Origin of the sequence: Microcystis sp. 0824, assembly GCF_003112475.1 — a bacterium.
Lineage (GTDB): Bacteria > Cyanobacteriota > Cyanobacteriia > Cyanobacteriales > Microcystaceae > Microcystis > Microcystis aeruginosa_C.
Genome location: NZ_BDSM01000047.1, coordinates 40764 through 97487, shown reverse-complemented (window position 1 = coordinate 97487; position 56724 = coordinate 40764). Strand labels below are relative to the sequence as shown.

The 56724-nt window shown below is 43.5% G+C and carries 50 protein-coding genes, 2 tRNA genes and 2 pseudogenes; 30 read left to right on the top strand and 24 right to left on the bottom strand.

The genetic code is table 11. The annotated features are described in order from the left end of the window. Window positions 1–441: 441 nt before the first annotated feature. From N0824_RS15900 to N0824_RS15875, 5 genes are all read left to right on the top strand, one after another. Window positions 442–735, top strand: coding sequence for a 2Fe-2S iron-sulfur cluster-binding protein (locus N0824_RS15900; RefSeq protein WP_108937454.1), 294 nt, complete (start codon window positions 442–444; stop codon window positions 733–735). Window positions 736–1750: 1015 nt separating this feature from the next. Then, entirely contained in the window at window positions 1751–2044 is a 294-nt protein-coding gene (locus N0824_RS15890; RefSeq protein ID WP_108937452.1) for a ferredoxin, read from the top strand. 137 nt (window positions 2045–2181) lie between these two features. Next, a tRNA-Tyr gene (locus N0824_RS15885) sits at window positions 2182–2266 on the top strand. A gap of 8 nt (window positions 2267–2274) precedes the next feature. Continuing rightward, window positions 2275–2346 (top strand) — tRNA-Thr (locus N0824_RS15880). Window positions 2347–2489: 143 nt separating this feature from the next. Continuing rightward, on the top strand, window positions 2490–5498 hold the full coding sequence (locus N0824_RS15875) for an alpha-mannosidase (protein ID WP_108937451.1): 3009 nt from the start codon (window positions 2490–2492) through the stop codon (window positions 5496–5498). Here N0824_RS15875 and psbN read toward each other — a convergent pair. Next, entirely contained in the window at window positions 5495–5626 is a 132-nt protein-coding gene (gene psbN / locus N0824_RS15870) for a photosystem II reaction center protein PsbN (protein ID WP_002736132.1), read from the bottom strand. The two genes, N0824_RS15875 and psbN, sit on opposite strands and share 4 nt — an antisense overlap. A 168-nt stretch (window positions 5627–5794) precedes the next feature. On the opposite strand from psbN, the gene N0824_RS15865 reads away from it, so the two are divergent. The 6 genes from N0824_RS15865 to N0824_RS15840 all read left to right on the top strand — a co-directional run bounded on the left by N0824_RS15865 (window position 5795) and on the right by N0824_RS15840 (window position 10842). Next, window positions 5795–6643: a carbonic anhydrase gene (locus N0824_RS15865; protein ID WP_108937450.1), complete on the top strand. Its 849-nt coding sequence runs from the start codon at window positions 5795–5797 to the stop codon at window positions 6641–6643. Between the two features lie 82 nt (window positions 6644–6725). Next, window positions 6726–7742 carry a glutaminase A gene (gene glsA, locus N0824_RS15860; protein WP_108937449.1) on the top strand — a complete coding sequence of 339 codons (1017 nt, stop codon included), beginning with the start codon at window positions 6726–6728 and terminating at the stop codon, window positions 7740–7742. Between the two features lie 493 nt (window positions 7743–8235). Beyond that, complete coding sequence (locus tag N0824_RS15855) at window positions 8236–8595, top strand: YtxH domain-containing protein (RefSeq protein ID WP_108937448.1); 360 nt, start codon at window positions 8236–8238, stop codon at window positions 8593–8595. Continuing rightward, window positions 8596–8961, top strand: a complete 366-nt coding sequence (locus N0824_RS15850) for a hypothetical protein (protein ID WP_004156958.1) — start codon at window positions 8596–8598, stop codon at window positions 8959–8961. Between the two features lie 283 nt (window positions 8962–9244). Further along, window positions 9245–10051 carry a TPM domain-containing protein gene (locus tag N0824_RS15845; RefSeq protein WP_108937447.1) on the top strand — a complete coding sequence of 269 codons (807 nt, stop codon included), beginning with the start codon at window positions 9245–9247 and terminating at the stop codon, window positions 10049–10051. A gap of 86 nt (window positions 10052–10137) precedes the next feature. Beyond that, window positions 10138–10842, top strand: coding sequence for a DUF2993 domain-containing protein (locus N0824_RS15840; protein WP_002792426.1), 705 nt, complete (start codon window positions 10138–10140; stop codon window positions 10840–10842). 176 nt (window positions 10843–11018) lie between these two features. Here the strand turns inward: N0824_RS15840 and N0824_RS15835 are convergent, their stop codons facing one another. The 5 genes from N0824_RS15835 to N0824_RS21430 form a co-directional block, all read right to left on the bottom strand. Continuing rightward, window positions 11019–12257: a DUF445 domain-containing protein gene (locus tag N0824_RS15835; RefSeq protein ID WP_108937446.1), complete on the bottom strand. Its 1239-nt coding sequence runs from the start codon at window positions 12255–12257 to the stop codon at window positions 11019–11021. Window positions 12258–12292: 35 nt separating this feature from the next. Then, window positions 12293–12991 (bottom strand): bifunctional demethylmenaquinone methyltransferase/2-methoxy-6-polyprenyl-1,4-benzoquinol methylase UbiE, encoded by a 699-nt coding sequence (gene ubiE / locus N0824_RS15830; protein ID WP_108937457.1) that lies wholly within the window; start codon window positions 12989–12991, stop codon window positions 12293–12295. Between the two features lie 125 nt (window positions 12992–13116). Next, complete coding sequence (locus N0824_RS15825; protein ID WP_108937445.1) at window positions 13117–13986, bottom strand: MBL fold metallo-hydrolase; 870 nt, start codon at window positions 13984–13986, stop codon at window positions 13117–13119. Between the two features lie 270 nt (window positions 13987–14256). Continuing rightward, complete coding sequence (locus tag N0824_RS15820) at window positions 14257–15162, bottom strand: IS4 family transposase (protein WP_199224925.1); 906 nt, start codon at window positions 15160–15162, stop codon at window positions 14257–14259. Between the two features lie 17 nt (window positions 15163–15179). Then, window positions 15180–15431, bottom strand: a complete 252-nt coding sequence (locus tag N0824_RS21430) for a hypothetical protein (RefSeq protein ID WP_233256460.1) — start codon at window positions 15429–15431, stop codon at window positions 15180–15182. Between the two features lie 412 nt (window positions 15432–15843). Between N0824_RS21430 and N0824_RS15815 the strand changes: the two genes are divergently transcribed. Beyond that, window positions 15844–16575 carry a PEP-CTERM sorting domain-containing protein gene (locus tag N0824_RS15815; protein ID WP_108937444.1) on the top strand — a complete coding sequence of 244 codons (732 nt, stop codon included), beginning with the start codon at window positions 15844–15846 and terminating at the stop codon, window positions 16573–16575. Window positions 16576–17070: 495 nt separating this feature from the next. Here N0824_RS15815 and N0824_RS15810 read toward each other — a convergent pair whose 3' ends face one another. From N0824_RS15810 to N0824_RS15790, 5 genes are all read right to left on the bottom strand, one after another. Then, entirely contained in the window at window positions 17071–18924 is a 1854-nt protein-coding gene (locus tag N0824_RS15810; protein ID WP_108937443.1) for a penicillin-binding protein 2, read from the bottom strand. Window positions 18925–19116: 192 nt separating this feature from the next. Next, window positions 19117–19674, bottom strand: a complete 558-nt coding sequence (locus N0824_RS15805) for a hypothetical protein (protein ID WP_108937442.1) — start codon at window positions 19672–19674, stop codon at window positions 19117–19119. Between the two features lie 146 nt (window positions 19675–19820). After that, window positions 19821–21185, bottom strand: coding sequence for a GTP-binding protein (locus tag N0824_RS15800; protein WP_108937441.1), 1365 nt, complete (start codon window positions 21183–21185; stop codon window positions 19821–19823). A 163-nt stretch (window positions 21186–21348) separates the two neighbouring features. After that, window positions 21349–21813: a 2-amino-4-hydroxy-6-hydroxymethyldihydropteridine diphosphokinase gene (folK, locus tag N0824_RS15795; RefSeq protein ID WP_108937440.1), complete on the bottom strand. Its 465-nt coding sequence runs from the start codon at window positions 21811–21813 to the stop codon at window positions 21349–21351. Further along, complete coding sequence (locus tag N0824_RS15790; RefSeq protein ID WP_108937456.1) at window positions 21810–22520, bottom strand: sirohydrochlorin chelatase; 711 nt, start codon at window positions 22518–22520, stop codon at window positions 21810–21812. Before N0824_RS15790 ends, folK begins: the two co-directional genes overlap by 4 nt. Before the next feature lie 305 nt (window positions 22521–22825). Between N0824_RS15790 and N0824_RS15785 the strand changes: the two are divergent. From N0824_RS15785 to N0824_RS15775, 3 genes and pseudogenes are all read left to right on the top strand, one after another. After that, a pseudogene (locus tag N0824_RS15785) lies at window positions 22826–23125 on the top strand (type II toxin-antitoxin system HigB family toxin). Between the two features lie 145 nt (window positions 23126–23270). Next, window positions 23271–23507, top strand: coding sequence for a type II toxin-antitoxin system HigA family antitoxin (locus N0824_RS21935; RefSeq protein WP_233256459.1), 237 nt, complete (start codon window positions 23271–23273; stop codon window positions 23505–23507). Between the two features lie 142 nt (window positions 23508–23649). Next, entirely contained in the window at window positions 23650–23916 is a 267-nt protein-coding gene (locus N0824_RS15775) for a hypothetical protein (RefSeq protein ID WP_108937439.1), read from the top strand. Here the strand turns inward: N0824_RS15775 and N0824_RS15770 are convergent. After that, window positions 23913–25577, bottom strand: coding sequence for a transglutaminase domain-containing protein (locus N0824_RS15770; RefSeq protein WP_108937438.1), 1665 nt, complete (start codon window positions 25575–25577; stop codon window positions 23913–23915). The two genes, N0824_RS15775 and N0824_RS15770, sit on opposite strands and share 4 nt — an antisense overlap. A gap of 112 nt (window positions 25578–25689) precedes the next feature. On the opposite strand from N0824_RS15770, the gene cofG reads away from it, so the two are divergent. Both cofG and N0824_RS15760 read left to right on the top strand, forming a co-directional pair. Continuing rightward, window positions 25690–26577 carry a 7,8-didemethyl-8-hydroxy-5-deazariboflavin synthase subunit CofG gene (gene cofG, locus N0824_RS15765; protein ID WP_108937437.1) on the top strand — a complete coding sequence of 296 codons (888 nt, stop codon included), beginning with the start codon at window positions 25690–25692 and terminating at the stop codon, window positions 26575–26577. 222 nt (window positions 26578–26799) lie between these two features. Beyond that, window positions 26800–28113: a cytosine deaminase gene (locus N0824_RS15760; RefSeq protein WP_108937436.1), complete on the top strand. Its 1314-nt coding sequence runs from the start codon at window positions 26800–26802 to the stop codon at window positions 28111–28113. Here N0824_RS15760 and N0824_RS15755 read toward each other — a convergent pair. After that, window positions 28090–28431, bottom strand: coding sequence for a DUF952 domain-containing protein (locus N0824_RS15755; protein WP_108937435.1), 342 nt, complete (start codon window positions 28429–28431; stop codon window positions 28090–28092). The genes N0824_RS15760 and N0824_RS15755 overlap by 24 nt on opposite strands. A gap of 237 nt (window positions 28432–28668) precedes the next feature. Here N0824_RS15755 and N0824_RS15750 point away from each other — a divergent pair, with 237 nt between their 5' ends. The 3 genes from N0824_RS15750 (at window position 28669) to N0824_RS15735 (ending at window position 31411) form a co-directional block, all read left to right on the top strand. Beyond that, the gene (locus N0824_RS15750; protein ID WP_108937434.1) at window positions 28669–29664 is read left to right on the top strand and encodes an L-lactate dehydrogenase; all 996 of its coding nucleotides are present in this window, start codon (window positions 28669–28671) and stop codon (window positions 29662–29664) included. Between the two features lie 1112 nt (window positions 29665–30776). Next, window positions 30777–31070 carry a DUF433 domain-containing protein gene (locus N0824_RS15740; protein WP_002794978.1) on the top strand — a complete coding sequence of 98 codons (294 nt, stop codon included), beginning with the start codon at window positions 30777–30779 and terminating at the stop codon, window positions 31068–31070. Beyond that, window positions 31067–31411 carry a DUF5615 family PIN-like protein gene (locus tag N0824_RS15735; protein WP_002794977.1) on the top strand — a complete coding sequence of 115 codons (345 nt, stop codon included), beginning with the start codon at window positions 31067–31069 and terminating at the stop codon, window positions 31409–31411. Before N0824_RS15740 ends, N0824_RS15735 begins: the two co-directional genes overlap by 4 nt. Window positions 31412–31673: 262 nt before the next feature. Here N0824_RS15735 and N0824_RS15730 read toward each other — a convergent pair. From N0824_RS15730 to N0824_RS15695, 8 genes and pseudogenes are all read right to left on the bottom strand, one after another. Further along, window positions 31674–32942, bottom strand: a pseudogene (locus tag N0824_RS15730) (glycosyltransferase). Next, window positions 32942–34684 carry an ABC transporter substrate-binding protein gene (locus tag N0824_RS15725; protein WP_108937432.1) on the bottom strand — a complete coding sequence of 581 codons (1743 nt, stop codon included), beginning with the start codon at window positions 34682–34684 and terminating at the stop codon, window positions 32942–32944. The pseudogene N0824_RS15730 and the gene N0824_RS15725 overlap by 1 nt, the downstream one beginning before the upstream one ends. A gap of 198 nt (window positions 34685–34882) precedes the next feature. Then, complete coding sequence (locus N0824_RS15720; RefSeq protein ID WP_108937431.1) at window positions 34883–36022, bottom strand: citrate synthase; 1140 nt, start codon at window positions 36020–36022, stop codon at window positions 34883–34885. A gap of 288 nt (window positions 36023–36310) precedes the next feature. After that, window positions 36311–37027: a Uma2 family endonuclease gene (locus tag N0824_RS15715; RefSeq protein ID WP_108937430.1), complete on the bottom strand. Its 717-nt coding sequence runs from the start codon at window positions 37025–37027 to the stop codon at window positions 36311–36313. A gap of 142 nt (window positions 37028–37169) precedes the next feature. After that, a complete protein-coding gene (locus N0824_RS15710) occupies window positions 37170–40388 on the bottom strand; it encodes a type I restriction endonuclease subunit R (RefSeq protein WP_108937429.1) in 3219 nt (1072 codons plus the stop codon). Between the two features lie 85 nt (window positions 40389–40473). Continuing rightward, window positions 40474–41532: a restriction endonuclease subunit S gene (locus N0824_RS15705; RefSeq protein ID WP_108937428.1), complete on the bottom strand. Its 1059-nt coding sequence runs from the start codon at window positions 41530–41532 to the stop codon at window positions 40474–40476. Window positions 41533–41876: 344 nt separating this feature from the next. Further along, on the bottom strand, window positions 41877–42296 hold the full coding sequence (locus N0824_RS15700) for an endonuclease domain-containing protein (protein WP_108937427.1): 420 nt from the start codon (window positions 42294–42296) through the stop codon (window positions 41877–41879). Window positions 42297–42331: 35 nt separating this feature from the next. Next, window positions 42332–44389 (bottom strand): N-6 DNA methylase, encoded by a 2058-nt coding sequence (locus N0824_RS15695; protein WP_108937426.1) that lies wholly within the window; start codon window positions 44387–44389, stop codon window positions 42332–42334. A gap of 291 nt (window positions 44390–44680) precedes the next feature. On the opposite strand from N0824_RS15695, the gene N0824_RS15690 reads away from it, so the two are divergent. The 3 genes from N0824_RS15690 (at window position 44681) to N0824_RS15680 (ending at window position 47032) form a co-directional block, all read left to right on the top strand. Next, window positions 44681–45904, top strand: a complete 1224-nt coding sequence (locus tag N0824_RS15690) for a bifunctional oligoribonuclease/PAP phosphatase NrnA (RefSeq protein ID WP_108937425.1) — start codon at window positions 44681–44683, stop codon at window positions 45902–45904. Window positions 45905–45956: 52 nt separating this feature from the next. Further along, the gene (gene sixA, locus N0824_RS15685; protein WP_108937424.1) at window positions 45957–46451 is read left to right on the top strand and encodes a phosphohistidine phosphatase SixA; all 495 of its coding nucleotides are present in this window, start codon (window positions 45957–45959) and stop codon (window positions 46449–46451) included. 293 nt (window positions 46452–46744) lie between these two features. After that, window positions 46745–47032 carry a YggT family protein gene (locus N0824_RS15680; RefSeq protein ID WP_002763635.1) on the top strand — a complete coding sequence of 96 codons (288 nt, stop codon included), beginning with the start codon at window positions 46745–46747 and terminating at the stop codon, window positions 47030–47032. Here N0824_RS15680 and N0824_RS15675 read toward each other — a convergent pair. After that, window positions 47029–47469 (bottom strand): hypothetical protein, encoded by a 441-nt coding sequence (locus N0824_RS15675; protein WP_002741759.1) that lies wholly within the window; start codon window positions 47467–47469, stop codon window positions 47029–47031. The genes N0824_RS15680 and N0824_RS15675 overlap by 4 nt on opposite strands. Before the next feature lie 86 nt (window positions 47470–47555). Here N0824_RS15675 and N0824_RS15670 point away from each other — a divergent pair, with 86 nt between their 5' ends. The 7 genes from N0824_RS15670 (at window position 47556) to N0824_RS15640 (ending at window position 52803) form a co-directional block, all read left to right on the top strand. Further along, window positions 47556–48149, top strand: coding sequence for a hypothetical protein (locus N0824_RS15670; RefSeq protein ID WP_108937423.1), 594 nt, complete (start codon window positions 47556–47558; stop codon window positions 48147–48149). 166 nt (window positions 48150–48315) lie between these two features. Next, window positions 48316–48576, top strand: coding sequence for a glutaredoxin 3 (grxC, locus tag N0824_RS15665; RefSeq protein ID WP_108937422.1), 261 nt, complete (start codon window positions 48316–48318; stop codon window positions 48574–48576). Between the two features lie 15 nt (window positions 48577–48591). Further along, window positions 48592–49575, top strand: coding sequence for a glutathione synthase (gene gshB / locus N0824_RS15660; protein ID WP_108937421.1), 984 nt, complete (start codon window positions 48592–48594; stop codon window positions 49573–49575). Between the two features lie 171 nt (window positions 49576–49746). Beyond that, window positions 49747–50058 carry a DUF2499 domain-containing protein gene (locus N0824_RS15655; RefSeq protein ID WP_108937420.1) on the top strand — a complete coding sequence of 104 codons (312 nt, stop codon included), beginning with the start codon at window positions 49747–49749 and terminating at the stop codon, window positions 50056–50058. Beyond that, complete coding sequence (locus tag N0824_RS15650; RefSeq protein ID WP_108937419.1) at window positions 50051–50380, top strand: DUF3593 domain-containing protein; 330 nt, start codon at window positions 50051–50053, stop codon at window positions 50378–50380. The genes N0824_RS15655 and N0824_RS15650 overlap by 8 nt, the downstream gene beginning before the upstream one ends. 372 nt (window positions 50381–50752) lie before the next feature. Further along, entirely contained in the window at window positions 50753–51772 is a 1020-nt protein-coding gene (locus tag N0824_RS15645; protein WP_108937418.1) for a glycosyltransferase, read from the top strand. A 155-nt stretch (window positions 51773–51927) separates the two neighbouring features. Then, complete coding sequence (locus tag N0824_RS15640) at window positions 51928–52803, top strand: Tab2/Atab2 family RNA-binding protein (RefSeq protein ID WP_108937417.1); 876 nt, start codon at window positions 51928–51930, stop codon at window positions 52801–52803. Window positions 52804–52847: 44 nt separating this feature from the next. On the opposite strand, the gene N0824_RS15635 is transcribed toward N0824_RS15640, so the two are convergent. Both N0824_RS15635 and N0824_RS15630 read right to left on the bottom strand, forming a co-directional pair. Continuing rightward, complete coding sequence (locus N0824_RS15635; RefSeq protein ID WP_108937416.1) at window positions 52848–54317, bottom strand: carotenoid oxygenase family protein; 1470 nt, start codon at window positions 54315–54317, stop codon at window positions 52848–52850. 114 nt (window positions 54318–54431) lie between these two features. Further along, a complete protein-coding gene (locus tag N0824_RS15630; protein WP_108937415.1) occupies window positions 54432–56603 on the bottom strand; it encodes a glutamine synthetase III in 2172 nt (723 codons plus the stop codon). Window positions 56604–56724 lie beyond the last annotated feature (121 nt).

The following is a 56724-nucleotide window of genomic DNA, read 5'->3' as shown; positions in this document are numbered from 1 at the left end:
GAAGAGTTTTCAAAGATCATTAAATAGTCTTAAAAATGGCTGCTTATAAATTCAGCTAACTTTGTCGTGAACATTTTCCCTAATTGACGGAATTTTTCCAGTAATTCAGGAATTTTTTGATTAGTTTAGTCAGATTATTCCTTGATAACTAAGCGGGTTTCTCTTATTTTTGAAAAACACCAACTTTTAACCTCCAAATTAGGTTCTTAATTCAGTTTGTGAGAAATGCGGGAAGGAGCGTCCAGAATTCTGGGTTAGATCTATAAGTAAATTTTATTTTAAGTTTATTTAAGACTGTCATTACTAATGCAAGGCTGAGTCAGGCAGATTTTCCCGTAGTATCAAAAATGAAACTCGCTCCAATCGTTCACTCTGAGGACGGGCGAGAGGCAATTGTAGAGACTGCCGCTTTCACTAGCATTTAATTAAGAGGAACAACCGATGCCAATTTATAAAGTCACCCTGAAAACACCCGATGGAGAGAAGACAATTGAAGTTGGAGATGATGAGTACATTCTTGAGGCAGCCGAAGAAGCAGGACTGGACTTACCTTATTCCTGCCGTGCGGGAGCTTGCTCCACCTGTGCCGGTAGCCTTGTATCTGGTAAAGTCGATCAATCCGATCAATCCTTCCTCGATGACGATCAAATTGAAGCGGGTTATGTCCTCACCTGTGTCGCCTATCCCAGATCCAACTGTGTGATCGAAACCCACCAAGAAGAGAAGTTGTACTAATCTCCCTCGATATTATCAGAAAACTCCCGTTAACGCCATGGCCCTGACGGGAGTTATTTTATGGCTTAAGAACTTTTTTCCCTAAACCCTTGTGTGTTTTAGCTAAGGGTGTTAGGACTGATAAGTAGCTGGTTATAATTAAATTAAAAATGGATTTTAGGTTCGATCCCCCCTGCCCCCTTAATAAGCTATCCCTTATAGGGATTTTTCTTAACAATTTTTTCAGTAAGCACTCCAACCCTTATCCTGACTTGATTTCAGTTTTTTCTTGGTCAGTAAGGGTGTCAACAAGGAGTATTACAGATTGTTAACCGAGTCTTGAAAGCCATGTGCTACAAAGGTTTGAAATGTTAAGAAAGATGTGACTAATGGACAGTTAATAAGAGGGGTGCCGATAGGCGGGGGTATCTGAAAGTTTTCAATAAGCTAAGACGTATTTTAAACGCCTATCCTTTGATTAGCTGAATCTCCTCCAATCCCTTTACTGTTGCCTTTTGCCTCTTGCCTCTTGCCTCGTCTCAACAAGCAATTTAAATTACGAACAGCTTACCTACCCACTTATTGGTTTGATTGTCAATATATTTTTCCCTAGTTTCCCTAGATGTGTTACCGGCAGCAGCGCCGAAAAGCAATTTCTTGGCTGGGTTAAAGACAATTCATCGACATATATCTTAACTATAAGTTAAATTAATATTTAACAAAAATCGGCTTAAGACTAAAAAAACAATTAACATTATGGCTCCAAATGCTTAGTAGTGGTTAGTTTAGCTAGATTGTAGAGGGATGAAATTATCTAAAGATCGAGCAAGTATCCTCAAGAATTCTGGGGTAGATATATAAGTAAATTTTATTTTAAGTTTATTTAAGACTGTCATTACTAATGCAAGGGTGAGTCAGGGAGATTTTCCCGTAGTATCAAAAATGAAACTTGCTCGTATCGTTCACTTTGACGACGAGCGAGAGGCAATTGTAGAGACTGCCGCTTTCACTGGCATTTAATTAAGAGGAACAACCGATGGCAACTTATCAAGTCACCCTGATAACACCCGATGGCGAGAAGACAATTGAGGTTAAAGATGATGATTACATTCTCGATATAGCTGAAGAGCAAGGACTGGACTTACCCTATTCCTGCCGTGCGGGAGCTTGCTCCAGCTGTGCCGGTAAACTTGTATCTGGTACAATCGATCAATCCGATCAATCCTTCCTTGATAACGATCAAATTGCAGCGGGTTATGTCCTCACCTGCGTCGCCTATCCTACCTCTGACTGTGTGATCGAAACTCACCAAGAAGAAAGTTTACTCTAATCTCTCTCGAGATTATCAGAAAACTCCCGTTAAAGCCATGGCTTTAACGGGAGTTATTTTATGGCTCAAAAATTTTTTTCCCTAAACACTTGTGTGTTTTAGCTAAGGGTGCTATGATTGTTAATCGTGGAATTAATGGGTCGGTGCCCGAGTGGTTAATGGGGGCGGACTGTAAATCCGTTGGCTACGCCTACGCTGGTTCGAATCCGGCCCGGCCCACCACGATCAATGCCCGTGTAGCTCAGTGGTAGAGCACACCCTTGGTAAGGGTGAGGTCATGAGTTCAATCCTCATCACGGGCTTTTTTTCTCTACTCATTCTCAATAAACCGTTGAAGGATGAGATTGAGTAAGTCTTCAGCAGTATTGCGTTAACAGAAATCCTCCCCTAGGGCAACTAGGCCTCGATCGCTTAAAATAGTCAAAATTACCTTATTTGTTGGCTCATGTCTCCCCTGGACAACATCGCTAAACTGTCTCACCTCACCCGCACAGATGTTCAGAAAAATTGGTTGATCGCTACAGCAGCGGGAAACCCAATTCAACCCGTCACCCTTAATGAAAAACAATACATTATTTGGCCGGCCGGCAGACAAATCCAATATCTAACTCAAAAAATTATTGTCCCCGAACATTTAGCCGGTTATCCTGTAGAGGGAATGGAACTGAGATTAATCTTAACTTGGTGGGCAGAAGATGTCAAAATTTATGTTAATAATCAATTTATCCAAGCGGGAGATCTCTTTGATTCTTCCACGCGCATTTTACTTTCTAACTCGGTCTCTACTGGTCAAGAAATCGTTGTTACTCTGCGTTTAGTCAGTCCCAATCATGATATTGGTGGTTTGATGAAATCAGAGTTAATCTATGAATATAGCCAAGCTATCGATCCTAGTTTTGTTGCTGATGAATTAACCATCCTCCATAATTATCTACAAACTTTTTATCCTGAAAACTTAGCTATTTTTACCGCTACTCTCGATAATATTGACTGGGATAATGTCAGCAACAAAGATAAATTTAATCAATCCCTAGAGTCAATTCGTCAATCCCTGCAACTCCTCGCTCAACCTCTCAAAGAACGCAGTTTTCATCTTCTCGGCCACGCACATTTAGATATGGCTTGGTTGTGGCCGTTGGCAGAAACTTGGCAAGTGGCAAAAAACACTTTTATCTCGGTTTTAAACCTGCAAAAAGATTTTCCTGCCCTCATATTTGGTCATTCTAGCCCCCTAATTTACGAATGGATAGAAAAACATCATCCTGACCTATTTCAAGCAATTCTAGAGGCATATAAAGGGCAATCTTGGGAACTTTTGGGTGGGATGTGGGTAGAACCAGAAGTCAATTTAATTTCTGGGGAATCCCTATTTCGACAGCTGCTTTATGGACAAAAATATTTTCAAGAAAAATTTGGACAAATCACTGAAACTGCTTGGCTGCCGGATACCTTTGGGTTTCCCTACCAATTGCCGCAAATTCTTAAATCCTTTGGCATCAAATACTTTGTAACTGGGAAACTCCATTGGAATGATACGACTAAATTTCCCCACGGTTTTTTCTGGTGGCAATCTCCCGATGGCAGTAAAATTCTTTCCCTCATGTCTCCTCCCAATGTTGCCGGAGTTATGGATACTAATCCAATTATTATGACCGATCATGCTCTCAATTGGGAACGGCAAACCGGCTTAAAAGAGATTTTTTGGTTGCCGGGAGTTGGTGACCATGGCGGCGGCCCGACTCGTGATATGTTAGAGGTGGCCCAACGTTGGCAAAAATCTCCTTTTTTCCCCCAGTTAAAATTTAGCCAAGCAACAACTTATCTGGACAGTCTCGAGACAAGTAATCTTCCTATCTGGGATGATGAATTATATCTAGAATTCCATCGGGGTTGTTATACTACCCACGCCGACCAAAAGGCTTATAATCGTTACTGTGAAATCCTCTTGTATCAAGGGGAACTATGGTCTTCTCTGGCTAATATCTTACTAGATATTCCCTATCCGAAAGTCGAGATAGAATCCGCTTGGAAAAAGGTTTTATTAAATCAGTTTCATGATATACTGCCGGGTACTTCGATCCCCGAAGTATTTAGGGATGCTAATCAGTTATGGCGGCAAGTTATCAGCACAGGTGAAGCAATTTTAGATCAAGCTTTACAGGCAATTGCCAATAAAATTAATTTACCTAATCCCCCCCATCCCCAAGCAAAACCTTTTCTAGTTTTTAATTCTCTTAACTGGGAAAGAACCCAGGTTATCTCTTTAGCAATAGAATCTGTCAATTGTTCGGTTTATGACTGGGATAATTGTCTCTGTCCTTCGCAATTATCCCACGACAATCAGCTATTATTTCTCGCTGAAAATATTCCTTCTGTGGGTTATAAGTTATTTTGGTTAGTTGCCAATCAGCCAGCAGCCGAGCAAAATTTAACTAACTGCCAATTTATTTTAGATAATGGCTTACTTAAAGTTGCCATTAACTCGGAAACGGGGGATATAGATAGTATATTTGATATAACTAATCGAAGAGAAATCCTGCAAGCTGCTGGTAATCAATTACAGGCATTTAAAGATCAAGGACAATATTGGGACGCTTGGAATATCGATCCGAATTATCAACAATATCCCTTACCTAAAACAGTATTAAAATCGATCAAATGCTTAGAATGTGGTCCCTTGCGCTGGCAGATTCGCGTGATCAGAAGTTTAGGTGATTCGCAATTTTGTCAAGATTATATCTTAGAAAAAGATGCTCCTATGCTCCAGATTAAAACTATTGTTAATTGGCAGCAAGAACATACTTTGGTAAAAACCGCTTTTCCTCTCACCCTAAACAGCGATTTTACCACCTATGAAATTGCCTGTGGTGCGATCGAGCGTGATCACGAACCAGAATCGCCAAAATGGGAAGTTTACGCCCATAAATGGGCGGATTTAACCGATACAGAGGCAAACTATGGTGTAAGTCTTTTAAATAATAATAAATATGGCTATGATGCTACTAACCAGCAACTGCGATTAACTCTCTTGAGAAGTCCTCGATGGCCCGATCCCGAGGCAGATCTGGGGAAACAAGAATTTACCTATGCAATATATCCCCATCAAGGGGACTGGAAAACGGCGAAAACTGTCCATCACGCTTGGCAGTTAAACTCACCTGTCACCGTTATTTTTATTACTAATTCTTCTCGATCAACCCAGTTGCCCCCCGTGGCACAATGGTTAAAATTCTCGGCCGATAACTTAATTTTAATGAGTTTAAAACAAAGTGAAACATCCGCTCAGAGTTGGGTAATGCGCGTTTATGAATGTCAGGGAGAAAACGCTGTTATTGATTGGCAAAATCAATTACAATTAACAATAAAAGAATCGATCGACGGTTTAGAAAGAGCGATCGATCCTATGGAGCAAATTTCTCCTTGGCAGATAGCCACATGGTTATTAAAGAATTAATCTTCGTGATCTTCAAAAGGATCGCTTAATTCTGCTGCCGGCGGTCCAAAAGCGGTATAAAGAGCTAAAGCGGTAATTCCTACCAAAGCGGCAGCGATCGAAACACCCAAAATTGTTGCAGTTTCCATAAAATAAAATTTGCTTAGATACAGTCTGTATCTTATCTTAACAAAATATAACCGATCTCGCCGCCGATAGCGATCGCTAATCTGGCCAGTTGCATTGCTGTTATCTCATGCCCGATAATGCTGAAAGGATCGACTCAATAGCGATCAAACTAAACCAGAAAAATTATTATGAAGAAACTCCTACAGGGACTAGAAAAGTTCCAGAGTGGTTATTTTGATGAACATCGGCAATTATTTGAGCAACTCTCCCACGGACAAAAACCGAGAATCCTGTTTATCACCTGTTCCGATTCCAGGATCGATCCTAACCTAATTACCCAAGCGGAGGTGGGGGAATTATTCGTAATTCGTAATGCGGGAAATATAATTCCTCCCTACGGAGCAACCAATGGTGGTGAAGGTGCATCTATAGAATATGCTATCAACGCTCTCGGCATCGAGCAAGTGATTATCTGCGGTCACTCCCATTGTGGAGCGATGAAAGGTTTGTTAAAATTGCAGAGTCTAGCCGATGAAATGCCTTTAGTTTACGATTGGTTAAAACAAGCAGAAGCTACTCGACGTTTAGTTAAGGATAATTACAAAGAACTAGAAGGAGAAGAACTGATCGAGGTGACAGTAGCAGAAAATGTTCTCAATCAGTTAAGTAATTTGCAAAGCTATCCAATTATTCGTTCCCGATTACATCAGGGTAAATTATCTCTACACGGTTGGATTTTTCGGATTGAAACCGGCGAAATTTTAGCCTACGATCCCATCCTACACGATTTTGTCGCTCCCCATAGTAAAATTACCCATCCCGAAGCAGCAGACAATTTACCCTCTAGTCGTCACCTTCCCAATAGTCATCCCTTCAAGATTTCTGAGGATTATATCAGGACTCACGCGGAGGTAAAAAAAGCGACTCCTGCGGTTAATACTGTGGCCAAAAAGAATGGCTCCTCAACCCAAAAACCGGGCTATACTTATTTAGAACCCTCCCAAGCTGATCGCATTTATCGCGGTTCGAGAAGTTAATTAGGGATTACAGAAATTCTCTAGAGATGTGCCTATTAACGTCTCTAGAGTGGCAATTAAACGATAACTGCTATACTCCTCTATGGCTTCCCCAAAAGATTTTATTAGTCCCGTCAATTCCGAGCAAGAGTTAGTCTATCCTTTTCGGAACTATCTTAACTATCTGCACGCAAAATACTCTGATTTACAGACGGGTCATATCGCCGATTATATTCCGGAATTAGCCCTAGCAGCTCCAGAATGGTTTGGTATTTCCGTAATTAGCACTGATGGTCAGATTTTTGAGGTGGGAGACTGTCAGCAAACCTTTACAGTACAATCGATTTCTAAAGCTTTTGTCTTTGGATTAGCTCTAGAAGATCACGGAAGAGAATACGTTAATAGTAAAGTCGGTGTTGAACCCACCGGAGAAGCTTTTAACTCGATTATTCTCGATGAAAAAACCAATCGTCCCTATAATCCTATGGTTAATGCTGGTGCGATCGCTACTACGGATTTAATCACCGGACAGAATGCCACGGAAAGGCTAAAACGTATTTTAGAAATGTTTAAACGCTATACCGGCAGGGATCACGAGATTAATGTCCCCGTTTTTCTCTCGGAAAAATCCACCGGCAATCGCAATCGGGCCATGGCTTATCTGATGCTAAATTTTGGCATGGTTAGCGATAAAATTGAAGAAACCTTGGATCTTTACTGTCAACAATGCGCCATCCTCGTCCATGCTCACGATTTAGCCCTCATGGCTGCTACCTTAGCTAATGGGGGTGTCAACCCAATCACAGGAATACGGGCGATCGATGAACACTACGTTCAAGATGTGATCAGTGTTATGCTTACCTGTGGAATGTACGACGCTTCAGGAGAATGGGCCTATCGGGTAGGATTACCAGCAAAAAGCGGTGTCGGGGGCGGAATTACGGCAGTAGTTCCCCATCAGTTGGGAATTGGGACTTTTTCGCCCCTTTTAGATGAAAAAGGCAACAGCATCAGAGGAGTGAAAATTTGTCAAGATATTTCAGAGGATTTTGGTTTACATTTATTCAATGTGGCTAAACCAGAACGAGATTTAAAAACATGGCTTGAAGGTAATGGTTGATACGCTGTACTGTATTTAAACTGCCTATGGAGAATTTTAGTACAAATGATCGAACTCTCGCTCCCTGATCCCCTGTAATCTTAACGAGTAATTTAGATAGTCAACAGCTTAGCTGTCCTTGACAAGAGCGCCTAACGGCCCTGGGAAATTAATTTGGCCAGAGGTCTGTGGAAAAAAATGTCATAAACCTCTTGACAAAAGCAGCGGATTGTGTGTATTATTACTATTGTGTGAGGAGTATAAGTTCAGCATAAGAGGAACCTTTGGGGTCGAAACACGGCAAGACTCCCAAAGGTTCTTCTTTTTCACTCCCTTATTGGCTCAAAATCAGCAATAAAATCAGGTTTTTCCCGACCGCTATTTTTTCTCAATTTATCCCTTCTAGGTCTGTTGCCGCTTGCCAAGAGCAACAGGTCAAAATTTTTGCCGAAGAAACTGCACAAGAGAAGTGTAATTGCTCGTAAAATTGGGAATTAAGTACAAGGGCAATCCTATGGCAGATAAAAATAACGGTAACGGTGGCTTATTCCTCGTCGGGGTTTTAGTGGGCAGTGCGATCGGGGCAGTGGCGGGTTTATTAGTAGCGCCGAGATCTGGAAAAGAAACCCGTCGAATTCTGCAAAAATCCGCCCAGGCTTTGCCAGAATTAGCCGAAGATCTGACCACGACGATGCAATTGCAGGCCGATCGCCTATCGGAATCGGCCCGGCGTAATTGGGATGATACTTTAATCAGATTAAAAGAGGCGGTGACAGCTGGAATCGAAGCTAGTCAAAGTCTAGCCACCGACAATCCCTCCCCCGACTCGCAAGAATCCCCCCAAGGCGATAATCAACACTCGAATCACTACTAAATGACCGAACCTATTTTCTGGCTAGGATGTTCTTTACTGCTAGTCGCCGTTAGTTTAACGGCGGTTTTCATCGCCGCTTTGCCTGCCCTGCAAGAGTTAGCCCGGGCAGCCCGCAGTGCCGAAAAATTATTCGATACCCTCCATCGGGAATTTCCCCCGACTCTAGAAGCAATTCGCCTGACAGGGGCAGAAATCAGCGAATTAACCGAAAATATCGATGAAGGGGTCAAAAGTACCCGCCAAGTTGTCCAAGGAGTCGATCGCAGTCTCGGTAGTGCTAAAGCTGGTCTCAGCAAGCTCGATCGTGGCAGCCGTCGCCTCTTGATCGGTTTTAAAGTCGCTTGGAATACTTGGAAACGCAGTTAAGCAGATGGGGAATTATGAATTATGAATTATGAATTGGGAAGTGGGGAAATGGGGGAGTGGGGAGATAGGAGAATTTCAACTAATACCCCAAAACCCTAAAACCCCAACTCCCTAAAACCCCAACTCTCAACTCCTGACTCCTGAATACAGACTCCTGACGACCGACTCCTGATAACTGAGTGACTAAAGTTGAGAATTCCCTTAAGATAAAGTAAATAAGTGTAAAGAAACTGAAAGTTAGCCTACACCCTTGCTGAAAAAATTCTCATTGTCTAGAAGTGCTATGCTCAATCGTTTTTGCCGAGGAATCTCGATCGCTCTTGTAATTGGTGTCATTAGCTGTCTGGGTTGGATTATCTGCCCGGATCAAGCTCTAGCGGTGAATAATCCCGAATTACTGCCCAATCAAGCCACTCCGATCGTTGATTTAGCCAATTATCTACCCGCAAAACAGGAAGAGGCATTAATCCAAGATATCGAGACATTTCAAGGGGAAACCGGCTGGAAAATGCGAGTTTTAACCCAATATGACCGCAGCCCCGGCCGGGCCGTGATTAATTTCTGGGGATTGGATGATAAAAGTATTCTCCTAGTGGCCGATGGTCGCGGCGGTAATCTACTATCTTTTAGTATTGGCGATGCCGTCTATGAATTTTTACCCCGCACTTTTTGGATCGAATTACAGGCCCGTTTCGGTAATATGTATTTTGTCCGGGAAAATGGCGAAAATAATGCGATCGTACAATCTTTAGACACGGTAAAAGGTTGTTTAGTTAAAGGTGGTTGTGCGGTAGTCCCCGGTTTACCGAGGGAACAGTGGATTTTAACTTTAATTACCTCAATTGTCGGCGGTTTAGTCTTCGGTTTTGCCGGTATTCCTCGCAAAGAAGGACAGGTTTTCGCTTGGCAATGGGTTTTAATTGTCTCTCCCCTCTGGTTTATCCTCTTTGTTGCTTTTGGCATCGGACCGGTGGTTACTCGCACCAGTGAATTACTGCCCCTTTTCCGCAATTTAATCGGTTTTGTCCTCGGGATTTTAGTCGCCTATCTTTCCCCTCGTTTTAATTCCCTCAACGCCTCAAAAACCTAAAAATTAGCGGCTTTTCAGTGATCAGTGCCTTTAGGCAACGGAAGTGTCAAAATTAGAAACATTGTGGAGTGAGTGAGATAACGTTTATGTGGGTCAATACTCAAAGTGAGATTATTAGTAAGGTTTTGCCGCCAGCAGTACGTCTGTTCTTAAGAACACAAGTAGAACAGATAGAAGATTTAGAAATGCAGCTGCAAGGTCATGATCGGCAAATTTTGCGCGGTTATATCCCCGGGGTATTTTTAGCCGTAGGAAAAGCGATTTATCAGGGTTTACATCTAGGTAAAGCGCAATTAAGAGGGGAAAATATTCGTCTTAATATTGGGCAGGTTTTGCGAGGGAAACCCCTAAAAATTTTGGAACCTATTCGGGTTAGCGGTGAGGTGGAAATTAACGAGCAGGATTTAAATAATTCGATCGCCTCGACTATTTTAGTTAATGCTTTTGCCGATTTACTAATTTTTTCCCTAGAAAATAACGGAATTGTTAACGCCAGAGAAATTATCTCACAACAGCGTTTTAACTGGAAAAATGTTCTCTTAAATCAGGGTTATTTCTCTCTTCTCGGCCATAGAGAAACAGGTGCAGAAGTAATTTTTAGCGCTGATATTGCCTTAGAAGATGCCCGCACTTTAGGGATTAGTCCCCGACAATGGCAAGGTTTAGCCCCAGATTTATCTATTGATTTGCAACCCTTTACCGTCGATTTAGGCAAAGATGTGGAGATTAAATCTTTTATTCTCGACGATCAAACTCTTTTCTGTCAGGGAAGTTTTTTGATTTTACCTTAAAAATAAACGCAATGATTCCGGGGGGTTAACTTGGTTTAACCCCCCTAATTAGGGCTTGCTGAATAAATCTAAAAACCTTGTTAGATTAAGGCTTTTTCAGGGGGAAAATTCACACCCCACACCCTACACCCCACACCCTGCCCCCACCAACAAACTTTTTCAGCAGACCCTAATTATTACCCTGGATTCTGTGCAATTAAAATAATTGTTTGCATTAGTCCAACTAGAAGACCGAGAATACCCCCGAGATTAACAATTCCCTGTAATTCCTGTTTAACAATGCCTTGGATGGCATTTTCCAGATCGGCGGGGGAAGTGGCATTTACCCGATCGCGGATCACCTGATCGATGTTGAGAATTGGGATAATTTGGGCGACTAATTTCTCTAAATCTTCCTCTAGATAACGTTCTAAAATTAACGCTAACTCTTGACTAATTACCCCTAATGATGTAGTCATTGCCCCCGAAGATTGCAGACGATTAATAATTAAATTAGCGATTTGATCCCAGTCGATCGTTTGTCCAAAATCTTGCAGAAATTGTTCGCCACTTTCTTGAATATAAATTCGCACCGTGTCTCTAGTGGTTTTACGCAATTGTCTGACAGTGGAGATAGGTAAATTTTGTAAAGAGATACTTTGTAACCAGTTTTTCAGACGATTACGCATCTCTAAAGATAGTAATAATTCTTTGATTCTGGTATTAGCTAAATCCTTTTCATCAAGGCAAAAAGTGCGTAAGCGGGCCAGGGCATTGCGTAAACCGAATAAATTGGCTACTACCCAATAGGTTCCACTGGTTTTTTCCCGAAATCCTTCATCGATAACTTGAATATTGCGATCGGTTAAAAAATCGATTAAAGCTAGACGGATAACATCAGCAGGTAGGACGGTTTCTAATAGCCAATCGGAGAATTGTCGCGCCTGTTGTTCACTGAGAGAAAATTCTAAGACTAGGCGATCAAAAATTTGATTGATCTGTTTTTCTAAAAAGTCCTGCCGTCGGGCTAAAACTTTTAGTAATCTCGCTAAAGATTCCCCGAATAAATCATGAAGAATCGCCGCCAAAATCTCGGCGGTTTTTGCTTGCCGATCGCCTTTTATTTGTTTTAAAGCTAATTGTAACAGCCAGAGTATCGCCCCCTGTACCCTTTCGGTGTCGAGGAGTCGTTTAGCCAGTTTTTGTAATTCCTCGGGGGTTAACAGGGAACCCATGATCGTATCCGATACCCGGACAGCTAATCGATCTTGATTGCGAGGAATTAACCCCGGAGTGAAGGGAAGAGGACGCTTACCGATATAAATCGCCTTGTAGGGACGAAATAGCATTTTAATGGCTACATCGTTGGTAAAATAGCCAATAATTGCCCCCGCGATCGGCGGTAAGATCCATGTCCAAAGAGTAGGGAGATTCAATTTAGCAGCAAAAAATAAACGGAAATGTGAGTAGGTTATTTCTTCAAGACTAACACTCCCATCAGTCCTGCTAGGAGTGGATAGTGAACAGCACCGGAAAATCCCGACTGATAGCCTAATTTTACCTGTTCTGGGCCCCGGGGAAAGCGATCGATACTGGGACTAATATAAGCGTACTGGTCAGTTAAGCCGTAGCGCTCGGCAGCCGGAACGACGATATGATCGAGATACCAGTTTTGGAATAGTTTGGCGATGGTTTCGGTGGGTTGATGGAAGTCAAGAATCGCCGCTTTAGCACCCGGTTTCAAGACTCGGTATAATTCCCCCAAAGATTGGGTAATATCGACCACATTGCGTAATCCATAGCCGATAGTGGCACAATCAAAGCTGGAATCGGCAAAGGGTAAATTGAGGGCATCCCCCTCCATCCAGTTAATATTAGTGGCGCTAAAACGTTGACGGGCGATTTTTAATTGTTGTGGGGAAAAATCTAGTCCGATCACTTGGCCGGTTTTACCCACTTGTTTTGATAATAGGTTAGTTAGGTCGCCGCTACCACAACAGACATCGAGGGCAAAATCGCCTTTTTCGGGTTGACACCACTTGACTGTCATTAATTTCCAGACGCGGTGTAATCCTAAACTTAATTCTTGATTAAGTCGGTCATATTCGGGAGCGATCTGATCAAAAATTGCTTGTATTTCTGTGGAGTTAGGTGAGGATTGATTGGACATTTTTATAATATAGCACCAGAGAAAATCCCAGATGAAGTTATACCATTCTATCCTATCTCCGCCCACGGGGATAAGCTGTTGAGCATCCACAGCAGTTATCTTCATGGTGGGAACAGTAGCTTAGATTACACTTCATCTATTTGATCATCTCCCGGTCGCAGTTCGATCGAGAGGCCTTCCCGGGCGAGAATAGTTTGAGGCAGAATCTTTCTTGCCTGTTCACCAATGCGATCAAGAAAATCGTCATTATGGGCGGGATCGTGATGAAATAGAACTAACTGCTTAACTTGCGCTGCCTGGGCGATTTTGACTGCTTGCTGCCAAGTGGAATGACCCCAACCCACCTTAGAATACTTAGGATCGTTGTATTCCTCATCGGTGTAGGTAGCATCAATAATCATCACATCCGCTTGCCGGACTAAAGCCAAAACGTTATCATCAAGGCGATCGGGAAAATGTTCCGTATCGGTAATATAAGCTGCCGATAAACCCCGCCAATTTACCCGATAACCCACCGCTTCTCCCGGATGATTTAAAGGACGGGTTTCAACGGTGAAATCGGCACAGTAGAGGGTTTCGCCCATTTCTAGATTATAAAATTCTAAATCGGCCCGCATAATCTGCAAAGGCACGGGAAAATTAGGGTGTGACATCTGATCGTCTAATCTTTGCTTCATGGTTGCCCCGTTGGGGGAGGGAACCCCGTAGATTTTAAAAGTATTGCCCCTGATAAAAGCGGGGATAAAAAAAGGGAAACCCTGAATATGATCCCAATGGGAATGGCTGAAAAATAAATGGGCTTTCACTGGACTTTCTGCCATCAAAGACTGTCCTAGGATGCGTAAACCCGTACCACCGTCGAAGATTAATCTTTCTCTACCGACTTGCATCTCGACACAGGAAGTATTACCACCATAACGAACGGTTTCCGAACCTGGACAGGGAATGCTCCCCCGTACTCCCCAAAATTTGATCTGGAAGCATTTGTAGGGCATATCAGAAGCTCCTCTACTGGTGCTGATGGGCTAATAGATCAGATTAGCACTCTTCTACAATTAAGTCTGTGACTTCATCCCTAACACAACGATCTATGATTAGAGGTGAGGATCGTCACTTTTGCAAGGGCCAAGGCATGGATTTACCCCACATTCCGCACCCTCAACTGTCACATAAGCTGTCCCCCTCCAGAGACTTGAGTAAAAATACTTAGCTGGTGAAGGTTTTCTCGGCACCAGTTAGGGGGTCCTGAGAGGGGGACAAGCGAGCTAGAAGGTAGATAGGGCAAGCGATATCGCTCTTTGTCCTTTGATGTAATCCTTCAACCGATAGCGGCTAATTTGCATTAGCTCTTCTATATTTTTTGGGAACATTTGATGTAGCTGTAGCCAATGATAGAGATGTTGACCCACATAAAAACTGCTGTGTCTGCGTTGACCTTTATATTTTTTTTCAGGTCTTGTGACATATTTTTGGATTCCCATATCCTTAATTTTTTTACCTTGCAGTGTGGCACTTGTATAGGCGATAGCTATAACAATTATCAGCTTTGATAAGTATTTTGGTGCTAATTGAAAACCTTCTAAGCTATAGCCTCCCGACTTAAAATCTCGAAACATCTCCTCAATATCAAATCTTTTTTGATAGGCAATTATTGCCGTCTCTAAATCTCCAAAGTTAGTCAGAATATACCAAGGTTCTTTTGTTTGAAAACCCCCTAGGGTTTTTTTCCACTTACCAGCTAAGTTAAACTCTCCAAATCCCTGCTCTTTTGTAATATTGACATCATTCAAAAATAGTTTAGTTCCTGGACTTAAACCCAATCCTCTCATTTCTTGATAAACTCCTTCTTTTGTCTTGACATTTGTACTTTTTTTTTGTCTTAAGCAAAAGTATAAACTCTGCTTTTGAAGCCACTTTCCAAGACTAACCGAGCAAAATCCTCTGTCTCCTAACACCACTATTTTATGACCTGATAGTACCGTCAATATTTTCCCCAATACTCGCTGCTGTTCTTCGAGATTACTACTTACTTTTTTATCTAATATCTCCCAATATATTGGGATGGCTCTCTTGTCATAAATTAGACTCACCATCAAGATATTTATTGCTGCCCAACTCGTCCGGTCTATGGCAATATATAGCGGTAAGCGCTTGAGTGAGATACAGACCAAGCTTTGCCTAGCATGGTTTATAGCTCGTGATACTGTACCTCATACGACTGCACACCGCTATATACTAATCCTTTTATTGTGAATCTCTCCTGCTGTTTTAACATCTCTTTTAGGCAGAGAAACCAGATTTTTTCAATATTCAGAATTTCCAGCTTTAAAAATCTTTTTAGTTTTTTTCTCCGACTCTCAAACAGGATTGGTATTGGTAATGCTTCTGCTAATATCTCTAACTTGGCTTGCTTTAGTATTTGCAAGGTTCCAACTATCATTAACAACAGTAGATATCTGGCTCGCCCCAGTTCATTCTCTAAGACTTTCCGGTATAGTTCACTTATCATTTTCGTTATTTAGGTCATATATAGTAAATATGACTTATAGCGTTTCCTAAGCTAGTGAGGTACACCTGTTTTTCTTCCCCTTTGCCTTTTGCCTCTTGCCTTTTGCCTAAAACCCATAACTTTTGTACCTCAGCAGACTGAAAAACGCTATATCTTTTTTTGGAGTCTGTGTCTGTATTCCATGCTACATAAACTTTTCAGCTTGCTTGTTTCCCTGTCAGAGATTAGACCAAGAGTCAACATCGACTCTAATCAATGGCCATCATACAGTGTTTGGTGTTGCTAAAAGTTTGAAGTGTTGTTAGTATGATTGGAAAGTTCCCTCCTTTGGAGTATTGACGTTATGAATCAAAAAGTATTAGCGAAATTAGTTTCTTTTGCAGGTTGCGATAAGCTAGGATTATTCAAGATAGCGATCGCATCTTCTTGTTTGATGATTGTTCCGCAGGGGCAAGTTAGGGCTGCATCTATTTTCATAGCGAATCATAGCTTTGAATCCCAGCCCATCACTGCCTTACCGGGGTTTACCGTTATTAGTACAGGTACCGTCGGGAACTGGACGTTCGCAGGAGGTTCGAATCAGGGGTTTCTTAATCCAGGCATAGCTGAAACCGGTAGTCCAGGCAATCATTTTTACGGTACATCACCGACTCTTCCTGATGGAAATCAAGTAGCCTGGAGTAACGGGGGAACTATCTCCCAGACACTTTCCGCAACTTTGCAAGCGAACACGAAATATACTTTGGGCGCGTTTGTCGGACGCAGATTCGTTGAGAGCTTTCCAGGCTACAATATCCAACTTTTAGCTGGAGCTACAGTTCTAGCCTCTTCTGGCAGTAGTGTTACTCCCACTGCCGGAACTTTCGCACCTGTCACCGTTAGCTATACCAGTGGTAGCAGCGGTCCTTTACTAGGGCAGGCATTAACAATTCGTCTGACCTCATCGTCGGGATCCCAGACGAATTACGATCTTATAACCCTTGACGCTTCTCCCATTCCCGAACCTTCCGCGATGTTAGGATTGCTAGGTTTTGGACTGTTGGGAATCGGTTCAAAGTTACAACAAAAACGATAAGTAGGGCTTGCTGAATAAATGTTAAATGTAGGCAAGGTAAGGTTTTTGTGGCTTTTCTCGCGAAACAGGTGCAAGATTTTGAGAGAATCGTGCTTTAAAACCTTGCGTCTTCATCGGCCCGCGTCCTGTAGGGGCGAAGCATTCGGGCAATAACCTATCGGTGAAACCGTAGATTTTCTATCCGAATGCTTCGCCCGTACTTTTTGCCGCAAGCCCTAAGTAGGGTTTGCTGAATAAATCTTAAAACCTTGTTGGATAAGACTTTTAGACTTTTTTCCCTTCGAAAAGTGCCGACCCTTGCAGTGATCGGGGGTAAAATTCAGGCACTTCTTCCCTGAAAATTAGGTAATTGACCACCTGAAAATGGGTAAAACCCCACACCGCACACCCCACACCCTGCCCCCAGGAAAAACTTTTTGCCGCAAACCCTAGTTAAACCCCATGTGGAATAGGAGTTACCAGACAATTTAGCGGCTTTTCTCCTCAACACTTAAATTAATCGTGGCGCGGGGGTTTATTGGTCGCAGAACCCGCCGGAACCACCTTGGAGGTGGGGGGGATACCTTTGAGGGAAATGAGCGTATTCATCACGGTTTTTGCCACGGGAGCGGCAACAGTGGAGCCAAAAGTATTGGCGCCCTTGGGTTCATCCACCACCACCAAAACCACATAACGGGGCGATTCGATCGGTAAAATCGCGACAAAACTGGTAATTTTGGCGTTAGGTAGATAACCCCCCGTCGGACTAGCTTTTTGTGCGGTTCCCGTTTTGCCTCCGATGCGATAACCGGGGATTTGGGCTGCTTCCCCTGTCCCCTTGCTGACGACGGTTTCCATCATTTCCACCACTTGCCGGGCCACGGTGGGAGAAAAGACTTTTTTGCTGGGATAATCGGGCTGCCAGTGCAAACGGCCGCGGTCGTCGGCTAATCCTTTGATCACATGGGGAGTCACCAGGGTGCCACCATTGGCCAGCGCACCGTGCAATTGTACTAATTTTAAAGGCGTTAGGGATAAACCTTGACCAAAGGAAGCTGTGGCCGATTCAATGGCATTATCCAGAAATTCTGGTTCGGGTTTGAGATATCCTGCCACTTCTCCGGGTAAATCTACGCCAACCCTTTGATTTATTTCCAATCCTAATAAACTTTTATAGAAATCAACTCGCCCCATTTTTTGGGCAATTTGCACCATGGCCACGTTACTAGAGGTTTGCAGAACTCGGGCCATATCTAGCGCCCCATAACCCTGTTTAGAGGCATTTTTAATGGTCCAGGGACCGACAGTAATTGCCCCCGGATCATTGACTACCGTATTAGCTTTAATTGCCCCCGCTTCCATGGCCAGGGCGATAATAATTGGTTTAAAAGTTGACCCCGGTTCGTACTGATCGGCTACGGTCCAATTTTTAAATAGAGCCACATTGGCTTTATAGTATTCGTTGGGGTTAAAAGTTGGCTCACAAACTAGGGCTAAAAGAGAACCATCAAGGGAGTCCATGACGATGACAGCCCCCCGTTTAGCATTAAATTTTTTTAGCTGTTCTCGTAGGGCTGCCCGGGCTGCTCTTTGTAGTTTTAAATCGAGGGTTACTTCTAACTGTAATTCATCAAATTGAAAGATACCATCGGGAACAAAAGCTGGTAAAATTCGCCCGTCTCCCATGCGTCTTGTATTGACAGAAAAAGGATCTCTTTCTAATAACTGACTGGAACCTCTTTCTAATCCAGCTTGGCCACGATGTTCTTTATCTACATAGCCAATCACGTCGGCTACCACATCGTCTTGGGGATAATAACGAGCGTATTTTTCCTCTAATTCTACACCGTCAAGAGATAATTGTTTTAAGCCCCTAGCCACGGATTCAGTTAATTGATTGGCTAAACGAATTCCTGTTTCTTTTTCTTTAAATCTTTGAATCAGTTGATTAGTAGGAATATTTAATAAAGGAGCTAATTTATCAGCCACTTCTGCCGGCGGAATAGCAAACAGTTTTGGGTGTACATAAAGAGTATAAATTAAGCGATCAGTCGCCAAAACATTACCATTACTATCGACGATCGCCCGTCGGGGAATATAGGGTCTAATACTTGTAGTTTGCTGTTGTCTGGCTCTTTTTTGCAATTCCTGTGCTTGTATTATTTGCAATTGGTACAATCGCCAAGCTAAACCCAAAATACCCATGACTAAAATCAACCACACCGCCAGCAATCGCCCGTTACTCACAGGCATTTTTTTTAACTGTTGTTGCCGTTTTTTGTCGTTTAAATAAGACTTTCTGTCCCGAATCCTGCCCGAGGGCGATCGAGTTTTTTTACCTCTAAATCCGGGTCTTTTGGTGTCAGTCATGAGCAGTATCTTTCATTTATCAGTAATCAGTAACCAGTGAACAGTAACCAGTAAACAGTAACCAGTAAACAGTAAACAGTAATCAGTAAAAAGACAGTAGGAAACTTCTATTTAATACTGCACACTTAAAAACTCACATCTGATAACTGTTAACTTACCCACTGATAACTGATAACTGATAACTGATAACTGTTAATAGGCACTTCTGGGTCGAGAATTGACGGTAGATTGGGGTTGAGAAGCGGCGGCCGGTTTCAGGTTCGGGGCAGATTTACGCTGTAAAAAGATAGTTTGGAAGGGTTGGGGATGAGTTAGTCCAGTTTCGGGTTTTTCTGCTTGTTGAGCTAGTTGATGTTTAAGGGTTTCATTGGTGGCCAAAAGATGGCGCTCGTGACGTTGCAGCGTTTCCAGTTTACCAAATTCTTTGTCCCAAACCTTGGGAATATATACCGTCCAAGCATATATTCCCAGAGTCGAACCCAACAGACAAAAAGTAATCACGGCCACTATTCTTTCTAGGAGGCAAAGAGAACGTAATTGACGCGAGACTAATTGTTTTTGTGTCGGGGCCACAGGAACCCTCGCCGCCGATTTAGTCGCCGGTTTGACGGTGGGAGTCGGGGAGGATTGAGTAACTGGTTTAGTAGTGGGATTGGGGGAAGTTACCCGCGACTGGGGACGGCGTTGACTCCCTTGGCTTTTTTGGCGAGGAACGGGGACAGGAATATAGGACTTATGGGCAGCAGACATGATTTTCTCTCAATATTTCTAGCTAGTGGTCGTTGTCAAAAATTAAGTTTCTAAAATTAGGAGTCGGTCATCAGTAGTCAGTAGGAAATATTTAATTGATCACTGTTGCCTTTTTTCCTTTTTCCTTTTTCCTTTTTACCTTAAAATCACTGTTCTAGTTCCAGACGTAAACGATATAAGATAGTTTGCGGATGAACTTGAGCAAGAATTTGATTAATCACCGTACTCGGTCCGGATGCCCCCCAACTGCAACCGCGTTCTAGATAGATTTTAGCGGCTTTTCCGATGATATAGGTTCCATAAGCAGCAATTGCCCCCTGTAGGAGAGCGGTACTACCGTAGAGGGTTAAAGAAGTGGGATTTTCAAAAATACTCGTCGCTGCCGCTGCCGTTTTGCCCAAACCGATAATCACAGTGCTGAGGATTTCCCCCACCAGCAACCCCCCACTACTCAAAAGTAGCGTCCGCCAGAGTTGACCGGCTTGGTGACTGGTAATCGGCAAGCCGTACAAACGAGCCAAAGCCCGAACTAGAGTCAAATCGACGATTGAAGCGCCTAGGAGGTCTAAAATAGCGATCGGATTGGCCGCAATCGCTAAAGCCTTATATTTCGCGTATTGCCAGATAATTTCCTCCGCTTGACTGTCCCGCAGTTCCAGGGTTTTTCTAGCGATATTTTCCTCCGCTTCTTGCCCCTGCACTAAAGCATTTAAGGCCAGCAGTGATCGCCCTTCCCGATTTAAAATCGTTAAGAGTTTATCTTGCAGCTCCTCAATTTGGGGGGGAGGGGTTTCCCACTCAGTCACTACGCACCCATCGGGGTATTCCACCCGGACAGGAATCGGTTGCGGTTCGGCGGCTACCATAACTATCTCATCGCTAGTTAACAAATCTTCTAACGTTTTTTCGTCCCGATTGGTTCCTAATCTCTGTAACTGCTGAAAAATCTGGCGGCGATCAGCTTCTGGATAGAGATCAATCTTATTAAACACCAAAATGATCGGTTTTTTGGCCCAGCGCAATTCTCCTAAGGCCTCGTATTCGGTGCGGGTAATATCCCCGGCGACGATAAATAAAATCAAATCGGCACTTTTAGCGACTTCTCTGGCCATATTCGCCCGCGCTTCCCCTTCAATCTCATCCAATCCGGGGGTATCGATTAATTCTATCTGAATTTTACCCGTGGCGGGGGTCCAACGCACCGATCGCGGCCAGCGTGTCACCCCGTGCAGGGGTCCAGTTGTCAGGACTTTTTGACCGACTAAAGCGTTTACCACCGAGGATTTACCGCGACTGACTAACCCGAAGGCTGCCACCCGAATCACCGTTTCATCCAGTTTATCTAAGGCCGATTTGAGGGACTGCAAATCCTGTTTAACGGCGGCCTGAAGTTGGGGATCGGGGGGATAATTCCAATGGCGGCGAAAACTGGCATACCAAGTTAAGGCCTGTTGTAAACTAGCCTTAGCCTGATTGTAATGAGTTTCCTCGATCGATGGGGTCTTGGTCACGGTTGATTTTTTTACTGTTTATTGATGCTGCTGCCTTTATTGTAGGGTTTCGGGGCGGTAACTGAGATGAGGTTATCTGGGAAGACTGTTCAATGATCAGTAATCAGTAATCAGTGAAAGGAAACTAAGGAAGTTTTCCACTAAAACCCTAACACCTAACGTCCTACTCCGCCAATCCCAATTGCGCCAATAGCTGAAGGATAGTTTTTCCGGTTACGGGATCTCGCCAATCGGGGGCAATTTCTGCCAGGGGAAGCAGCACGAAGGCCCGTTCTCGGCAGCGGGGATGGGGTATCTGTAATTCGGGTGTTTCTAAGATCAGGTCTTCATAAAATATTAAGTCTAAATCGAGGGTACGCGGTCCCCATCTTTCCCGTCGGACTCTCCCGAATAACTGCTCGATTTCTAATAATTTATGCAGTAAATCTAGGGGCGATAAATCCACTTGCACAATGGCGCCGCCGTTGAGATAATCGGGCTGAGGCAGTCCGACGGCTGCGGTTTGATGCCATTGGGAATGAGCTTCTAGTTTAATTCCTTTGACTCGCTCTAATTCCCCTAAAGCTTGCCCTAAAATTGTCGCTGAATCTCCTAAATTACTGCCCAGAGCGATCGCTGCCCGTTTCATCTACATCCTTCCTCAACAATAATTTCGGCTAATTCCCCCGTCGCTCCTAAAGATTTACCTAAAAATATATTGACATTTGGATGCTTTTGTGCTAGTTCAAAAACTTGGGCTTCGATTGCGTCCGTAATTCCACCAGCAAAGAGGAAATAGGGCAGTATAGCGATTTTTTGGCTACCTTGAGCGATTAAACTCTCGATTTGTTGGCATAAACTCGGTTCTATCGACCAATAAGCTGTAATTGCCCCAAAAAACGCCGCTAGATTTTCCACTTCCCGATTACCCCCGGGGCGACGACTACCGTGGGACAGTAAAATGCGATCTTGGGGGCTTAAATCGGCAAATTGTCGGGATAACAGCGATTTTATGCCCTGATAACTGCCTAAATGGGGCCTTAACTCTAGCTTGATCGGCGATCGCACTTTGGCCACGGCCGCGGGAATATCTTCTTTAACGTGAACCCCCGACAGGAGAAACAGGGGGATAATCTGCAATCGGTTACATCCTTGGCTTTGTGCTTGTTGGGCAAAAGCTTCTATTTGTTGATGGAGCGGTGTTATCGCTAATTCTAGGGCGGCAGTCCCTACTAATACCCGATTATCTGCTTCTAGAACCGCTAAAGATGGGCTAAACTCCGATTTACTCGCCAATCTTTCGGCGGGTTGACTGATTTTTTCTTGAACTAAGGCTGCTAATTGCGTCACCGCCATGGCTGGACGCGGATCGCGACTACCGTGGAACACCAATAAGTAGGCTGAGGAGGTCTTCAAAGAAATCTGGCCAAAATAGTTTAGTTTTTAGCCTAATACATTTTGTCTCCCTTTAGGCATCAATGCCCCTGATATTCTCAATTTAGCCTATCTGGATTGGTAAGCGGAAAAACCTCCCCACTAGCCCCAAGTGCTACCATTTTAGGCAATGTAAAGTGTGAGCAAATCAGCCCGCCAGCTTGAGTTAGCCTAGATATTGAGGTATAATTGCTATTGACAGAAACTGTCAAAAGTATATTTGTATTATGCGGGTAATTAGCCGTCGAATACTTCGCGATTTCTGTATCACTAATGCTAATTCCTGCGAGTCTCTCTAGGATTGGTATAGAGTCGCTAGTAAAGCGGCATGGCAAAATCTAATCGATGTGCAAGCCACTTATAAAAGTGCTGAATCTGTTGGTAATTTCACTGTTTTTAACATTAAAGGAAATCACTTTCGTCTAATTGTAGATCTAGTTTATAGACGACAGACTATCTATATTAAATATATTCTTCCCCACGCCGAGTACGATAAAGGAAATTGGAAAAATGATGCTTACTTTTAATTCTAAAACCTATGGAGAATTACTCGCTCACTATCAACCAAAAGCAATCACCACAGAGGTGGAAAACGAGCGAGCGAGCGCAATTGCTCAAGAATTGTAAAATCGCTCGGAACTTAGTTTAGAGGAGGAGGCTTTACTGGACTTATTGATTAGTTTGATCGAAAGGTTCGAGGCGGATAATTATCCAATTCCTGACAGAAATCCTTTAGCAACTTTACGGCATCTGATAGAAGCTAACGAGATAGAATATCCAGAGCTAATTACTATTTTGGGTTCCCCTGATGCGGTGGAGCAAATAATTAATGGACAACGCAGCATCAATAAGTCAGAAGCTAGGTCTTTGGGGGCATATTTTCGGGTTGATGCCAGTTTATTTACTTAATAAGTACCTAAGCAAAATTAATTACACATCTCAATGGGATTAATTTAATTTGGCACGACTACTTAACAAATTATTGCGATAGCTTGCCATTAACTAATTTTCAGCGATAATCTAAAGTCAGAGTCGATCGGGAGATAAGATCATGAACTTTCGTCTAGTTCTATTTTCAGGCCTAGTGACCGCTTTAGTTGGTGCTGGTATTGGTTATGGCATTAGCCGCATTGAACGCAATCCTAGCCAAGTCAACTATAAAAATCCCTATAACTATCAAATCATCTATAGACGTTATTTGACTGGTGCTGGGGCAGCAATTGGCTTCTGTGTGGGTGCGAGTTTACAAATGGTCAAAGAACTCAAAGAAGAAAGAGATAGAGAAATGGGGATCCTAGATGATGGCTCAGAATTCTAGTCTTTTGGGGCTAATTCCTCAAGAATGACGAATTGAACGTGATTAATCGCTAAATCGCCGATGGGAACTTGGGTTTTTAACACCGGTTGTCCTTGACTGAGCATTCGTTCAAAGGGGATATCTTTGGCAATTTCCGTGTGATACCAAGCTAAACCCATAAAGAAACGATTGGGATAGGGACCACCTTCAAAAATATCATCGGGATTGGACTCCATGGGAACCCAACCGATAGAGGGAAGATAAAATTCCATCCAGACGTGATTGTAATCCGGTTCGAGGGGTAAATTACGTTCGAGGGGATGGGGTGGGCATTTATAGCGTCCTACCGTGCGACAGGCTATACCATTGAGACGACACAAGGCCAATAATAAACCCACATATTCCCCACAGGAACCCACTCCGCGTCGCAGGGCAATATCAGGGGTGTCGATGTTGGGTTTGATACCGTAGGAAAGCTGATCATAGACGTAATTACGAATACTATAAACTTTTCGGAGGAGATTGGTTTCCCGACCGATCGCTTCTTCGGCAGCATTGAGGATAATTTCTGTATTCATGGCCAGATCATCATTATCGATCAAATAGCGATCGGGAAAATCGGCGGGTAAGGGGGGTAAATCTTCGCAATCCTGGGGAGTAATTTGGTATTTAATACCCCACACTTCTAATACTACTTTCCACCCAAAAATATGACGTTGTTTGCCGGTTATTTGCTCGAACTTAAATACTGCCACCCGCTGCCCGTCCTGAATTTCTTCAATAAAAGGCAATCCCACCGCTTCGACGCTGCGAATTTTTTGCCGTGGTGTTTCTAAGGGTAAAGCGATGCGCCATTCCACATCTTTTAGTTCGATATTATAGAGGGGTTCCAATTCCTCGACGTAGGATAATTCAATCAGATAACCGTTAGAAAGGGCGTATTTTTTAGCGGGATCGTAGTGAAAATATAGAGGATGGACAAAAGTACGCGGACGATAACTAAGTTCGTGAACCTGTTCAGAATTGGGATTATCGCGGATACAGGGTTCTTGGAAAGCATATGCTACATATAGGATATCCTTGCCACTGTTAGCATCGCGATAAAATGCCAATCCCGTCGGTGATTCAAAAGGAGTTATCATGCTAAAAAGCTGTTCTCCCGTGGCGCGATCGAGACAGTAAACCGTTTGTTCTAGGGTATCCGTTAGCCAAAGTTCTTCCCCGCGAATAGTGATATTTTCGATGCCAATACCAGGCGCGTATAAACGAGTAATTTCCCGTCCCGATTGGCGATCAAATATAAAGATTTGTCCAGAACGTTGACAAGTGACATAAATTGTGTTAGCAGTTACGGCGACTCCGTTAGCGGTGTAGGGAAGACGGGTGAAAAATTTCGGGGTAAAATCTTCGAGAGTGCAGCAGTAGAGATTTTCGCGGGTAGTAAACCAGAGGTTATTTTGATCATCGATTGCCAATCCCGTCGTCCCGACGAATTCTTGCCAGCGATGGGAATTAAGTACGGTTGTATGACCAGTATCGAGGGCAATTTGGTATAAATAGCCGTTTTTTGCGTCGATAGCGATTAATTTGTTATCTTGAAATACAATTCCGTGCAGGGCTGTGGCGCTAATCGGGCGAATCGTTTGACGATGGGAGGGAAGACTGGCAGGATCGAAAATCATAGGAGGAAACGAAAAGGGAGAGCGTTTTTAAGTGAATAAAACAGCAATTCTTCCCACGATAGCAAATTTTATCGCCCTTGAATGCTCGTAATGAACTCCAATTCTGAAAAAAATGTCAAGAATTGTCACCTATAGTCCCTCTCATACCCTTGTACCTACCTACGAGTGTTTCAATCGTTGCAGTTATTGTAATTTTCGCAGGGATTTAGGCACTGATGGCTGGTTAAGTTTGGAAAAAGCCAAAGAGATTTTAACTGCTTTGCAGGGTTCGGAAATTACGGAAATTTTAATTCTTAGCGGCGAAGTTCATCCTTTAGCAGCCAATCGAGAGTTATGGTTTCGGCATATTTATAATTTAGCAGAATTGGCTTTAAATATGGGTTTTTATCCCCATACCAATGCAGGAATTTTAACTTTTGCCGAGATGGAAAAACTGAAAAATGTCAATCTATCTATGGGTATAATGTTAGAACAAATGACGGTGACTTTATTAAATACTGTCCATCGTCAGGCTCCCAGTAAAGTGCCATCCCTGCGCTTAGAGCAGTTACAATGGGCGGGAGAATTAGGAATTCCTTTTACCACGGGGTTATTATTAGGAATTGGTGAAACAGAATGCGATCGCTTAGTAACCTTAGAAACTATTGCCGCTCTTCATCAACGTTGGGGACATATTCAAGAAGTGATCCTACAACCCTACAATCCGGGCCAAAGAGAACAGTGGCAAAATAATCCTTTTAATCTGCAAAAACTGCCCGATTTGGTTAGGCAAGCTAGGGAAATTTTGCCACCAGATATTGTCATTCAAATTCCCCCGAATCTAGTACCCGATCCTCTTTTTCTCTTGGATTGTTTAGCGGCAGGAGCGCGGGATTTAGGCGGTATTGGCATTATCGATGAAGTTAATCCCGATTACCTCCATTTACACCCCGATAAATTAAAGGAATTTTTAGCAGTTTATGGCTGGGAATTAAAGCCACGCCTACCGGTTTATCAGTAATCAGTAAACAGTAATCAGTAATCAGGGAAAAGATAGCACTGTTAATGCCATTTAACACTCCTTACTTAATACCGCATAATTGATTATTATTCATTCTTAATTCTCCTGACGACCGACGACCGACTTCTAACTCCTAACTCCTAACTCCTGACTCCTGACTCCTAGCGCCTGACGACCGACTCCTAACCCTAACAACAATTTTTGATTTTTACCAGAGGTCTTATGATTCCCTCAAGCGAGCGCTACTGGCTCAAAAATGCTCATATTCCCGTTTCCCTGCTAGAAAATGAGGGGTTTTCTCCCCAAACCGCCGAGGGATTAACCTTAGTTAATCTGGAAATTAATGACGGTAACATTAATCGCATTACCTCAATAATCCCCCCCGAAGACAATATTCCCGTTATTGACCTCAAAAAAAAGATTGTTTTTCCTTGCTTTGTCGATATGCACACCCATCTCGATAAAGGTCATAGTTGGCAGCGTTGTCCTAACCATGATGGCACTTTTGACAGCGCCTTAAAAATGGCCCTAGAGGATTCTCGGCGGGAGTGGCGCCTAGAGGATGTGTATCGTCGCATGGAATTTGGCGTTAAATGCAGTTATGCCCACGGAACCGCCGCTATTCGCACTCATATTGACTCTTTTGGTCAACAGGCACAGATTAGCTTAACCGCTTTGGCAGAATTGCAACGACAATGGGCCGGTAAAATCACCCTGCAAGCGGTTTCTCTAGTTTCCCTTGACTACTATCAAACCTCCGAGGGAGCGGCCTTAGCCGATAAAATCGCCGAATTTGGGGGCATATTAGGGGGAGTAGCCTACACAAATCCCGATTTACAGGCACAAATTGATATTACCTTCAAATTAGCCCAAGAAAGGGGTTTAAATCTCGATTTTCATCTGGATGAAAACGGCGATTCCGATTCTACCTGTTTAGCAGCGATCGCGCGTACTGCTATCAAAGAGCAATTTGACGGACAAATCATCTGTGGTCACTGTTGCAGTTTAGCGGTACAATCCCCTGAAATAATCCAAGAAACCCTAAATTTAGTCAAAAATGCGGGCATTGCTATCGTTAGCTTGCCGATGTGCAATCTCTACCTACAGGATCGTCAAGAGGAAAAAACCCCTTTTTGGCGCGGGACAACTAAGATAAAAGAGATGAAAAAAGCGGGAATTCCGGTGGCTTTTGCCAGTGATAACTGTCGCGATCCCTTTTATGGTTTTGGGGATCACGATGGTTTAGAAGTCTTTACCCAAGCGGTGCGGATTGCCCATCTCGACACACCCTACGCTGACTGGGTAAATAGTGTCACCCTCACCCCAGCAAATCTGCTCGGATTGCCCCATTTAGGGCGCATTAAGACGGGTCTAGAGGCAAATTTGTTAATTTTCAAGGCTCGCTACTTTAGCGAGCTATTATCGCGACCACAGTGGGATCGCCTCGTGATTCGGCGCGGGTTGAGCATCGATACTACTCTCCCCGATTACCAAGAGTTAGATGATTTAGTTCTAGGAATTGATCAAATCCTGTAAGGGTTTGACAAAAACCACCGATTCTAGGTTGATAGCACCGTAAATATGGGGAAAGGTCTCTTTTTCTAGCTCTAAAGTTGCATTTTCTGGGTTAGGATGTTGGGGCTGCTCCCATTTCACCGGGGCCTGCAATTGTTCAGGAGAAATGGCTAAAACCAGCAAGTCTGGCTGATTTTGATAAAAAGCGGCCACAACTTTCGGAATTTGTTCTAAGGTGGAGCAATGGATAAATCCCTCATTTTTTAGGGAATACGCCCGATATTCCCCCATTTCACGAGCTATTTGCCAACCTCTTTCTGTAGTGATGTGATAGATCATCGGTTCGCCTCCTACTGTTACCTTAATTCCTAATTTTAGGATATAGCCTGAAGCTGTCAGCAGCCCTCAATTCTCTTAAACTAGGGGTCAGGGAATCAAAGACAAGAAATTTGTCCGACCACTGACCAGAAAAAAAGTGCCGATAACGGCCTCAAAATCTGTTTATAGTCTCTTTTTACCTGATATTAACCATTTCCCCTTAAAATGAGCTTACCGAGCCAGTAATTGTAAAAATCTATGCTAGATAAAATATTTACTCCCAATCCCTACGCTGAAAAACCCGCACCTCTGCGTCCTCGCAAGGGGGTAATTATCGGTGTTGGTCAGGTGGGGATGGCCTGCGCTTACTCGATGTTAATTCAAGACTGTTTTGATGAATTGATTCTACAGGATATCGCCACGGATAAAGTCGAGGGGGAAGTGATGGATTTAAGGCACGGAATGCCTTTTATTGAACCCACAGACTTGAAAATGGGAACCGTGGCCGATGTGGGACAAAATGCCGATGTGGTGATTATTACTGCTGGGGCTGCCCAAAAAGAGGGAGAAACCAGATTACATCTCCTTGAGCGAAATGTGGCGATTTTTCGCCGTATTCTGGAGGATGTGGCTGTTTACTGCCCCAGTGCTTTGATTTTGGTGGTGAGTAATCCCGTCGATATCATGACCTATGTTACCCTTAAAATCACCCATTTTCCGCCTTCTAGGGTGATTGGTTCGGGTACAGTGTTAGATTCTGCCCGTTTACGCTCTCTTTTATCCACCCAACTCCATGTAGATGCGCGTAACGTCCACGCTTATATTATCGGTGAACACGGGGATAGTGAGCTTGCTGTGTGGAGTTCGGCTAATATCGGAGGAGCAAGGTTACTCGAAGGAGATTGGCAGGATTTAAGCGCGGCCGACCAAGAAAGCTTAACAGAAATTTTTCTTCAGGTTAAAAACGCCGCCTATGAAATTATCAAACGCAAGGGTTATACTAGCTATGCGATCGGTTTAGCTACCACGGATATCGTTAAAGCGATTTTACGTTCCCAAGAAAGAATTCTCACTATTAGCACTCTCCTTGATGGTCAATACGGTCTCAAAGATGTGTGTTTAAGTATTCCCTCGGTGGTTAATGAGAAAGGAGTGATTAAAACTCTGAATCTTGCTCTCAGTCCCAGAGAAACCCAACAGTTACATAATTCGGCCAAAATTATGCGCGATTTAATCGATCAACTCAAAATTTAACTTAGGGTTGGCTGAATAAATCTAAAAACATTGTTGGCTAAGATTTTTAGATTTTTTTGCCCTCAAAAAGTGCCAGACATAATAGCGATCGAGGGGAAATTTTAGGCACTTTTTCCCCGAAAATTAGGTAATTGTGAGGTGGACTGAAGCAATTAGTGCTAGACTTCCCGAAAAGTCTATTTTATTTCAGTTTGTTGTTAGGAATCTACTTAAAAGAGGTTGTTTAATCTGGCTAATACGCTTTTGGTTATGATACGCGGAAAAGCTCTGGCGATGGCGCTAAAATGGGGTAATACTAAATCCGTTGAGTATAGGCTACTTATGAGGACAGGCAAAAGGCAAGGTGCAAGAGGCAAAAGGGGAAATAGTCAGGAAATTGACAGTTATTTGGAACAACGCGACCAATAAGCTCAACAACTGAGACAACAACTCGCTAACTCAAAAACACAACTTAGTTGAGAGAATTAAGAATGAAAAATTGTAACCTGATCACTTATAGTCATTTCAGATAAGTCTGATACAGTCTAGACCGACAAAATTCTTATGAACTCTGGGATTGATATTCTCAATCTTAATTGAAATGACTATATCTACTGCTTGCAAGCGCAGCTACCACTTTTTTCCCCTCTGTCGCAGTAGAGATTGACACCTTAGACAAAGGCCACCTAATTGTCCAATCTCGTCGCCAATATGAATGTTCAGAAAATGGAGTCAAACCTAGCATATCAGGTGCTATATATCAAGATGGATATTGCTTTATCCCTATATCAACGGGAAAATGTATCGCCATCCAAAATAAATACACTCGTATTTATTCCCCGCAACAAGGAGGCTGGCAAAAGTGCAGTGATGAGGATGTCGTAACAATTCCGACTACAGGGAAAAAATATTATAGATTTGGCGGCTTAATCAGAACTATATTTGTACTTGATTAATATGATTGTTATTGCATCGCATCCCCTGTAGTGTGATTGACGATATTGTAGAGTACTAGGTTAGGTTGCCGAAAAAACATCTAGCCTAGGATTCCTCTAGCGACTAGATGCAATGATCAAGTCATGTCTGTCCCTGACTAAAATAGAATTAGCGATTTCCCTAAGAGACCTAATTCCATGACGATTATCACTCTTTCACGTTATGTCACCAGAAACAATGAGATTTTAGGTGGAGAGCCAATTATTGAAGGCACTCGCACATCTATTCGCGCAATCGTAGGTCTGTGGCGATTAGGTGTGATGCCAGAGGAAATTCCAACTCATTTACCTCATTTGACCTTAGCACAAGTGTTCGATGCCTTGAGTTTTTATTTGGATCATCAAGCAGAAATTAACGAGTACATTGAACGTAACCAAGTCCCCGATGAGTTGGTGCATCCTTCTGTAAAGGCAGCTTTGGGTAAGCTATGAGCATATTTGCTTCGCTTTACATGGACGAAGATATGTCGGCGTTAGTTGCAACACTTCTGCGTTCTCGTGGTTTAGATGTCACCACTGTTCCTGAGCAGTCAACTTTGGGCAAAACTGACAGCGAACAATTAGAATTTGCAGCTTCTTTAGGTAGATGTCTTGTCACCCACAACCGAGTTGATTTTGAACGATTGCATCTTCAATTCATAGAGGAAGGCAGAGAACATTGTGGAATTATTGTTGTCCCTCAGAAAACTGCCTACGAGGTCGTGCAACGGGTTGGTGTTTTAGTCAACACGTTGACTGTTGATAGTATTAATAATCAGTTACTATACGCATGATTTCTCCGCAAACTTACACTCTAAGCACAAGCCAGCTAACACGATGAAGCGGCGATGTTCTAGTTCATTCATCACCGCTGACCATTGCTGTTAGACAGAAATCACAGAAATGTTCAATCTAATCTTTATAGTTCTTCGGTTTGTGTTAAGCCATGGACGGGTTATAAAGGGCGATTTTTGTCAATTGTTTTCGATAACGTTTTTAAAACCCGACACCCGACACCCTGTCCGCAGGAAAAACTTTTTCAGCAGACCCTAGCTATTATACCGATAGGACGGGTTGGCCGGTAGAAATGCCTTTTTCGACGATATCGGCGGCCATTTTCACTCCTCCAGTCTTCTGTAGTGCTTTTTGCATTCTCAGGGCATTTTCTCGGTAACTGGGGAAGGATAAGACCTTTTCAATCGCCTTTCGTAAACGGGGAACTTCTAGACGGGAAATCGGAATCACTTCCCCTGTCCCCGACCATTTTATCCGAGCAGATACCCCCGGTTGGTCGTTAGCGATGGGAATGGCCACCATCGGTACAGCTTGCGCTAGGGATTCTAGGGTAGTATTTAAGCCTGCGTGGGTGATAGTAAGAGAGGCTCTGGTTAAAAGCTCTAATTGGGGAGCGTAGGGAACAACTAGGGCGTTTTTTGTCGTTATTTGAATGTTAGAGTCGGTGTTGCCCAAGGATAAAACTAATTGTACCGGCAAATCGGCACAGGCTTCGGCGATCGCATTAAAGGCCGATTGTAGGCGATTTTGAATTGTACCGAGGGAAGCATAAATCAAGGGTTGTCCGGTTAATTTTTCGTAGGGAAAAGGAATCGGTTTTCTGGTGGAGGAATCGTGAAAGGGGCCAGTAAAGTGAAAGTGAGCGGGTAAATTTGGCCGAGGAAACTCGAATTCGGCAGGTTGTTGGCTAATTTGGGCGATGGGTGAATAGCGTTGATTGATGTTTTGATAGGGAATTAACCCCCATTCTTGACGTTGCCGGTTGATTAACTCATTCAGGGGACGAGTCAGAGAGTCAAGGAGTTTATAGCCAAGTTTATTGCGAATAACCCCGATAAATGAGGGATTATAGTCCCAACTGGTCATAAAGGGCGGAATAAGCGGATCGCGATTTAAAACCAATGCCGAACAAAAACTGATAAAGGGAATAGCCAATTTTTCTGCGATTGTACCCCCTGAGGCGGAGACTTGATCGACAATTAGGGCATCAATTCCCAAGCGACGCATCTCTTAGGGGATAGTTTCAAAGAGGGTCGCTGTAGAATCAGTTACTAATTCTACCGTGCGTCGGACGGCGGCTGTTCCCCGTAATTGACCAATTTCGGCTAAATTTTTGGCTGATGTGCCTTTCGGATATTTGTCGGGTGCAATTGCCTGAAAATCTAAGCCGGCTGCTTGCACCATTTCTTCACCATCAAGAGTTAAAAAACAGGTAACTTTATGACCGCGTTTTTGTAATTCTTTTCCTAAAGGTAGGAGAGAATAAATATGTCCAGAAGTTGTAGGACAGAGTAAACCAAAATGAGTCATTAAACACCTCCACAGGTTTTCTTTAATTCTTCGAGATTCCAGAATGCTCCACCCAAGGCGGAGAATTGTATTCCTTCAAAGCAGTTACGCACAGCCCCCAAAGCGAGGGGATTAACTAGATAAATAAACGGGACGTATTCCTGTTGAAGTTGTTGAATTTCATTATAGATAACTTTGCGCTTCTCAAAGTCTAATTCTTGGGAACCTTTGACGTATAAATCGGCGATTTTTTTCTCCCAATCCGCCGCTTGCCAGCCTTGAATCGGAGGGCTGCCGGGTTGAGGTTGTTGGTTAAAAGCGTGGAGATTTCCATCTACATACCAAATATTGGGGGCGTGGGGTTCATTATCGCCGGTAAAACCTAAAATATGTGCTTCCCAATCTAGACTATTACTTAGTTTATCAACTAAATTGCTAAAAGCGATCGCTTGAAAATCCACTTGAATTCCTATTGCGGCTAAATCATTTTTAATTTGTGCGCCAATTGCTTCCCGGATTTTGTTACCCGCATTAGTAATCAGGTTAAATCTAACGGGATTATTATCAGCATCGACTAGCAGATTATCACTATTATACTTAAATCCCGCCTCTAATAATAATTCTTTGGCTTTTTCGGGATTATAATCGTAACCTTTCAGGGTTTTATCGTAAAAAGGCGATTGGATAGAAAGAAAAGAATTTTGTGCTTCTCCTAACCCTCGATAGATATCATCAATCATTCTTTGACGATTAATGCCGTAGGCAATAGCTTGACGGAAATTTAAGTTATTAAACCACCTGGATTTAATTGGCTCTACTAGGGGTTTCCCGTCGCGTTTGCCTTGATTGAGATTAAAACCGATAAATTGGGTTCCGTAGGCAGGTCCACCGTTAAAAATCGTGAAATTTCCTCTTTCTTCTTCGGTTTTTAAGAGGGAGAAAAATTCGGGAGTTACCCCAATAGAATCTAAACTTCCCGAACGAAATTGTAGTAAAGTTGTATCCTGAGATTCAACAATTGCCCAAATTACCGAAGTTATATGGGGTAATTGTTGTCCCCGGTCATCTTTTTTCCAATAGTAAGGGTTATTCTCAAAAATAATCCTTTGTCCCGTTATATATTCTTTTAGTTTATAAGCACCATTAAAAACAATTTTATCGGGAGGAGTATCTAACCCCCAAGTGGAGAGAAATTCTAACCTACCATCGGGGCTTTTTTTCTGAATAGTTTTTTCTAAAGCGTGTTTAGGTAAAATCGGTGAACTGACAGCATCTAAAAAAGGGGCAAAAGCTTCGGGTAGTTTAAATTCGATTCTGCGATTATCTAGTTTAGTGATAACTGGAAATTCTTTTTTTAATCCTATTCTTAAACTATCGCGGTAGTTGTTAGGAATATCAGGATTTAGATATAAGTCTTTATAGGTAAAAACCACATCATCAACGGTTAAGGGTTGACCATCTGACCATTTTAAACCCTCTCTGATAGTAAAAATAATGCTCAAATTATCATCGGAAATTGTCCAAGATTCTGCCAAGACCGGTTCTTTTTTGCCAGTAATGGGATTTTCTGTTAATAGTCCTTCGTAGGTTAAACCAAAAATATTCGGGGATTCGGCCGATAAAACAGCATTAAAGGTTTTTGGGTCACTTAATACCGATATGACCACTTGATTGCGTCTAACTGGATTACCACAAGCAGTTAGAGAAATCAGCAATAAACAAGAAATTAAAAATACCGTTAATCTCCGCCAAAATTTCACCATAATCTTTAATATTTTTCTGTCCGACTATCTAGAAGTAAAGACCTTGCCTTGCTATATACACCGAAACTGACCAAGCTGAAAGCCGCTGGACTGTTTCCTTGCCCCATCAATATAACAGGAAATGAGACAAAAAATCTCGCCTAGGTGAGATTGACAAAGGCGAGAAACCGTGTTTCCATCAAGAATAGGAGATCAAATCTAAGAACGTTCTTCGATCGGTGTATAGGGTACTTCGTGTAGTCCGGTGTAGATTTGAGTAGGACGGAAAATGCGGTTAGTATTTAATTGTTCTTTCCAGTGGGCCAACCAACCGGCCACCCGGGAGATGGCAAAAATCGGGGTAAATAAATCATTGGGGATGCCTAATTTCCGATAGACCAATCCCGAATAGAAATCCACATTAGGATAGATACCTTTTTCGCCGTAGATATCCACCACTGCTTGTTCTAATTCTAGGGCGATATCGTAGTATTCATCGGAACCCAATTCTGCGAATAATTGTTCGGCAAGGTTTTGTAAAATCGTCGCCCGGGGATCCTTAACTTTATATACCCGGTGTCCAAAACCCATAACTTTTTGTTTATTGGCGATACATTTTTCCACATAGGGACGAACATTAGCCACCGAACCGATTTCCTCTAACATTAACAATACTTCCTCGTTTGCCCCACCGTGAAGGGGGCCGGCGAGAGTTCCCACTGCTGAAGCGATGACACCGTAGGGGTCGGTTAAAGTGGAAGCCGTCACCATGGCCGAAAAAGTCGAGGCATTCATGGTATGTTCGGCGTGGAGAGTCAAACAGACATCGAAAACTTTCGCCGCTAAATCCGTCGGTCGTTTTTCCGTCAACATATAGAGGAAATTGGCCGCATAATCAAGACTATCGTTGGGCTGAATGGGGTGATTACCTTTGCGAATCAATTGAAACGCCGCCACCATGGTGGGGATTTTCGCTAATAGCCGGACTACTGCCTGACGGATATATTCGGGATTATCCAAAGCCCGACGGGCATAGTATAAACCCAAAGCCGCCGCCGAAGTTTGTAGCGCATCCATGGGATGACCTTTTTCGGGGAAGCATTTCATCATGTCTTCGATACGGTACTTGATGCGTCGATGATAACGGATTTCATCGGCGAATTCTTCCAGTTCCGCCCCCGTGGGCAGAACACCCCAGATAAGGAGATAGGCGGTTTCGAGGAAGGTACTTTTTTCGGCGAGTTCCTCAATCCGAATGCCCCGATACTCTAAGATTCCCTTTTGCCCATCCACAAAGCTGATACTCGATTGGGCGGCGGGAATTCCTTCTAAACCTGGCCGATATTCACAAACTGTCATAGTTCTACTTTCCGTGGCGAAGATTAAGCCCTAACGCTAACTTACTTGATCTTTCCACCCTTACCGAAAATTTTATAGAAATTCTTCGGTTCTGCCTCTCCCGTTCAGGATTGGGGAGAATTGGGCGGAAATTACCCCTATTTAGCGATTGCTTCGTCGATTTAGTCAGCCCTGCCCTAGCGCATTTTTTCTGGGCTTACCGTTCCGACTCTAGCTAGTGGACTTGATATTTATCTACTTTCATTGTATCGAGACTATCTCGATCGACTTCATCAATCGATAATTTTTTTAAGTTTCTTCGGGATTAATATTTAACTCCCGCAGTTTTGCCGCTAACCTTTCGGCCCGTTGTCGTTCCGTTTCGGCCCGTTGTCGTTCCGTTTCGGCCCGTTGTCGTTCCGTTTCGGCCCGTTGTCGTTCCGTTTCGGCCCGTTGTCGTTCTTGGTTGTAACTGGTGAAAGGTTGACCATCGGGATAATACAAGAGTAACTCTGGTTGGGCCAATTGAAAACGAATGCCCAAGCGAGGACTTACCCAATTATCGAGATTTTCCAGACTTTCGAGCCGATTTTCCCGACGAATACAGCCACCCAAATCATTTTTATCGGGATTATAAATGTAGTATTCTTCCACACCATAACGGTCATAAAACAGTAGTTTTCTGGTCATTTCCGTTTGGGTATTACCCGGAGAGAGAATTTCAAAAACCACTTGCGGGGGGATATTGTTCTCTTTCCACTGTTGATAGGAACCTCTTTCGCCTTTTGGTCTGCCAAAAGCTACCATGACATCGGGTGCTTGTCGAGTCTTATTATCTCCCTCCACGGGATACCAGAGTAAATCACCGGCGACAAAAACATCGGCATTATTGGCAAATAACCAGTCTAGATTCGCTTTAATCGTCGTAATCCAGCGAAATTGTCTTGTATTGTCGGCCATCGGTTTACCATCGCTATCGGGATAGACGATTGTGGTTTTCGGGCTGTCGTCGAGTTGTCTAACCATTGCTTAACCCTAGAATTTCGTCTTTGCTTCCTTAATAGTATAACTTTACTACAAAAAATCGGAGCAAATATTTAGGGACGGTGGTGATTATCAGATATAAAATCAGCAACTTCGGAAAAGCGAAATATGGACAGTCCAGAATCTAGGCAGCCGACCTGTAATAAGGCGAAGGCAGACTCGGATAAACTCGCCGGATGTGGCGGAAGACTTCTTCGGTTTTTTCTTCCACTTCTTCTTCCGTGTAGAGATCGACGGGTAAACCAGTATCATCGCTGTATAAAAAGTTGTGAATAGTAGTTTTAACCTCCGCCCGACTGGATTCTTTATCTAGCCAACGATCGATCTTTAGTTTCTCTTGTTTTAGGGTTTCCAAAAGCTGCGTGGCGATCTGTTTAATTTTTTCAATGTCTTGCGGTGATAGATTCTCTTTGGTTAAAAGGTCGAACACGGCGAGGGATTCCTCGTCTAATCCCTCGCTAACCGCCCGTTGGGACTCTTGATCGAGTTCCTGAATAAATTCTAATAAGGCCTCGAAGGTCTGTTCGATCGCCACCCGATCCTTCTCGAAATTATAATCAGCGACGATCCGCTCGTAATGCTCTTGAAAGTTCGTCCGTTGCAGATTCTGCTCGAGCATTGTTCGGAGACGGTTTTCGATGGCGTTTTTGAGAGTTTGGACGGTGGTATTCTTACGATCGCTATTGGCGAATTCCTGTTTCAGACGCTCGAAGTTGATTTTACTGATGTTGTACAGTGGGGTATCATCGGCCCTCGCTTCGGTGGTTACATCGATCGCCCCGTCGATTACCGATCGCATTTCCAAGAGAATTTCCGCGATGTCTATTTTCTCCCGATCACCTTGAACGCATTTATAGATAAGTTTAATCGTGTCGTGAGCCGGACGGTAGTGATTAACCGATGGCTGATTAAGACAGGCCTTAAAAAGATGGAAGACCTCTTGAGAGAGGAGTCCAAAATTTTGTCGGGCCTGATCACTTCGATTGATCGCTTCCTTCGCGTCGTTAATGGCTTTATTGAAGGCAAAACTAGGTATTTTATATTCGAGGAGTGCGTCTAGGGATGCGTTACTTTCCCCCAAAAATTCTTTAACTGCCTCGATCGATCGGGCCAATTCATCCAGTAAATTTTCTTGGGGTTTCGTGGGGTCGAGACTAAGATGGTCTTCCCTGCGTCCCTGATCGGAAATTTGGGCGAGATCGGCGAGAGCTTGACGGAGATTTCTGAGGATTCCGCAGTAATCCACGATTAAACCGTTGGTTTTGCCCTCGTTAACCCGGTTAGCACGAGCGATCGCTTGCATGAGCGTATGAGCTTTTAGGGGTTTATCGAGGTAGAGGGTGGAGAGGGAGGGAACATCGAAACCGGTCAACCACATGGCGCAGACGATGGCGATCCGAAAGGGGTGATCGGCTTGTTTAAAGGCATTTTCTGGGCTGATCCTTGTACCGTCCGCCAGTTCAAAGCCGTTTTTGATCACACTGCGATGGCTGGTAATATCTAACCCTTGTTTCTGGAATTTGTCGATCTCTCCCTGTTCCTCGCTGACGATCACGGCCGTTAGGGTTGCTTCCATCCATTGAATCTGACGCTGACGATAGTTTTCCTCTTGGTCATCGGTAATTTTTTTGAGGTCTTTTTTCAGTTGTTGGATTTTTTCGCTCCAGTAATGATCGATCAGGTTATGCAGCTTGACACAGGTGAGCTTGTCGATACAAATCACCATGGCTTTGCCTGTTTCCCAAGCGGTGCTGTAATGTTCAACGAAATCACGGGCCAGCGCCTCCAACCGCTGCGGGGCCGTCAGGATGTAGTAATCCCTTCTTAATTCCCTTTCTAAACGGTCTTCTATCTCGACATTTTCGATCTCTAACTCTTCGATTTTGGCGGCGATCTGTTCGTTGAGGTCGTTGACGGCGATCGAGAGTTTATCACCCCTTGCATCATAGTAGAGGGGAACGGTGGCTTTATCCTCGACCGCTCTCTGGAAGTCGTAGGTGGAGACATAATCCCCGAAATAGCGTTTAGTGATCTCGTCGTTGCTGACTAGAGGGGTGCCGGTAAAACCGATAAAACCAGCGCCCGGAAGTGCAGCCCGGAGGTTGCTGGCTAGGGTTCCGTACTGGGTTCGGTGGGCTTCGTCGCTGATAATGATGATATCGTTTCGGGAGTTGTAGGGTTGGTCGGGATTGACGGTTTGGTTGAATTTCTGGATGAGGGTGAAAATATAGGCTTTATGGTCTCCCAGAAGACTCTGTAAGTGTTCGTTACTGGAAGCTTGGCAGGGTTCTTGCTCGTTATTGGTCAATCCGGAACCGGCAAAGGTATAGTAGATCTGTTTATCTAGATCTTCGCGATCGGTACAGATAACAAAGGTATAGTTTGCGCCTAGTTTACGGCGAATTTTGCGGGTGAAAAAAACCATAGAGTAGCTTTTTCCGGAGCCTTGGGTATGCCAGAAAACCCCTAGTTTGTTATCTTTTATCCCACCCTCCCGCCATCTTTTCACAGAATCGATCGCTTGGTTAACCCCTAGAAACTGGTGATTTCGGGCGATAATCTTGCAGGTTTTGCCAGTGGAGTTATCGAAAAGGACATAATTTTCCAACAGATCGATAAAGTTATTTTTATCGCAGACTCCTTTGAGCATGGTTTCCATATCGACAATGCCGGGGTCACTCTCGGCCAGGCGTTTCCATGGGTGAAAGTGTTCGTATTTGCCGCAGAAACTACCTATTTTCGCGTCTATGCCATTAACTAAAATCGCAAAGGCGTTATAGGCGAATAGATGGGGGATAGTATCAAGATAGTCCGATAAATTCTCGTCGTAGGCCGCTTTTAGGTCCCGGTTGAGGTTTTTCGCTTCTAGGAAGAGTAGGGGAATGCCGTTAACAAAACCTACCAAATCCGTGCGACGGAGGTAGATTTCCCCCTGTATCCACAGTTCTCGAACCGCTAGAAAATGGTTATTGCTGGGTTGGTCAAAATCAAGGATTTTTAGGGTTTGTCTAATTAGCTCTCCTTTGGCGTTGCGGTAGCTCACCTGTACTCCATCGAGAAGGAGTTGATGTTTCTCTTGATTGGTGGCCAGAAGGGTTTGACTGGAGTTGATTTCTTCGATTTGGAGAATGGCGGATTTATAGGCTTCTTCGGGAAGATTGGGGTTAAATTCTCGTAATTTCTGTTTTAGGTAGCGTTTGAGGATAACTTCTTTCTGATTTTGCCGTCCGAGCAGGCTGTTTTCACCGTAATCCTCTTGATTATAAGCATAGACACTCTGCCAACCAAGTTGATCTCGCAGACAGTTGGCGGTGAGTTCTTGTACTTTATCCTCGGTGGTCATAGGGTCGATTGTGCAGGGGAGTGGTTTATTTTATTAGTATTGCCAATTTTCAGGCATTTTTACAGGTGCGATCGCTCTTTCGCCTCTACACCTCGATCTCTCCATTCATAAGTTTCGGAAGTAGTATGTCACGCGCTTGTTTTAGTTTTTGATTATACCGATCAAGAAAATGAATTTGGGTATAGATCGGATTGGCGAAAGCGAGAAAAAGAGATTTCAATGTACAAGACGGACATAAAACCTTAATTTTATGAATATCATTACGATTCAGAGTAGGAACTGCCGCACCAGAATTATATTGTTCTAAATGTAAATTCTCTAAAAGATGAAGTGCAAATACCGCATCAACTTTAATAAAATCTTTCACATACAGTGTTGTATTAAGCGGCCAGAAATCTTCCGCAATATACATAACTTTGCCTAAAGAACCACTTCGACCTGTCACTATACCCGGTGCTTGAACTTTAGCCTTTTCATGATAACCATTAATACCGGTTGATGCAAAAATAGGATATTGTCCGTGAGTTCTTTTTGCACTAGGAAGATCGAATCCTCTTTGTAAGGTTAGAACCTCACCTAGTTTTAATCTCTCCCACCCTTCAGGAATACCATCGATAATCGGGGTGTGTTCGTGTCCGGGGAAGCGTAAACGGACGAACCATTCCTTGTAAAGTAAGCGGGCTGAACGTTCTAATAACTCGATGCGGCGGCGATTATTTTCGATTAAATCATCATATTTGGAGAGGATATCGGCGATTTTCTGTTGAATGGGAAGAGGTGGAATTTTGATTTTAATTTTTTTTAAAATAGCTTGAGTTAACAAGGGTTGTGCCGAACCACCAGCAAAATTTCTTAGGGGAAATTCACCAAGAAGATAATAAAAGTATTTTAAATTATTGTTGTTGTTTGTTTTAACAACAATCGTATTATCAGAAGCCCAAAATTTATTATTGCAAATTTCAATAGAACCGCAATAAGCACCAACTCTACCTATAATGATAGCATTTTCATGATTAAAGCTGTCAGAATTGCCAATTATTCCATTCGATCCATATATTTTATATTCTCCATTTTTAAGTTGGCTTGGTGCTTTTCCATTAAAAAAGCTAATTACATCTTCAAGATAAACCTCGGTCAGATTCATATTTTTATAGTCTCCAAATAACGTATTAAACTACTAGACGGACAATCAAATCCCTTTCAACCGAATGAATAGATCGCCTATAGCTTTAGCATTTTCCAGCTAAACGAATCGCCCGCAGATGTAACCTTTTCTAACTTACCAAATTTGGGAATCACTGGTGAGAAGCGGGACTTTTTATCCCCCTCCGGTTCCCCCCTTTTCAAGGGGGGCTAGGGGGGATTACCAACCTTTTCAAGGGGGACTTACGCAGCCATAGCGCCCGTCTCACCACCAGTACCCCTACCGCGCTCCGATTCCAGTTCCGGTTCCCCTTCCGGTTCCGGTTCCCCCCTTGAAAAGGGGGGCTAGGGGGGATAATCAACCTCCGTACAGACAGGAAGCGAAGAAATAAACCCCGATATTTTCTCACAAACCGCCTCGAAATCGTATTTAACCTCATCATTGGTGAAACGGATCACCGTTAATCCGTATCCCTCTAAAACCTTCGTTCTTCTAGCATCATAAGCCATTGCCTCCGGAGTAAGATGAACCTCCCCATCCACCTCGATCACTAATTTCAACTTCGGACAATAGAAATCAACGATAAAATGATCGATCGGTCGCTGTCGCCACATTTTTAAAGGAAATTGTCGGAGAAAAGCCCATAACTTTTTTTCTGTCGGTGTGGGATTTTTTCGCATTTCCTTGGCTCTAGGGACTAAATCGGGATTGTAGGGTAGAAAATAAACACCGTATTTTAATTTAGACACGATCGCTATCTCCATCGGTCTCCTTTAAGGAAATATACCCAAGTTCTTTTTTAAATCCCCAACCCTTCAAAATTCTTAGCAATTTCATCAGCTAAACGAATCGCCTCGGAGTTGAGATCATTTAACTCCAGATGAATTTCGCGTAACGTTTCCTCGAAATCGAAACCCTCATCTTCCTCCTCTGGGGAAACGCCGACATAGCGTCCGGGGGTTAAACTCCAATCATTCGCCTGTAACTCCTCGCGATCGACCACTTTAACCAACCCTTCCACATCCCGCAGCTTGGCATCGGGGAACCTTTCCAATAGCCAGTGAGCGTGACGGTAGAAACCACGAACCGATTTAAGCTGTTCGATCGCATTCTGACGGCTTGTATCGGCTTCTTTGCGTAAGGTGTTGAGTTCGCGGGAATTCCACCACAGTTTACTATCTCTTGCTCCCAGATCCTTCTCGGCACGCTCGATCGCTCGACCTAATAATTTATTCACCAGATCCGCCTGTTTGCCCAGATCCCGGCTAAATTCGCTGTATTCGTGATAACAGCGGACAGCCTCGTGTAAAGTCTCTAAATCATCAGCGTTATAGGAAATCGCAGGGAAACTGGCGTATTTATCGATGTCATCTTTGAAAAGCTCAGATGCTGTTCGGAGTTCTAACCATGTTCCGTCTTTTTCATCGATGAGATTATAAAATTTCTCTAGGGCCTCGGTTAACTTGTCCAGATGCTCGCGATAGTTTTGTAAAAGAGCGATCGATCCCTGATACTCTCGATCGATACTCTGGCAATAACCGACAACCAAATCGATAAAACGCTTCGATTCGCTCCGATAGAGCCAGACAATCGAGAGAATATTCTGTAACTGCTCTGGGCTAAAATCGTTGATCGTCCGGTTTACTTTCCGGTAAATATTGCGGGCATCGATCATTAATATCTTATCTTGAAGCTCGGCGGGTTTCCCTCGATTGAGAAACCACAACTCGCAGGGTACGGAGCGGGTATAGAAAAAGTTAGAGCGGATCGCGATCATTATGTCCACCGTTCCCGTCTCGATTAACTTCTGTCTTACCTTGCCTTCGTCTCTCCCGGCGCTGGAAGCTTGGGAAGACATAACAAAACCGGCTTTTCCTCGATCATTGAGATAGCTGTAGAAGTAACTGATCCATAGATAGTTACCGTTGGAAACTTTGTTACTTTTATTAACCCCCGGCAATCCGAAGGGTAAGCGCTCATCACCATCTACCTTACTATCCACCTCGTCCACGTTAAAGGGAGGATTGGCCATCACATAATCCACTTTCCCGGCCAATGCCAGCGGATCCTCGTAGTAGGTGATCGCTTTTTGGATATCCCCTTCTAAACCGTGAACCGCGAGATTCATCTTGGCTAAACGAATTGTGGTCGGATTCTTCTCTAACCCTTTAAAAGTTAACATCTGGGGATTGATGCGCTGTCTCTCAACGAAATGTGCGCTCTGGACAAACATTCCCCCCGAACCACAGGCAGGATCGAAAACCAATCCGTGATCGGGTTCTAAAACATTGGCGATCAAAGATACTAGAGAAACGGGAGTAAAAAACTCTCCGTTATCGTGAGCTTTGAGATTAGCGAATTGTGTTAGGAAATATTCATAAATTCGCCCGAAAATATCCCCATCGGCTTTTTTTAACTCTTCTGGATTTAAAATCCGTAGTAAATTCCCTAATACCACGTTATCTAGTTCTTGGTATTCCGTTTTCGGTAAAATACCCCCTAAAGGTGGATAATCCCCCTCGATCGATAGCATTGCTTCCATTAAGGAGGTCGATCGATTGACGCTATCGGGGAGCGCCACCAGAAAATCGAACTGAGCTTTTTCTTGGAGATAGATCGCTCCTTTGCACAAGAAATCTTCTTTGGTTAAGGAGCGTGTTTTACCCTGTCGCTTCGGTAAATCCGCCTCTACTTCCCTCTTAACCTTGAGAAAACGACTGTAGGCATGACGGAGGAAAATCAAGCCCATAACGGGCAGAAAATACTCGTTACTGGCATAGTTAGAATTAGCGCGCAGGGTGTCGGCCGCTTTCCAGAGCTTTTTTTCGATCGCTTCGATGTTGTCCAGTTGGGCCATGAAATTTTACTCAAGAATTAGGTAGATGGTCGAGCCTGAAGGGAAAATTAAGGGGTTTGGTATAGTATCTATTTTCTCAAGTAATGGCAGCGATGGTTAATTGCCCTAACTCCTCTCCCAGAACAAACGGCAGGGGTCTTTTGATAGACTAGAGTTATGGCCCCAGAGTAAGGAGCTAGGGGCAAGAAAAGCTTAATAATTGAGATGAACCGATCGAGCGAGAATATCGTCTAGAATTAATTAACTCAAAAAATCCTGACTGAATCTACCTTTAAGCGAACTTTTCTAAAAATGATGGCTGAATTGCTGAGTCTAGTTCCTGCCAAGTCCCTCGAAACCGATGTAGTGGTAGGGGAAGCGTCGGCAGTATGTCCCCTTCCTCCAGTCACGGTTAGTAATGATACCCTACTTATTTCCCTAATCGATCGCCTGCGACGTACTTTGGAAAATCATCGTGGCGAAAATCAAATTGTGGTGATGCAGGATTTCCCGGATCCCGATGCTCTTTCTAGTGCCTGGGCCTATCAAATTATCGCCGAACAGTACAATATTCACTGTGATATAGTCTACGCGGGTACTCTCTCCCATCAGGAAAATGTCGCCTTGGTAAAACTAACGGGTTTACCGGCTAAACGTTGGGGAGTCCATACCCTCAAGGATAGAGATCTCTCGGTTTATCAGGGTTGTGTTTTTGTCGATGGTCAGGGAACCAATAGTCAGTTAACCACTCTGGTTAAACAGGCAAAAATTCCCATTATTGTCGTGATTGATCATCATACTCGCCAAGGGGAGCTAGAGGCGGAATTTGTCGATATTCGTCCCCAAATCCGGGCAACAGCGACGATATTAACCCAATATATCCAAAAAGGGTTAATAAGTTTTAATACTAGCGATACCGTCCATGTTAAGTGTGCCACAGCCTTGATGCACGGATTGCGATCGGATACGAATAATTTAATGCAAGCGCAAGAGTGTGAATTTATTGCTGCTGGTTATCTCAGTCGTTTCTACGATGCACAATTATTAAACGCGGTCCTGCAATCGGCCAGATCCCGACGGGTGATGGATGTGATTGAACGGGCCCTGAAAAACCGTATTATTAAAAATAATTATTCGATCGCTGGGGTCGGTTATTTGCGTTATGATGACCGGGATGCGATTCCCCAGGCTGCCGATTTTTTGGTGACAGAAGAAAATGTTCACACGGCTTTAGTTTATGGTATCGTTCACGATGAAGATGAGGATATCGAGTTAGTCATTGGTTCTATGCGTACCAGTAAAATTACCCTAGATCCCGATGAATTTCTCAAGGAAGCTTTCGGACAGGATAACCAAGGTCGCTTTTTTGGTGGTGGTCGTTATATGGCCGGAGGTTTTGAAATTCCTATCGGTTTCCTCGGTGGTTTTAATAATAATGCCGAATATGCAAAACTCAAGTGGGAACTGTATGACACCCAAATTAAACAGAAACTTTCCCATCTAGTTAACCCCGATGAAAAGGTAATTCGCACCTAGGTATTAAATCTCAGCTATTTATTATCATGGCAAAGACCGACCCTAAACTGATATGAAACTTTATTTTGTGCGTCATGGATTAGCAGGACAATCTGGGGATTATCCCAACGATAGGGAACGTCCTTTAACCGAGGAAGGTAAGGCCAAAACTGCTAAAATTGCCCAAAGATTAGGACAGTTGGGGGTGAAATTTGACCTAATTTTGACTTCTCCCCTAGTGCGTGCGGTGCAAACCGCCGAAATTTTGCAAAAAGCGGGTTTAAGCCGTAAAATTGAGCAATTTAATCCCCTATCACCCAACGGCAATATTCAAGATTGGGTGCAGTGGTGGCAAAAGTCGGACTATCAGCGAGAGGAAAACGCGATCGCACTGGTGGGCCACGAACCGGATTTAGGTTATTGGACGGAAATGCTAGTGTGGGGCAAGTTTCAAGGAAAATTATCGGTCAAAAAAGCGGGAATAATTGGTCTAGAGGTTCCCAATCAGGAAAATCCCCTAGGCAAGTGTCAGTTATTCTGGTTGACAGCCCCAAAATTACTTCTCTAGGAATTAACCTAGGTGTATCTATCCTTTTTGGGGACTAAGTACAGCCTTTCTCATAAAGATGAAGTATAACCTAATTTGGTATTGACGACCGGCTCCCCAAAAGGAAAACTTCCTATCTCACCATTAAGATAAATGCTGTATTCAGTTTTCTTACCCGGTGTCCGTCAACCGGGAGGAATGCCGATAGCTGGTTAAAACCAGTAGGATAGGGCGGCGAGAGTAACTAAAGACCATTTTTTTGGTAAGATCAAAGCTAAACTAACCATCACGCCCCCTTGAGGAAAGATTTATTTATGAGCGATATAGGGTTTATTTTGACGATAATCAACAATTTCCTACAAATTTACTCGGTAATCCTAATTGTTAGGGTTTTACTGACTTGGTTCCAAAATGCTGGTTGGGCCTATCAGATTATGTCTTTTCTCAGTCCGATTACCGATCCCTATTTAAACCTCTTTCGCTCGATTATCCCACCCCTAGGCGGGATGGACTTGTCCCCGATCCTCGCTTTTCTGCTGCTCAACGTCGTTCAGAGTGTCGTAGCCACGGGGGCCAGCAGTCTGGTCAGCAGCAGTTTCTAAATCCGCGGATCCACACTACTGGTAAAACCGGAAGCTTTGAATTTTTCCAGTCGCAAGGGGGTTGGTTGATTGGTAGAAACAGAAATTCTGATCTCGAAATCACTAATCCCCGGCGGCACTTCTGGAATTGCCCCGACTCGGCTACGATTTTGTAAAGCCGGTTCCCCGTTAGCATCGTAAATCCGACCAAAAACATCGGCATCATAGACGGTTTTTCCAGAATTATTTTTAGCTTTGCCAGTGATTAAAAAACAATTAGCAGGAAAACTGGTTCCCCCACTGGTGACACTCCCCTCGGCTAATTCGGGGGGACAGTCCTTGTAAGATACATCTAATAGTTGAATTGGGGTCAAAGCTTGAGCAGTAGGGATGATAAGCCAGCTAGACAGCCAGAAGAGAACAGAAAGCAGTAAAACGGTGAGCGAGCGTGGTGTCATAGATCAGTGATTTTACGGTATGATTTCCCCAATACTTAGATTATCGTGGATCGTCACCCTTTGAAATCAGCTTTTTTAGGACTCTCATGGATCGAGATGAGATTGAAACCACTCTCAAAGCGGCTTTTCTCCAGTGTGAGGCTTTATCCTGTCCTCTCAATCAACAACAAAAAGAAATTTTGTTAGAGGTGTTTTTTGAGCGAAATTCCCTCGCTGATGGCAATCCCCTCGACGAATTAACATCTATGCAAAGGGAGATTTTGCTGGAATTTATCCTCAAACAAGAAAGGGAAAATTTAGCTTGGAAAAGTTCTCTCCTCAATGATTGGCTTAACGCTCGCCCTTCCGGTGCGGTACAATTTATCCGCGATCAGTATGGCTTGGCTTGGTTGAACAGCATAAAACCGATTCATTGGCAAGAATATTTACAAAAATTAAGGTTAACCAGAGAAAAATTACAGGTGGGAGATGCGATCGAGGTGTCTAATGGATTATGGGAATGGATTCCCGCAGACGCTGCCGATAGTTGCGACTGGTTTCCCTGTGAGGTAATAGAAGTAAATGAAAGTGAAGATGATTCTCGTCCTGTTAGTTGCCGTATTCGCTTTCAAAATGGTGAAGAATGGGAAATACAAGGAATATATCAGTGGAATCGCCCTAATTGGCGTTTTCTGACTTGAAGGAAGATCACTGCTCGGTTAAGTAGTCGTGCAAAATTAATTTCCTAGTGAAGATAGGCAAGAGGCAAGAGGCAAGAGGCAAGAGGTGGTTAGATATGTGTAATTAATTTTGCTTAGGTACTTATCGGCTAAAATTTAAGATATGTAAAGAAGGGAGATAAATTTTATGGCCGCTAATGTTGAGATCTATACTTGGAGTTCCTGTCCTTTCTGTATCCGCGCTAAAGCATTACTCAAGAAAAAAGGGGTGGAGTTTACCGAATATTGTATCGATGGTGATGAAGGAGCGCGAGCCAAAATGTCCGAACGAGCCAATGGTCGTACAAGTGTACCACAAATTTTTATAAACGATCAACACATCGGGGGCTGCGATGACATCTATGCTTTAGATAGAAGTGGTGGTTTAGATCCCCTATTGCAGAATTAAGGATAAAAACTATTAATGAAACTAGCCTTTATTATCGATCCGATCGAGTATCTAGATCCGGGCCATGATACCAGTGTAGCTATCATGGAAGCGTCCCAATTATTAGGTCATGAAATCTGGATAACTTCCATCACGGCTCTCAGTGCAATTGCGGGAAAAGCTTGGGCAAAACTGACTAAAATTGAACTGGTTCCCGTGGAGTTAAAAGATAATCACTGGGTGGCTGCATCTCAATGGTATCAAAGACAAGAGACAGTTTTTACCTGCCTAGAAAACTTCGATTTTGTCTGGATGCGAAAAGACCCACCCGTGACAATTGCCTATCTTTATGCCACCTATTTATTAGACCTGATCGACCCCCAAAAAACCCAAGTAATTAACTCAACTATGGGTTTACGCCATGCCAACGAAAAGTTATATACGATTCACTTTGCTCAGGTAATGCCCGCCACAATTGTTTCCCAAGATAAAGCGACGATTAGGGAATTTGTCAACCAAAAAGGGGCGGCAGTTATGAAACCTTTGGGTGGCAAAGCAGGGGAGGGAATTTTATTTCTTAGTCCCGAAGATCGCAATCTCAATTCAATGATTGAAATTAGCACAAAATGGGGACAAGAACCAGTAATGATTCAAGATTATTTACCAGCTGCCCAAGAAGGAGATAAACGCATTATTGTCCTCAATGGTGAACCCATCGGGGCAGTTAATCGCATTCCCACTGGTTCAGAATTTCGCGGTAATATGGCAGTGGGTGGACGAGTGGCAAAAACAGAAATCAGCGATCGAGAATTAGAAATCTGTGCCACTTTAGCTCCAAAATTACGAGAAGATGGCCTATATTTTGTCGGATTAGATGTGATTGGTGGCTATCTGACGGAAGTTAATGTCACCAGTCCCACCGGCATTCGCGAGATCGATCGATTAAACAATGTTAGTTTAGGTCAACAGGTGATTAAATGGCTAGAAAGTTTTTCGGGAAATGGGAATTATGAATTATGAATTATGAATTATGAATTGGGAGTGGGAATTATGAATTATGAATTATGAATTATAAATTATGAATTATAAATTATGAATTGGGAGTGGAGAGTGGGGAGAATAAATAAAAACAATCTCTTATCTCTTATCTCTTATTTCTTATCTCCTGTCTCCTGTCTCCTATAGAAAATAATGAATGCTTTATCAATACCGACGTGGATGGTTCATGTATCGAGTGTCGTAGAATGGATAGCGGCAATCTGGTTAGTGTGGACCTATGGCGACATCAGTAGCGATCGATCGTGGCGAATGTTATCTTGGGGAATGTTACCCGCTTTAATTGGGGCCATGTGTGCCTGTACATGGCATTTTTTTGATAATATCAGTGCCTTATCCTGGTTAGTCACCCTACAGGCAGCCATGACTGTCTTAGGAAATTTTACCCTCTGTGCTGCCGGTTGGTGGCTGTGGCGTTCCAGTAAAATCAGAGTTAACAATGAATAAAGAGAGTTTATTTGCCATTTCCCTGTTTCCCTATCTGGGGTTTCTTTGGTTTGTCACTCGTTCGGGAAAAATGCCCCGTTTAGCCTTAATTGGCTTTTATGTGCTGTTAATCTTCGTTTTTATCACTATTCCTGCTGGTATCTACGCCAAAATCCACTATGGTCAAGAATTAGCCAACGTCGATTGGTTACACGGCAGCGCCGAATTTTTCCTCACCCTCTCCAATATTCTCGTCGTCCTAGGTTTTCGTCAGGCAATTTTAGCCAAAAAGCAAACAGAGAAAGGGGAACAGGGAACAGGGAGTGGGAATTATGAATTATGAATTATGAATTATGAATTATGAATTATGAATTATAGCGTTTCCCAATCTCATGAGGTACACCAAAATCTTAACTCCTGAATCCTGAATCCCGACTCCTGACTCCTGACTCCTGACTCCTGACTCCTGACTCCTGACTCCTCAAAACCTAAGACTTTGTACCTCACAACTATGGGAATTGCTATATGAATTGGGAGAGGGGAGAATAAATAAAAATAATCTCCTGTCTCCTGTCTCCTGAATACTGTCTCCTGTCTCCTGTCTCCTGAATACTGTCTCCTGTCTCCTGTCTCCTGAATACTGTCTCCTGTCTCCTATCTCCTGATCACTGAATTGTGATACAATCGCCCCAAAACTTCCCTGCGTCAGTCAACCATGTCCTCGATTACACCGTCCATCAGTGTCAACGAACCAAACCCGCAGGCTGCTATCCAGACTTTATCGGTAGTGGTTCCCATTTATAACGAAGTGGACAGTATCCGCGATCTCGTCGAGAGTATCGCCTCGATTTTGCGTTCTTATCAAATTAACTACGAGATTATCTGTGTTGACGACGGTTCTAAGGACGGTTCCACCGAGGTTTTAACTAATTTAGCCAAAAATCGCGATGATCTCAAGGCGGTAATCTTGCGACGCAACTACGGACAAACCCCCGCCATGGCTGCCGGATTTAATTATGCCACGGGACAGGTCATCATTACCCTCGACGGCGATTTACAGAACGATCCCAATGATATACCCCTATTATTGGCCAAATTGGAGGAAGGTTATGACCTCGTGAGTGGCTGGCGCAAAAATCGCCAAGATGACCAGGTAAAACGGCTTTTACCCTCAAAAATAGCTAATTGGCTGATTGGCAAGGTAACAGGGGTCAAATTACAGGACTACGGTTGTTCTTTGAAAGCCTATCGAGCCGAATTAATCGCCGATATGAATCTCTACGGGGAATTACATCGCTTTTTACCCGCATTAGCTTTTATTGAAGGGGCAAAAATCACCGAAATTCCCGTTAATCACCACGCTAGACGGTTCGGACAGAGTAAATATGGTTTAGATCGCACAATTCGCGTGATTATGGACTTATTTACTGTCTTTTTTATGAAAAAGTTTCTCACCCGTCCGATGCACATTTTTGGACTCTACGGACTGTTATCCATGGTAGTGGGGGTTATTTTAGGTACTTATCTGACTATTCTCAAACTCGGTTTCGGACAAGAAATCGGCAATCGACCTTTGTTAATCCTGGCCGTGTTATTCTTTTTAACTGGGGTACAATTACTCTGTTTTGGTCTTTTGGCAGAAATTTTGATGCGAACTTACCATGAATCCCAAAAACGTCCTATCTACCGCGTTCGTACTGTTGTCGGGGATAGGGGATTTTTCAGTGAGCAGTAATCAGTGAGCAGTAATCAGTAATCAGTGAACAGTAAAAAGACAGTAGGAAGCTGCTATTTAATACTGCCCACTTAATACATACTGCACACTTAAAACTCAAATCTGATAACTGATAACTGATAACTGATAACTGATAACTGATAACTGAAAAAAATATGACTATTTGGGAACTTGATTTTTATTCGCGGCCGGTGGTGGATGAAAATAATAAAAAAAGATGGGAATTGTTAATCTGTGAAACTCCGGCAACAATCGATCGCTCCTCCGATACAATATTTAAATATGCCAGTTATTGTCCTAATACGATGGTTAATTCCCAATGGTTAGGAGAGGCAATTACTGCAGCTATCAAGGCAGCGGGGGTAACTCCCAAAAAAATTCGCTTTTTCCGTCGTCAGATGAATAACATGATTAGCAAAGCTTGCGAGGATATCGGTATTCCCGCTTCCCCTAGTCGTCGCACTCATGCTCTCACTAGATGGATAGAAGAAAGAATGGTTAATTTCTACCCTCAAGAAGTTGGTTATGATCAAAATTTAACTAAAACTGCTTCCGTTAATTATCCCCCTTTAAATGCTGTTCCCCTTCCCGATGCTGTCCGGGGAGATAAGGCAGATAAATGGGCTTTTGTCACGCTAGAATTGTCTTCTTTTCATGATTTAAAAGATTGGGATATTAGCTTCGGAGAAAATTTGCCTATACTGGGAATGGGATTAGATGAGAATCTAAAAATCCCCGGTTTAGTTATTTTTTCCCCCCGCGCTTTACCATTAGCTGGTTGGATGTCAGGGTTAGAAATGGCCTATTTAAAGTTAGAAACTGGTTCTCGTCCTCTGCTACGTTTAGAAACGGGTGCTAGTGATAGTTGGATTCTCGTCAATGTCACTAATGCCGAGACTTTAAACGAAGCCAAAAACTTTGAAGAAGCTAAACAAAAAGCGAATAATCTGCATTTTTTAGCCATTCAATCTAACCCTGAATCGCAATCTTTCGCCGGTTTTTGGCTACTACAAGAAGGCTCTCAAGAGTAAAGTTTAGTCAGGGTGGGTTTTCAATCCACCCCTAGGGAATTAAATTAAAAACATTGTCGGGTCCAACTACCGTGTAACCCGTAGGGAATATGATGTTTAAGATGGATAACTGCTAGGGAATTAGTGATATCTTGAGCATCTAAGATTACCCCATTCGATCGATGATTGGCCGCATCGTAAGTGACTACCAATAACCAACCATCATCTTCAGCGATTCCATCGGGTTTAGGCACAAAAATTGGTTCACCCGCAAATCCCCGGGGAGCAAAAGAATGTAATTGTTTTTCTCCTGTTAATAGGTCCAGTTTTAAGATTGCTTGCAAAGGAGCATTACCAGTGGCATGATGAGTGGCAGCGATGTATAAATAACGGTAATCTCGACCAACTTTTGCAGGATTGATGCTGGGAAATTCACAACAATGCTCTAGAATACATTCTCTTGTAACGGTATTTTCTGATAAATTTAGTGTAAATCGCCACAGATGTCCTGGAGCTAAACTATCAAAATTTACCGATTGAAAACTGCTATTTGAATCCAGTTGTGGTAAGGATTGATAACAAATAGAATCAATATAAATTTTCTCCCCTTGTTCAAAAGCATTGCTATGATGGAAGACAAAACCTGATGGAGTTTCTAAAACTTTCACTTCTCTTTTGTTAGGATCCCGGGGGATAATAATAATCTTAGTTAACTTGTCCGGTTGATTGATGAGGCATTCTCCCGCACCTTTTAACCCAAAAAGAAAGGGAAAAGGATTATAACTAACCGGGTTTTGGAAAAAGATAGCGTAGTGGGGAGTAATAACAAAATCGTGGATAAAACAAAAGCCCGGTACACTGTGGGTATGACGACGTAATAACTTACCCGTGGGACTAATTTCGTAGAGAGTAATTGAACTAGACAAACCCGTTTTGATGGCAAAATTTACCAGACAAGGTTGATGATTATCGAAAATACAAGCGGGATCGATGCGAGGATGAGCGGCAAAAGCATCGCCTTTTTCCAAGATACCATCGAGATAGTCTAAACCAATAGTATCAAGGGTTTTAGCATCGAGGCGATGGGGTTCGGCCGCTTCCCAAAGTGCCAGTAATTTATCACCCCAGTAGATAACATTAGTATTAGCAATATTTTTCAGACGCAAATCAAAAGCATTGCCGAAAATTCCCCCCGGTTTTTTCGTGCCGAAAACACCGCGATAAAGGGGTTTTCCCGCTTTCTGTTCCTGGAGATAACCCTGGGTTTTAACAAAACGATTACGATAATGTACGCGCCCCTGATTGAAGCTAATCGCGCTGATCATACCATCCCCATCGAAGGGATGAGCGATCGCCGTGCCAGCGATATCGAGTAAACCGGGGCCGTTTTTAAAGACTGTACCCTGTAAATCGGGGGGAATTTGCCCCTCGATGTCTTCTACCTCGTAATCGTACTCGTTAGGTTGGGATTGATAGCCTTTTTGCCAATCCTGACGATTATAGGATTTTTCGCCAATTGTCGGAGTTAATACCATGGTAGTTTTAAGTTTATATTTACTTTTCTTAACATAACTTAAAACTACCAGAGATAAAAAGAAGGGGGTGGCTAATCATTTTTTCAGCCTATTTACCCCCTCCTTGCCGTCTTGTTATTTAACAAACAACATTTCTTGATAGGTAGGCAGCGGCCAGAAATTGTCGGCCACTTCCCCTTCCAGTGCGTCGGCATATTCGCGCACCTTATCCATCAAGGGACGGATTGTTTGAGCGGAATGCTGCATATGTTCCTCGATCGAGTCAAAATCGTGTTTAGCAATGGCCTCACTCAGTTTACCAACGCTATCCATCATTAACTTAATCAGATTCGAGACGGTTTGGGCGTTTTCCTTATTGATCTCGATGCCGATCGCCGCCGCATTAGCGATCGCTGAAGACAATTCCGACAAGTAGCGAACGGCAGCGGGATAAATAATCGTTTTAGCCATACTTACCACCAGTTCCGCCTCCACTTCGATGGCCAGTAAATACTGTTCCGCATAGACATCGAAACGACTTTCCAGTTCAACGGGGGTAAACACACCCATGCGGGTAAACAGTTCTTCAATATAATCAGCTTTCAGCACGGGTAAAGCATCGGCAGTGGTGCGGAGATTGGCTAAACCGCGCTCTTCTACCGCCATTTTGTGCCATTCTGGGGAATATCCGTTACCTCCGAAGATCACATTTCTGTGTTTGTCCATGATCTCCTTGAGAACACCCTCGGCGGCAGTATTGAGGTCTTCCCCGGCTTTCATCCGGCTTTCTAGGTTATCCGCCACCCAAGTCAGGGAATCCGCTAGAATCGTGTTCATCGCCACCAGCGGCCCGGAAACTGACTGATTAGAACCCACAGCCCGGAATTCAAAGCGATTGCCCGTAAAAGCAAAAGGAGAGGTACGATTGCGATCGCCAGGATCCTTGGGGAATACCGGCAGGGTATCGACACCGAGATCCATCAACCCCGGGGCATCAGAACCCTCAATTCGGCCTTGGCTAATTTGGTCGAATACCTTTTCTAACTGGCTGCCCAAATATACGGAAATAATGGCGGGAGGAGCTTCATTTGCCCCCAAACGGTGGTCATTGCTGGCGGTAGCCACCACTGCGCGTAAAAGCGCCCCGTACTTGTGAACGCCACGAATAACCGCCCCACAGAATAACAAAAACTGCATATTAGCATGGGGAGTATCGCCCGGATCTAACAGATTGCCCTGGGTGGCGTTGCCGACGGACCAGTTAACGTGTTTTCCCGAACCATTAATTCCCGCAAAGGGTTTTTCGTGCAGTAGGCAAACAAAACCGTGTTTTTTAGCCGTACTTTTCAGCAAAGTCATAATTAACTGCTGATGGTCACTGGCCACGTTGGCAGCCTCGAAAAAGGGGGCAATCTCGAACTGTCCGGGGGCGACTTCATTATGGCGGGTTTTGGCCGGAATGCCGAGGCGATACATTCTTTCCTCCACTTCCTGCATAAACACCTGAACCCGTTCGGGAATCGCGCCAAAATAATGATCGTCGAACTGTTGACCCTTAGCGGCGGGTTTACCAAATAGGGTGCGACCGGTGAGCAGTAAATCGGGGCGACTATGGGCAAAATGAGCATCGACTAGGAAATATTCCTGTTCAGCACCGCAGCTGGAGTTAACGGGGGCGACTTCCGTATGTCCTAAGAGCTTCAGCACCCTGGTGGCGGCCTTACTCATCGATGAAATCGAGCGTAAAAGCGGCGTTTTTTTGTCGAGGGCCTCTCCTGTCCAAGAGATGAAAACCGTGGGGATACACAGGGTTACACCATTATCCGTCTCCATGACGTAGGCGGGACTGGTGACATCCCAAGCGGTGTAACCCCGCGCTTCAAAGGTGGAGCGAAGTCCGCCGTTAGGAAAGGAGGACCCGTCCGGTTCCCCCTGTACTAAGACTTTGCCCGTAAATTCTGTGATCACCGAACCGTCGCTCTGCACGGAGATAAAACCATCGTGTTTTTCGGCGGTGGCGTTAGTCATCGGATAGAAGACGTGAGCATAGTACAGCGCCCCTTTGGACGTGGCCCAATCTTTCATCGCAGCCGCTACCGTGCCGGCGATGGAAACGTCTAATTTTCCCCCGGTTAAAATCGTGTTTTTGACTGATTTGAATACATCTTTGGGGAGACTGGCCTGCATTTTGCTCAGGGTAAAGACATCGGTTGCCCAGAGGGCCTCTAAACGCTGAGGAAGTTTGCTAGGTAGGGGTTTACGATCCGTTACTTGAGAGATAGCTTGAACACGGGTTCCATAACTCATAAGTATTTTTCCTATTTTGTTGTGTCGTGGATAAGGGGTTACTTTACTTAGGCGATGACAAGTTTCCTACTAACTTTGATGTTGAATTCCGGTCAGAGGCTATTCTCCGCTTAATAATTTT

Coding starts and splice junctions, on each gene's coding strand:
- N0824_RS15865 (WP_108937450.1), top strand. CDS start 5,795: ATGAAGAAACTCCTACAGGGACTAGAAAAGTTCCAGAGTGGTTATTTT.
- N0824_RS15645 (WP_108937418.1), top strand. CDS start 50,753: ATGTCCTCGATTACACCGTCCATCAGTGTCAACGAACCAAACCCGCAG.
- N0824_RS15755 (WP_108937435.1), bottom strand. CDS start 28,431: ATGATCTATCACATCACTACAGAAAGAGGTTGGCAAATAGCTCGTGAA.
- ubiE (WP_108937457.1), bottom strand. CDS start 12,991: ATGTCCAATCAATCCTCACCTAACTCCACAGAAATACAAGCAATTTTT.
- N0824_RS15680 (WP_002763635.1), top strand. CDS start 46,745: ATGAGCGATATAGGGTTTATTTTGACGATAATCAACAATTTCCTACAA.
- N0824_RS21430 (WP_233256460.1), bottom strand. CDS start 15,431: ATGATAGTTGGAACCTTGCAAATACTAAAGCAAGCCAAGTTAGAGATA.
- N0824_RS15635 (WP_108937416.1), bottom strand. CDS start 54,317: ATGGTATTAACTCCGACAATTGGCGAAAAATCCTATAATCGTCAGGAT.
- N0824_RS15815 (WP_108937444.1), top strand. CDS start 15,844: ATGAATCAAAAAGTATTAGCGAAATTAGTTTCTTTTGCAGGTTGCGAT.
- N0824_RS15715 (WP_108937430.1), bottom strand. CDS start 37,027: ATGGTTAGACAACTCGACGACAGCCCGAAAACCACAATCGTCTATCCC.
- N0824_RS15700 (WP_108937427.1), bottom strand. CDS start 42,296: ATGGAGATAGCGATCGTGTCTAAATTAAAATACGGTGTTTATTTTCTA.
- N0824_RS15650 (WP_108937419.1), top strand. CDS start 50,051: ATGAATAAAGAGAGTTTATTTGCCATTTCCCTGTTTCCCTATCTGGGG.
- N0824_RS15845 (WP_108937447.1), top strand. CDS start 9,245: ATGCTCAATCGTTTTTGCCGAGGAATCTCGATCGCTCTTGTAATTGGT.
- N0824_RS15790 (WP_108937456.1), bottom strand. CDS start 22,520: ATGGCGGTGACGCAATTAGCAGCCTTAGTTCAAGAAAAAATCAGTCAA.
- N0824_RS15825 (WP_108937445.1), bottom strand. CDS start 13,986: ATGCCCTACAAATGCTTCCAGATCAAATTTTGGGGAGTACGGGGGAGC.
- N0824_RS15735 (WP_002794977.1), top strand. CDS start 31,067: ATGAGCATATTTGCTTCGCTTTACATGGACGAAGATATGTCGGCGTTA.
- N0824_RS15890 (WP_108937452.1), top strand. CDS start 1,751: ATGGCAACTTATCAAGTCACCCTGATAACACCCGATGGCGAGAAGACA.
- N0824_RS15720 (WP_108937431.1), bottom strand. CDS start 36,022: ATGACAGTTTGTGAATATCGGCCAGGTTTAGAAGGAATTCCCGCCGCC.
- N0824_RS15690 (WP_108937425.1), top strand. CDS start 44,681: ATGATGGCTGAATTGCTGAGTCTAGTTCCTGCCAAGTCCCTCGAAACC.
- N0824_RS15725 (WP_108937432.1), bottom strand. CDS start 34,684: ATGGTGAAATTTTGGCGGAGATTAACGGTATTTTTAATTTCTTGTTTA.
- gshB (WP_108937421.1), top strand. CDS start 48,592: ATGAAACTAGCCTTTATTATCGATCCGATCGAGTATCTAGATCCGGGC.
- N0824_RS15810 (WP_108937443.1), bottom strand. CDS start 18,924: ATGACTGACACCAAAAGACCCGGATTTAGAGGTAAAAAAACTCGATCG.
- N0824_RS15655 (WP_108937420.1), top strand. CDS start 49,747: ATGAATGCTTTATCAATACCGACGTGGATGGTTCATGTATCGAGTGTC.
- N0824_RS15675 (WP_002741759.1), bottom strand. CDS start 47,469: ATGACACCACGCTCGCTCACCGTTTTACTGCTTTCTGTTCTCTTCTGG.
- N0824_RS15750 (WP_108937434.1), top strand. CDS start 28,669: ATGCTAGATAAAATATTTACTCCCAATCCCTACGCTGAAAAACCCGCA.
- N0824_RS15875 (WP_108937451.1), top strand. CDS start 2,490: ATGTCTCCCCTGGACAACATCGCTAAACTGTCTCACCTCACCCGCACA.
- folK (WP_108937440.1), bottom strand. CDS start 21,813: ATGAAACGGGCAGCGATCGCTCTGGGCAGTAATTTAGGAGATTCAGCG.
- sixA (WP_108937424.1), top strand. CDS start 45,957: ATGAAACTTTATTTTGTGCGTCATGGATTAGCAGGACAATCTGGGGAT.
- glsA (WP_108937449.1), top strand. CDS start 6,726: ATGGCTTCCCCAAAAGATTTTATTAGTCCCGTCAATTCCGAGCAAGAG.
- N0824_RS15695 (WP_108937426.1), bottom strand. CDS start 44,389: ATGGCCCAACTGGACAACATCGAAGCGATCGAAAAAAAGCTCTGGAAA.
- N0824_RS15710 (WP_108937429.1), bottom strand. CDS start 40,388: ATGACCACCGAGGATAAAGTACAAGAACTCACCGCCAACTGTCTGCGA.
- N0824_RS15855 (WP_108937448.1), top strand. CDS start 8,236: ATGGCAGATAAAAATAACGGTAACGGTGGCTTATTCCTCGTCGGGGTT.
- N0824_RS15850 (WP_004156958.1), top strand. CDS start 8,596: ATGACCGAACCTATTTTCTGGCTAGGATGTTCTTTACTGCTAGTCGCC.
- grxC (WP_108937422.1), top strand. CDS start 48,316: ATGGCCGCTAATGTTGAGATCTATACTTGGAGTTCCTGTCCTTTCTGT.
- N0824_RS15840 (WP_002792426.1), top strand. CDS start 10,138: ATGTGGGTCAATACTCAAAGTGAGATTATTAGTAAGGTTTTGCCGCCA.
- psbN (WP_002736132.1), bottom strand. CDS start 5,626: ATGGAAACTGCAACAATTTTGGGTGTTTCGATCGCTGCCGCTTTGGTA.
- N0824_RS15705 (WP_108937428.1), bottom strand. CDS start 41,532: ATGAATCTGACCGAGGTTTATCTTGAAGATGTAATTAGCTTTTTTAAT.
- N0824_RS15770 (WP_108937438.1), bottom strand. CDS start 25,577: ATGATTTTCGATCCTGCCAGTCTTCCCTCCCATCGTCAAACGATTCGC.
- N0824_RS15670 (WP_108937423.1), top strand. CDS start 47,556: ATGGATCGAGATGAGATTGAAACCACTCTCAAAGCGGCTTTTCTCCAG.
- cofG (WP_108937437.1), top strand. CDS start 25,690: ATGTCAAGAATTGTCACCTATAGTCCCTCTCATACCCTTGTACCTACC.
- N0824_RS15630 (WP_108937415.1), bottom strand. CDS start 56,603: ATGAGTTATGGAACCCGTGTTCAAGCTATCTCTCAAGTAACGGATCGT.
- N0824_RS15740 (WP_002794978.1), top strand. CDS start 30,777: ATGACGATTATCACTCTTTCACGTTATGTCACCAGAAACAATGAGATT.
- N0824_RS15775 (WP_108937439.1), top strand. CDS start 23,650: ATGAACTTTCGTCTAGTTCTATTTTCAGGCCTAGTGACCGCTTTAGTT.
- N0824_RS15760 (WP_108937436.1), top strand. CDS start 26,800: ATGATTCCCTCAAGCGAGCGCTACTGGCTCAAAAATGCTCATATTCCC.
- N0824_RS15805 (WP_108937442.1), bottom strand. CDS start 19,674: ATGTCTGCTGCCCATAAGTCCTATATTCCTGTCCCCGTTCCTCGCCAA.
- N0824_RS15900 (WP_108937454.1), top strand. CDS start 442: ATGCCAATTTATAAAGTCACCCTGAAAACACCCGATGGAGAGAAGACA.
- N0824_RS15640 (WP_108937417.1), top strand. CDS start 51,928: ATGACTATTTGGGAACTTGATTTTTATTCGCGGCCGGTGGTGGATGAA.